Source organism: Acinetobacter sp. YH16031 (assembly GCF_013417335.1).
Lineage (GTDB): Bacteria > Pseudomonadota > Gammaproteobacteria > Pseudomonadales > Moraxellaceae > Acinetobacter.
Window position 1 is genome coordinate 1 of record NZ_VPED01000025.1, and the last position, 48408, is coordinate 48408.

Annotated in this window: 45 protein-coding genes; 26 read left to right on the plus strand and 19 right to left on the minus strand. The window is 38.4% G+C overall.

Annotated elements, in window-relative coordinates; all coding sequences use genetic code 11:
- Positions 1-182 precede the first annotated feature (182 nt).
- The 3 genes from FTV31_RS11195 to FTV31_RS11205 form a co-directional block, all read right to left on the minus strand.
- Positions 183-1481 (minus strand): Y-family DNA polymerase, encoded by a 1299-nt coding sequence (locus FTV31_RS11195; RefSeq protein WP_180014895.1) that lies wholly within the window; start codon positions 1479-1481, stop codon positions 183-185.
- Positions 1478-2035, minus strand: a complete 558-nt coding sequence (locus tag FTV31_RS11200) for a LexA family transcriptional regulator (protein WP_180014897.1) — start codon at positions 2033-2035, stop codon at positions 1478-1480. The genes FTV31_RS11195 and FTV31_RS11200 overlap by 4 nt, the downstream gene beginning before the upstream one ends.
- A 119-nt stretch (positions 2036-2154) precedes the next feature.
- A complete protein-coding gene (locus FTV31_RS11205; protein ID WP_180014899.1) occupies positions 2155-2790 on the minus strand; it encodes an SOS response-associated peptidase in 636 nt (211 codons plus the stop codon).
- Between the two features lie 320 nt (positions 2791-3110).
- Here FTV31_RS11205 and FTV31_RS11210 point away from each other — a divergent pair, with 320 nt between their 5' ends.
- The 3 genes from FTV31_RS11210 (at position 3111) to FTV31_RS11220 (ending at position 8239) form a co-directional block, all read left to right on the plus strand.
- A complete protein-coding gene (locus tag FTV31_RS11210; RefSeq protein ID WP_180014900.1) occupies positions 3111-3251 on the plus strand; it encodes a hypothetical protein in 141 nt (46 codons plus the stop codon).
- Positions 3252-3522: 271 nt separating this feature from the next.
- Positions 3523-3864, plus strand: a complete 342-nt coding sequence (locus tag FTV31_RS11215; RefSeq protein WP_034170370.1) for a hypothetical protein — start codon at positions 3523-3525, stop codon at positions 3862-3864.
- Positions 3865-7072: 3208 nt separating this feature from the next.
- Positions 7073-8239, plus strand: a complete 1167-nt coding sequence (locus tag FTV31_RS11220) for an MFS transporter (RefSeq protein ID WP_180014902.1) — start codon at positions 7073-7075, stop codon at positions 8237-8239.
- Between the two features lie 15 nt (positions 8240-8254).
- Here FTV31_RS11220 and FTV31_RS11225 read toward each other — a convergent pair whose 3' ends face one another.
- Both FTV31_RS11225 and FTV31_RS11230 read right to left on the minus strand, forming a co-directional pair.
- A complete protein-coding gene (locus FTV31_RS11225; RefSeq protein ID WP_180014904.1) occupies positions 8255-9745 on the minus strand; it encodes an amidase in 1491 nt (496 codons plus the stop codon).
- Positions 9746-9794: 49 nt separating this feature from the next.
- Positions 9795-11225: a diguanylate cyclase gene (locus FTV31_RS11230; RefSeq protein WP_180014906.1), complete on the minus strand. Its 1431-nt coding sequence runs from the start codon at positions 11223-11225 to the stop codon at positions 9795-9797.
- Positions 11226-11550: 325 nt separating this feature from the next.
- Here FTV31_RS11230 and FTV31_RS11235 point away from each other — a divergent pair, with 325 nt between their 5' ends.
- On the plus strand, positions 11551-11997 hold the full coding sequence (locus FTV31_RS11235; RefSeq protein ID WP_171065466.1) for a hypothetical protein: 447 nt from the start codon (positions 11551-11553) through the stop codon (positions 11995-11997).
- A 62-nt stretch (positions 11998-12059) separates the two neighbouring features.
- Here the strand turns inward: FTV31_RS11235 and accC are convergent, their stop codons facing one another.
- Genes accC through aroQ form a run of 3 tightly spaced genes read right to left on the minus strand, consistent with a single transcriptional unit; the run spans position 12060 to position 14337 of the window.
- On the minus strand, positions 12060-13430 hold the full coding sequence (accC, locus tag FTV31_RS11240; protein ID WP_175967543.1) for an acetyl-CoA carboxylase biotin carboxylase subunit: 1371 nt from the start codon (positions 13428-13430) through the stop codon (positions 12060-12062).
- An 18-nt stretch (positions 13431-13448) separates the two neighbouring features.
- Complete coding sequence (gene accB, locus FTV31_RS11245; RefSeq protein ID WP_004785952.1) at positions 13449-13865, minus strand: acetyl-CoA carboxylase biotin carboxyl carrier protein; 417 nt, start codon at positions 13863-13865, stop codon at positions 13449-13451.
- 16 nt (positions 13866-13881) lie between these two features.
- A complete protein-coding gene (aroQ, locus tag FTV31_RS11250) occupies positions 13882-14337 on the minus strand; it encodes a type II 3-dehydroquinate dehydratase (RefSeq protein WP_004785950.1) in 456 nt (151 codons plus the stop codon).
- 1033 nt (positions 14338-15370) lie between these two features.
- On the opposite strand from aroQ, the gene ybaK reads away from it, so the two are divergent.
- From ybaK to FTV31_RS11265, 3 genes are all read left to right on the plus strand, one after another.
- Positions 15371-15838, plus strand: coding sequence for a Cys-tRNA(Pro) deacylase (gene ybaK, locus FTV31_RS11255; RefSeq protein WP_159122961.1), 468 nt, complete (start codon positions 15371-15373; stop codon positions 15836-15838).
- 209 nt (positions 15839-16047) lie between these two features.
- Complete coding sequence (locus FTV31_RS11260; RefSeq protein WP_180014908.1) at positions 16048-17301, plus strand: YncE family protein; 1254 nt, start codon at positions 16048-16050, stop codon at positions 17299-17301.
- A 64-nt stretch (positions 17302-17365) separates the two neighbouring features.
- Entirely contained in the window at positions 17366-17848 is a 483-nt protein-coding gene (locus FTV31_RS11265) for a hypothetical protein (protein WP_180014910.1), read from the plus strand.
- Between the two features lie 108 nt (positions 17849-17956).
- Here the strand turns inward: FTV31_RS11265 and FTV31_RS11270 are convergent, their stop codons facing one another.
- From FTV31_RS11270 to tusD, 4 genes are read right to left on the minus strand one after another with little or no spacing between them, the layout of a single operon-like run.
- Positions 17957-18268 carry a TusE/DsrC/DsvC family sulfur relay protein gene (locus tag FTV31_RS11270; protein ID WP_005235445.1) on the minus strand — a complete coding sequence of 104 codons (312 nt, stop codon included), beginning with the start codon at positions 18266-18268 and terminating at the stop codon, positions 17957-17959.
- A 14-nt stretch (positions 18269-18282) separates the two neighbouring features.
- On the minus strand, positions 18283-18567 hold the full coding sequence (locus FTV31_RS11275; RefSeq protein WP_004785940.1) for a DsrH/TusB family sulfur metabolism protein: 285 nt from the start codon (positions 18565-18567) through the stop codon (positions 18283-18285).
- A gap of 25 nt (positions 18568-18592) precedes the next feature.
- Entirely contained in the window at positions 18593-18943 is a 351-nt protein-coding gene (locus FTV31_RS11280) for a hypothetical protein (protein ID WP_180014912.1), read from the minus strand.
- A 44-nt stretch (positions 18944-18987) separates the two neighbouring features.
- Positions 18988-19356 (minus strand): sulfurtransferase complex subunit TusD, encoded by a 369-nt coding sequence (gene tusD, locus FTV31_RS11285; RefSeq protein ID WP_180014914.1) that lies wholly within the window; start codon positions 19354-19356, stop codon positions 18988-18990.
- A 69-nt stretch (positions 19357-19425) separates the two neighbouring features.
- Here tusD and FTV31_RS11290 point away from each other — a divergent pair, with 69 nt between their 5' ends.
- The 7 genes from FTV31_RS11290 to FTV31_RS11320 all read left to right on the plus strand — a co-directional run bounded on the left by FTV31_RS11290 (position 19426) and on the right by FTV31_RS11320 (position 25112).
- A complete protein-coding gene (locus FTV31_RS11290) occupies positions 19426-20436 on the plus strand; it encodes an NAD-dependent epimerase/dehydratase family protein (protein ID WP_180014916.1) in 1011 nt (336 codons plus the stop codon).
- 139 nt (positions 20437-20575) lie between these two features.
- A complete protein-coding gene (fumC, locus tag FTV31_RS11295; protein WP_180014918.1) occupies positions 20576-21970 on the plus strand; it encodes a class II fumarate hydratase in 1395 nt (464 codons plus the stop codon).
- Positions 21971-22205: 235 nt separating this feature from the next.
- Positions 22206-22379 carry a hypothetical protein gene (locus FTV31_RS11300; RefSeq protein ID WP_180014920.1) on the plus strand — a complete coding sequence of 58 codons (174 nt, stop codon included), beginning with the start codon at positions 22206-22208 and terminating at the stop codon, positions 22377-22379.
- A gap of 338 nt (positions 22380-22717) precedes the next feature.
- Positions 22718-23209, plus strand: coding sequence for a hypothetical protein (locus FTV31_RS11305; RefSeq protein ID WP_034707227.1), 492 nt, complete (start codon positions 22718-22720; stop codon positions 23207-23209).
- Between the two features lie 419 nt (positions 23210-23628).
- Positions 23629-24231 (plus strand): nitroreductase family protein, encoded by a 603-nt coding sequence (locus FTV31_RS11310; protein ID WP_005235545.1) that lies wholly within the window; start codon positions 23629-23631, stop codon positions 24229-24231.
- A gap of 131 nt (positions 24232-24362) precedes the next feature.
- The gene (locus FTV31_RS11315) at positions 24363-24728 is read left to right on the plus strand and encodes a hypothetical protein (protein WP_034706678.1); all 366 of its coding nucleotides are present in this window, start codon (positions 24363-24365) and stop codon (positions 24726-24728) included.
- Positions 24729-24743: 15 nt separating this feature from the next.
- Entirely contained in the window at positions 24744-25112 is a 369-nt protein-coding gene (locus FTV31_RS11320; protein ID WP_180014921.1) for a hypothetical protein, read from the plus strand.
- Positions 25113-25146: 34 nt separating this feature from the next.
- Here FTV31_RS11320 and FTV31_RS11325 read toward each other — a convergent pair whose 3' ends face one another.
- A complete protein-coding gene (locus FTV31_RS11325) occupies positions 25147-25428 on the minus strand; it encodes a damage-inducible protein J (protein ID WP_180014923.1) in 282 nt (93 codons plus the stop codon).
- 681 nt (positions 25429-26109) lie between these two features.
- Here FTV31_RS11325 and FTV31_RS11330 point away from each other — a divergent pair.
- Positions 26110-26877, plus strand: a complete 768-nt coding sequence (locus FTV31_RS11330) for an alpha/beta fold hydrolase (RefSeq protein WP_180014925.1) — start codon at positions 26110-26112, stop codon at positions 26875-26877.
- Positions 26878-26914: 37 nt separating this feature from the next.
- Here the strand turns inward: FTV31_RS11330 and FTV31_RS11335 are convergent, their stop codons facing one another.
- The 5 genes from FTV31_RS11335 to tssH form a co-directional block, all read right to left on the minus strand.
- Positions 26915-27868 carry a M15 family metallopeptidase gene (locus FTV31_RS11335; RefSeq protein WP_180014928.1) on the minus strand — a complete coding sequence of 318 codons (954 nt, stop codon included), beginning with the start codon at positions 27866-27868 and terminating at the stop codon, positions 26915-26917.
- A gap of 173 nt (positions 27869-28041) precedes the next feature.
- The gene (gene icmH, locus FTV31_RS11340) at positions 28042-28854 is read right to left on the minus strand and encodes a type IVB secretion system protein IcmH/DotU (protein WP_180014930.1); all 813 of its coding nucleotides are present in this window, start codon (positions 28852-28854) and stop codon (positions 28042-28044) included.
- Between the two features lie 8 nt (positions 28855-28862).
- The gene (gene tssK, locus FTV31_RS11345; RefSeq protein WP_180014953.1) at positions 28863-30227 is read right to left on the minus strand and encodes a type VI secretion system baseplate subunit TssK; all 1365 of its coding nucleotides are present in this window, start codon (positions 30225-30227) and stop codon (positions 28863-28865) included.
- A gap of 7 nt (positions 30228-30234) precedes the next feature.
- On the minus strand, positions 30235-31356 hold the full coding sequence (tssA, locus tag FTV31_RS11350; protein WP_180014932.1) for a type VI secretion system protein TssA: 1122 nt from the start codon (positions 31354-31356) through the stop codon (positions 30235-30237).
- A gap of 37 nt (positions 31357-31393) precedes the next feature.
- Positions 31394-34045: a type VI secretion system ATPase TssH gene (gene tssH / locus FTV31_RS11355; RefSeq protein ID WP_180014934.1), complete on the minus strand. Its 2652-nt coding sequence runs from the start codon at positions 34043-34045 to the stop codon at positions 31394-31396.
- A 352-nt stretch (positions 34046-34397) separates the two neighbouring features.
- Here tssH and FTV31_RS11360 point away from each other — a divergent pair, with 352 nt between their 5' ends.
- The 11 genes from FTV31_RS11360 (at position 34398) to FTV31_RS11410 (ending at position 48064) form a co-directional block, all read left to right on the plus strand.
- Complete coding sequence (locus FTV31_RS11360; RefSeq protein ID WP_180014936.1) at positions 34398-35057, plus strand: hypothetical protein; 660 nt, start codon at positions 34398-34400, stop codon at positions 35055-35057.
- 14 nt (positions 35058-35071) lie between these two features.
- Complete coding sequence (tssB, locus tag FTV31_RS11365; RefSeq protein ID WP_180014938.1) at positions 35072-35575, plus strand: type VI secretion system contractile sheath small subunit; 504 nt, start codon at positions 35072-35074, stop codon at positions 35573-35575.
- Positions 35568-37049, plus strand: a complete 1482-nt coding sequence (gene tssC, locus FTV31_RS11370) for a type VI secretion system contractile sheath large subunit (protein ID WP_180014939.1) — start codon at positions 35568-35570, stop codon at positions 37047-37049. The genes tssB and tssC overlap by 8 nt, the downstream gene beginning before the upstream one ends.
- Before the next feature lie 54 nt (positions 37050-37103).
- Entirely contained in the window at positions 37104-37607 is a 504-nt protein-coding gene (locus FTV31_RS11375; RefSeq protein ID WP_004785894.1) for a type VI secretion system tube protein Hcp, read from the plus strand.
- A gap of 75 nt (positions 37608-37682) precedes the next feature.
- The gene (gene tssE / locus FTV31_RS11380) at positions 37683-38162 is read left to right on the plus strand and encodes a type VI secretion system baseplate subunit TssE (protein ID WP_180014941.1); all 480 of its coding nucleotides are present in this window, start codon (positions 37683-37685) and stop codon (positions 38160-38162) included.
- Between the two features lie 11 nt (positions 38163-38173).
- A complete protein-coding gene (gene tssF, locus FTV31_RS11385; protein WP_180014943.1) occupies positions 38174-39982 on the plus strand; it encodes a type VI secretion system baseplate subunit TssF in 1809 nt (602 codons plus the stop codon).
- Positions 39946-40941: a type VI secretion system baseplate subunit TssG gene (gene tssG / locus FTV31_RS11390; RefSeq protein ID WP_180014945.1), complete on the plus strand. Its 996-nt coding sequence runs from the start codon at positions 39946-39948 to the stop codon at positions 40939-40941. Before tssF ends, tssG begins: the two co-directional genes overlap by 37 nt.
- Positions 40911-42419 carry a hypothetical protein gene (locus FTV31_RS11395; protein WP_180014947.1) on the plus strand — a complete coding sequence of 503 codons (1509 nt, stop codon included), beginning with the start codon at positions 40911-40913 and terminating at the stop codon, positions 42417-42419. The genes tssG and FTV31_RS11395 overlap by 31 nt, the downstream gene beginning before the upstream one ends.
- Positions 42420-42453: 34 nt before the next feature.
- A complete protein-coding gene (gene tssM, locus FTV31_RS11400; RefSeq protein WP_180014949.1) occupies positions 42454-46293 on the plus strand; it encodes a type VI secretion system membrane subunit TssM in 3840 nt (1279 codons plus the stop codon).
- Positions 46294-46335: 42 nt separating this feature from the next.
- Entirely contained in the window at positions 46336-47295 is a 960-nt protein-coding gene (gene tagF / locus FTV31_RS11405) for a type VI secretion system-associated protein TagF (protein WP_180014951.1), read from the plus strand.
- Between the two features lies 1 nt (position 47296).
- Positions 47297-48064 carry an OmpA family protein gene (locus FTV31_RS11410; protein WP_218948721.1) on the plus strand — a complete coding sequence of 256 codons (768 nt, stop codon included), beginning with the start codon at positions 47297-47299 and terminating at the stop codon, positions 48062-48064.
- A 101-nt stretch (positions 48065-48165) separates the two neighbouring features.
- Here the strand turns inward: FTV31_RS11410 and FTV31_RS17310 are convergent.
- Positions 48166-48408: transposase family protein (locus FTV31_RS17310; protein WP_306669713.1), on the minus strand; the 243-nt coding region annotated here is incomplete at its 5' end.

Genomic DNA, 48408 nt, shown 5'->3' on the forward strand with positions numbered 1-48408 from the left:
ACGGATGCATATATTGCAGAAATTACTCAACGCTTGAATCATCGTCCAAGAAAAAGACTCGGCTTTAAAAGTCCGAGTCAGGTATTATGGCAACAACATGGTGTTGCACTTCAAATGCTAATCTAAGAAATTTTGATTTAAGTTTCGGAAAATTTCTGCTTCACTTTACTGGGAAGATGAAATTACCGATCAATTTTTAACAATCCATCCCAACTAAAATAATTCTGAGTTAGGTGCTGTTGAGACATGGTCCAAGTCCGGTCAGGCATTTTAGCTGCTCCAATCGCCAGCTTTTGATCCCCAAATCTTTCTTTTACTTTTTCTAGCGCTTGTTGAAGCTTCTCATTTTTCTCGATCTGAGCCTGATCCGAGAGCAAATCATAGACATAGGCCGATTTAGGTTCAAGCGCCGTCAAAATAACCCCGCATTTTTTAAACTCTACACCTTCTGAAAACAGCTCATGCATCTGTTGCATCAACGCTCGGTTCATGACAACAACGGAATCAGTAGGTTCAGGAAAAGCGATATTGATAGATTTATGATAAAAGGATCTGTTCTTGTCAAAAGGATTGGATTGAGCGAAAGCAATGATGCAACCACATAAGGATTGATCTTCTCTCAAGCGTTTGACGGCATTTTGCAGGTAATCACTCATAGCCTCCGTTAAAGCTTCAAGATCTGTTACTCGGGAACCAAATGAGCGTGAAGAAATAATCTGCTTCTTGGGCTGGCACGCCTGTTCCAGTTCAATACAGGAAATTCCCTGTAATTCCATCACAGTTCTTTGCATAACAACTGAAAATAATTTTCCGATTCGATGACAATTGGTCTGAGCTAAATCAAGAACAGTATGTATACCTAAGTTCTTTAACTTTTTACTCTGCTGGCGCCCAACCCCCCAGACTTCAGCAACATCAATCAAGCTCCAGAAGTAATCTCTATGTTGTGGATGCATAGAAGAAAGATCGCAAACCCCATTAAAGCGTTTGGCTTTCTTGGCCATATAGTTGGCTAATTTAGCTTCGGTTTTGGAGCGGCCAATGCCTACACAAACGGGTAAGCCAATCCATTGCAAAATACGCCGCCGCATATCCTGACCATATTCTGTTAAATCATGATTTTTTGCATAAGCTGTAATTTTCAGAAAGCATTCATCTATGGAATAAACCTCCTGTTCATCAGGTGCTACATATTCAGACAGAATGGAATGAAAACGTTTGGACATTTCTGCATAGAGGGCATAGTTGCTGGATAGCACTTGAACTTGATGCTGTTCGACAATATTGCGTATCTGGAAGAATGGAACAGCCATTTTAATGCCGAGATCTTTTGCTTCCTGCGAACGTGAAACTACACAGCCATCGTTATTTGACAGCACAATCACAGGTACCTGATTCAGTTTCGGATTGAATAGGCGCTCACAACTGACATAGCAATTATTGACATCAATCAGCGCATAGATTTCTTGCTGATATTTCATCTGAATTTTTTAATGACGTTGGTGACCACACCCCAGATTTCAAATTGCTGACCTTCTACAGGATGAATATCGGAATAGTCATCATTCTCGGCTTTTAGCCAGCAACCCTTTACATCGATAATCAGCCGTTTGACAGTAAATTCGTTATCTACACAGGCAATCACAATATCTCGATGTTGCGCTTCAATGCTACGATCCACAATCAGGGCGTCATTGATATCAATACCTGCATTCAACATTGACAGCGAATTGGCTCGAACAATAAAAGTAGCATTAGCGTTATTAATCAGGAATTCATTCAGGTCGAGTTTTTTATCAATATAATCTTGTGCAGGTGAGGGAAAACCAGCCTGAACGCGTTCAGTAACTAAAGGAATTTCCATTTGGGTAACAGGATCAAACTGGCGAATATCACTGATTTCATTTTCTTTTTTAAGTGATTTTAAGTATGCTTTGATATCCAGGACTTTGCATTCAGGTACACGAATTACTTTGGTTTCTTCGGCCTTTTTTCTGCCTGCACCAATTCTAAAGCCCCCATGCGAATTTGTCATAAACCTGCTACTTCTTGATTGTTGTTACATTAATCAAGATTGTAATGATTGCTTTATTTTTATACAAATAAATTAAATGCTTTAAAATCAGATACTAATAATTAAATTGCTTTTATATTTCAGTTTTCCGACAAACGGGAATCTCGTAGCTTTGCAATAAATTCATCCCGCATTTCGAAGAAAAACTCACTTGCTTCCTCATGATTGCAGTGCAGCCAGTCCTGTCTTGACTCTTCCGGTATCACAATAATTGAGCGTTTTTCATCATTCGGATTATGGAATTGATTCATAAAAGGATGCTGATTTGCATTAATTGTGAGCATTGAAAAAGACCGAACTTTTTCACCCTCAATGATTGCATCATCATAAATGGCTGCAACAGTAAAAGGATCGCCGTCTTCACGAGAAATAGCATACCAATGAGATTTGCCATTAATGTATTTGGGTTCATAGAACGTATCTACAGGTACTAAGGCAAACTGATTGTTTTTCCAGGCATGCCGAAAGCTTGCTTTTGAGGCGACAGTCTCAGTCCGGGCATTATAAGTATGCCGACCAAATTTTAATTCTTTGGCCCAAGAAGGAATAAGCCCAAAACGTGCGATATCCAGTTCAAACTCGTCAGCACCACGCATAATGATGGGAGCGGGAGCCAAAGGATATACATGAGTTTTCATATCCAGTTCAAGTTGCTCTTCATGGATATCTAATAAAGAGAGACGGCTTTTTGAGGGAAATTCATAGTTTGAACACATGGGAGAACGCTCTCATTATGATCTATTATGAGAATTAAAATATAAGAGAGATAAGTTCAAAACAATTTGAATATCGTAAGTTGAATTTTAATCAGCAAGCAGGATTTTTATTTTATAAGTATATATTTAGAGCCTAAAAATATTTAACTCAAGAATATTTTAAGTAAATTTAATATTATGAAAATATTAAAATTTTATTTGATCTATATAGATATACATAATTTAACTTTTTATTTAAAAAAACACTCTAAATGGCTTTGGAAAGCTACAAATATAGATGTTAGTTATATAGGCTTGCAATTATGAGCATGAGGTGAAAAATGAAGTTATTAACGTTAATTGGTGCAGGTGTACTTGCAGGTTATTGTTATAAAAAAATGAAATACAAAAAGGATGGTTCAAATCATCCTGCTACTCAGAATGAACGGGTAGATAGTCAAGCAGCAAATCCTGTTGAATAATCTCTTGAAAGGACCTCACCACTAGCAAGAGAAGGTTGTGAGGTCTCCCATTCTTTCAGTAGAGTCATCTCTGACATGTCTCATATAATTTTTCAGAACTTTGCTATTTTCAGAGAAACAGCAAGCTCTTTTTAGCTATTATTCCTTTTTATCTGTTCTAAATTTTCCTGATTAAATTTATTGATAAAGTTGAATGGTTTACAAAACTATTCATTTTAATAATAGCTATACTTTAAAAATAATGTGATCCTCTTTCTCAGGAGGACAGCTTATGAAAAAACTAATTATCTTGCCTCTTGTAGCTTTAATACTTCTGGGGTGTAGTCAACCAAATACACAGCAAGAAGCTGACTCTAAGATCCTACAGGATGAGGATTTAAAAAAATTTAGGGAGATGGTAAGGAATGCTTTACCGAATTCAGATCTGGTTCAATTTCATCAACAAGAGGGAGAATGTGGTGAGGTTAGTTTCAGAGATAAATCTACGAATGAAATGAAGCATCGGAGGTTTATTGTAGTAAATAAAAATATTGTGCTGATTGAAAGACGGCAGGTAGATCAGGAATATTTTGATCTTTCATGGAGGAATGCATGTCGAGATTATTTCGGGTAAAGAAAGAATATTTATTAAAATTTTTATTTGAAAATAGTGACCGCTATAATTGCATATCAATAAAAAATTTGATTATTGAGCCACTCTTTAGGGTGGCTTTTTAATGTCTGGATTTCTGAATTTTTCTCGAAATATGGGTACTGAGTAGCTCCGTATTTTATATACTAGATTCGCACCAATAAAATAGAATATTGATCAACTTATATTGATAATAAATATAAAAATTATTTAAAAAAGGAACAAAAATTGCTTCTTGAAAGCATAGCTTTTGCTTTAGGTTCTGGATATGTATCTCTTTAAAATATGCGGCATTATTTTCCTTGTCATCCTTGCTGTTTCTCTCATGGTTTTAGGTCTTATTTATCAGGATCCTTTATTTGCTTTGATCGGGCTCTTGTTTGCGGTTTGCGCAGTATTATTATTCTCTATGATCAAGGATAGTCTTGCTGACTTTTAGATCGCTCATTTCATTTAAATACTTAAAGATTTGGACTAGAGATCAAGGTGAATAGTAGGATGATAGCGATCAATCTTATGCACCGGGATGGAATCAATAATTTAGAAAAATAATTGTGTTAAAAAGTCTTTGGATTAATCAGTGGAATAAGGAAGACTTATACGGGCAACCAGTCATGGGGAGTAGATTGATCAGATGACCTGATAACACACTTATTACTGGGTGTTATTTTGCAGACGCTCATCGAAAGATGGGCTTTTTTGTTGCCTAAAATAAAGCTTTATCAAGTTCAAACTAGAAATTATTGACTGCAAAGATCACAGTTTAGGCTTTTTATGTATAGATAGATATTTAATTTCTATATATATTTGTATTTGTCATGAATTGGCTATTGTTTGACCGTTGTACATTTCGTCAACAATCCTGAATCAGCGCAAAATGATAAAGGGGAAGAGCCCACAGCAATGTGGGCTTTTTTATCGCCTAAAGAAAAGTTTGGCTTAATTTCTTACTATGTATCTGGCTTGAATAGCTTAGCTAAGTTAAGTAATAGATCTGGTCAAAGAGACTGAGATTAACTAGAAATTTGAATAAGTGACTTATTTCTATTTTATCGGTCAATATGATTGTTAATCATCGACTTAATATCTAAGTGTGATTTACTGCATACAATATTTTCATTATATTTTACCATATGTTCAAAAATCTCCACATTTTGAATTTAGAGTTCTGCGGACATCGTCCCCAATGATGTGGTTTTTTTTTGACTGGAATAGCTAAGTGATATTTTCATTAACCTATAACTAAAGAGGGTAGCACCTAGTTTCGTGGAGAGGCTATTTTTATATCAATAGGTATGATAGATTAGAGTTCTGGCGGTAACTGCCAATGTGGGTCAGTCCAGCAAGTTTATCTTGTGACACTCCCGCCGTTTGAAGTGTTACTATGAAGAAGCTCATCGAAAGATGGGCTTTTTTGTTGGTTTATTAAACAAAAAGGTCCATACTAAGGCCCATGCTTAAATTAAGTTGAATCTTTTGAAAAAAAAGAGTTGTAATTTTAGGCGGAGTATTTTTGGCATTTATATTCTTTCTGTGTTTCCATTTATATAATCTTTCTAGCGAACAAGAAAGAGCAAAGAGTTTAGAAAAATTGTCTGATGAGCTTAAAGCTTCTGAATAGATAAGTTTAAAAGATAAAACGAAAGCCCATCATAAGTGGGTTTTTTTTACAGGTATATACATTTTTATTTCTTAAAAATAATATTTATTCAATTAAATGAAATGTTATAAAGAGTCTTCACAGTCTTTTAAATAGATTGATGCACCTTATGAATAAATATAAAGCGATAGATCTAAGTTTTCTTAATTGGGTATATGATGAAATTTTAGCGACTTTCGAGCCCACAAAATCTAGAACAATAAATAAATCACGATTTCTATCAGAAAATCTAAAGTTAATTGCTGAACATCTCGGTGAAGATGCGTCAGTGACAACTAAGGTACCAGCAGTAAGATTTAAATATAGATCACAAACTAAAACTTTATGGGTATTTGACGTATCCGATATTAATGACAGGTTCACATTCATTAAATATTTATTCGATTTCTTTGCGAGTTTTTAAAGTCCATAGAAATAAGAGCTTTTTTGTTGCCTGATAAACTTTATACGGCGACCAGAACACAAAAATAATTAAATAGTGTAATTCCTGTCTAACAAATAACCAAATTTAACCCAAAGCCAACCAGCACCCACCATTCAGTAATGCTTCTTATACTATTGCTGCACTATATAAGTGCTACTTTAAAGGTGCTCCATGAATAATGATGAACTAGCTAAAAACTATAATGACGTGTTAAAGAAGCCTACCCGCTTAACTTCCCCAGGTTAAGCGGGTTATTTTTTGTCTGGAAAAAAGTATGCTCCGATTACTATTCTCCTTATTCTGCCTACATGGTGCGACTGAGATTAGCGACGGCAAGAAAGAATGCCGGGATTGTTTGAAAAAAGTTTAATTTAGAATGATAAATTTTTTTTATTATCAATGAGTTAAGTGTTCTGTGCTATTTGATTTTTCAATAATAATAGGCTAATAATTGGTTTGAATTTTGACTTAACGGGCTGGTTATGAGCACACATACAATATATTCACACAACTGATTACTTAATATCAGTTATCAATTCTAATGTTATTAATTTTAATAACCCATATTTTGAATTCAAAGAGGCGCGAAAGGAGATGAGCGCTAAAACTCCTGTTGAGGTGGAGCGCTACTATCAATACTCAGCTATCGACCTAACTATCACCCAAGTCAATGGATGGGTTGAGTTTAAAGCAAAGTTAAAATCATAGCCGAACGTATTACGGCAAACTAAACCTCTTACATTCTAAATGTTAAGGGGTTTTTCTTTTCTTATTGGTGAGCCCATGATAGACAAAGTACAAGCTAAATAAGGCTCAGATTTTGTAACGTTAAGCTGTCTAAATGTCAGAACCTCAGTCATTTTAATTCTTAGAACCATCAAATGATTACGATTGATAAGCTCATGATTGAACTAAAAGAATAAATTAAGAATTTAGGTAATGTATTAAGTTAAAATCTAACTTTTCTAAAATTAGTTAAAGAGCTTTGAAGAATCTATAGATGATTAGCTTATAGATTAACTAGACTCAACCGAGACCCATTCAATGCAACTAAGCGCAACTTATATTTATTTTAAGTTATCAGAAATGAAAGAGTATCTAGTTTGATGCAATCTCTAGCTATTCATTACAGACTCAGTTTTTTCTACTTTTTTTATTATGCGATTGTGGGCGCATTCATGCCTTTCTGGAGTCTGTATCTAGAGGATCAAGGCTTTAATTATCAAGAAATTGGGGTTTTATCTTCGATTGCGATTGTCACCCGATTTTTTGCGCCATTTATTTGGGGGTGGATTGCAGACAAATCCGGGAAACGCATGTTGCTGGTGCGTATAGCTACCTGGATGGAAGCTTGTATCTGGTTCATGATATTTATCATTCCAAATAGCTTCCAGTCAGTCGCTTTGCTCATGCTGATTTTCAGTTTCTTTCAAAATGCAATTTTGGCTCAGTTTGAAGGTGTGACTTTATTCTGGTTAGGTGAAAAAAGGGCAGAGCTCTATGGTAAAGTGCGTAAGTGGGGATCTATTGGATTTATTATTGGTGTATTTGGTTTAGGAGCAATTTTTGAGATTGTCAGCATCAGTATGCTACCAGTCTTATTGCTCTGTATTTCATTTCTAGCTTTCCTCTGGTCATTTACCATCAAAGAACCCTCAGCAGCACCCACAGCTCAGAAAAAACTCGAAGCCTTATGGCCGATCTTCAAGCGGCCAGTGGTATACAGTTTTTTCCTGATTGAACTGATCATGCTGTTTTCACATGCGCCGTTTTATAGTTTTTATAGTAACTATCTCAGCCAGAATGGATTCAGTACCAGTCAGATCGGATTGTTTTGGTCGGTTGGGGTTATTGCTGAAATCATTATGTTCGCCTATGCCACATTTTTTCTGACACGCTGGTCATGGCGGCATCTGGTGATGCTATGCCTGTTAATGACTGGTTTAAGATGGCTGACTGTCGGCCTATTTCCATCGTCATTTCTGGCACAGTTTCTTGCCCAGAGCATTCATGCTTTGAGTTTTGGCTTATTCCATATGATTGCCATGCGGGTTATTTTCCAGAACTTCTCGGCTGGACAACAAGGCCGTGGACAGGCACTGTATAGCACCATGTGGGGCTTAGGCGTGGCGAGTGGCAGCATTCTAGCCGGTCGTTATTGGGATCAGGTCGGTGGAACATCAATCTTTATTGCTGCTGCGCTGTCGACCTTGCTTGGCCTATTGTTGGTATTTGGCTTACCCAGCAAAGTCGAATTGCAAAAGCAGGTTTAAGATACGATTGAATGATTAAATGCGGATTTTGGAATATTGATTAAACCAGGGCTGAGCCTGTTCTAATTGAGCGGCCAGTTGTAACAGCAAATCTTCACGGGCAAATGGTGCAATAAACTGTGAGCCCAAAGGCAGGTTATCTTCATTCCAGTATAGCGGTACAGACATTGCAGGAAGGCCGGTAATATTGGCTAACTGGGTGAATGGCACCCATTTTAGGTTTTCTTTCACAATCTGGTCGACCAGCTTACCTTGTGCCAATAAATGTGCCTTATTCATTTTTAATAAAGCTTTAAGAATCGGCTTCTGCCAGTTTGGTGTCTTGACTTCGCCATTTTTGGGTGCAACAGTGGCCGTGGCTGGTGTCAGGTAGAGATCATAATCATCAAAGAAATGATTCATCTGGGTCACATATTGTCCCCAGTTGGTCAGATTTTGGATATATTCAATTGCCGTCGTTTTGGCACCAAAAGCAGCTAGCGCCAGAGAATCCAGTTCAAAATCGCCTGATCTGGATGGATAGCCTTTCTGGATTTCGTCCAGCATATAAGAAAACTGGCTAAACCACGTCGTAATAAAATCTTTAGCCAGTTGCATGCCATCAATCTGCGGTTGATCCTCAACGACTGCATGACCTAAAGATTCCAGTAAACGGGCAGTTTGTTCTACCGCTTTAATAGCATCCTGAGAAACAGGCGTATCAATGCTGGAACGCGTATTAAATGCGATTTTTAATTTTTTTGGTGGTTGCTGAATCACTTCCAGATAATGTGTATGCGGACGTTGAATCGTAAACAGTGAACTGCGATCTTCACCATGGGTGGCATCCAGCATTGCCGCACTATCCCGAACAGTTTTGGTGAGTACATGTTGAATGGCAGCACCGTGCATTGCCTCACTCATTTGCGGTCCCCACGGCGTACGTCCACGGCTTGGTTTTAAACCAAACAGACCACAGTAGGAAGCCGGAATACGAATTGAGCCACCACCATCACCTGCACCGGCAATTGGCACAATGCCGGCTGCCACAGCAGAAGCAGAACCGCCTGACGAGCCACCACTGTTATGTCTTAAATTCCACGGGTTTTTACAGCTGCCCCAGGCATCTGGCTCGGTAATGCCTTTAATTCCGAATTCAGGGGTGTTGGTACGGCCAAAGGTCACAATACCTGCCTGTTCCCAACGATTAACAATCTCGGCATTGGTTTCAGCGATATACCCGATACGCTTTAAACCCTGACATCCATAAGACGTCGGATAACCTGCATATTCCTGAAACAGGTCTTTGACCAGAAATGGAACTCCAGCAAAGGGGCCAGACAGTTTTTGCTGGGTACGCTGCAAGGCATGCTCATGCATGGGAATAATAATGGCATTGATTTCAGGATTAATATTTGCACTGCGTTCTAAGGCAACTGATAAAAGTTCACTTGAATGCACCTGTTTATTTTTAACCAGTTCAGCCAGTCCTAATCCATCGTATTGTAAGTATTCTTCAAATTTCATCTGCATTCCCTAGCGTTGATATTGTTATAAGGTTGTAGAGGGTTTCAGTTCAGGATGCAAGCACCACCTGATTACGTCCCAAGTGTTTGGCTTGATATAAGGCCTGATCCGTGGTATTGATCAGTTGCTGTAAATCTTGAGAAAGCGGGGCATGTTGATGCGTAATCCCGAGACTCACAGTAATCGATAACGGTGATCCATCAGGTTGATACATTGGCGTTTTAGCTACCAGTTCACGAATACGCTCGGCAATAAACTGGGCCTTAGATGGTTTGGTATCCCAAAGCAAAATCACAAATTCCTCACCACCAATACGCGCAAACAGATCCTGAGAACGTAAATTGGAACGGATGATTTCAGCAAAGTGTTGCAGTACTTTATCGCCCACATGATGGCCAAAATGATCGTTTAAACGTTTGAAATGATCAATATCCAGCATAATCAGGGAAAACTGCACACTCTTGGAATGTTGCAGTAAATATTCACCTTTCTGAAAGAAAAAATGCCGGTTCATGGTACGCGTCAGACTGTCATGATTGGCCAAATACAATACCCGTTTAAACAGATCATTGCGGTTCTGACTGATGATACACAGGATCAGCGGTGATAATGCCAGCATAAATAGTCCGATCCTTAACGAGATATAAATGGTCGAGTCTGCCAACGTATCATGTGTAGTGGCATAGAACTGGGTCAGGCTGTAATACATCAAAATGATTACAAAGGCATTAATAATCGCAATTGTGAAGATGCGATAGGTCAGTGCTGCCCAGATTAAAGCTGCCAACGGATAAAGCAGGGCACCTGGACCGACAAAAATATTACTCAGGATAATACACAGGATTACCGTACCTGCTGGCAGCAGATAACTAAAAGAGTTCTGCTTCTTTCTGCGGTTTTTAAATAAATACTTGAGATCTTTGGTTCTAGGAAAGGCTAGAAAAAGCGGCAGGACAATAATGTAATTTACCATTTCGCCTGTCCACCACAGCCCAAAATCAATCCATAAATTTTCCTTGGTCATAAAGGAATGAGGAAGATTGGGTAAGGTCGCAACGGCAAAAACTGCACTAGCCAGGCATCCTGCAAATGCACAGATGCCGAACATATGCACGAAAGTGAAGCCAGTATTGTAATACTTATAATTGATCTGGAAATATCGGATAAAAAACAGCGATACAATCGTACTAATCAGGTTAGCAAGCGTTAGAAACAAACTCTGTAAAAGATTATTACCTGTTGCCAGATCGGCAAACATGAAGGCACAGAAAGCACCTAGCCACCCGCCCATATTGTTTAAACGGGGGAAGCGTAAGAACATGGCCAGCAAGGCAGCATTGGCAGGCCAGAGTATGGCTAAATAATCCTGTGTTCTGGTCATGATGCCAATCAAACAAGTCACTAAAATAATGAAAAGAATGACCAAGTAGGCATATGTTTCAGGATTCAAGTTCTGGTCTGTGATTCGAGGTATTCGCAAATCTAAGTCCTGTATCTAATTTTTATTTGTGAAATATCACTTTGTTTGGGAAATGCTTTTTACCCAAAAGTACAACTTTATTCTTGGAATAATCTGTTTTTACTTACGTTATCAATATACGTTTGTATACGAAATATATACAAAAAAATTAAAAAAGGAAATCCATGTTTTTAAACTATAATGATAAAAATTTGTTTTATTTCGGTATTTAAACTGATGCAGAGCAGAATATGATCCCGAAAAATATGATAAGTTAAAATTAATTATTAGGATTGAAACGAAGCCTGTGAATATGAAAAAAACCTGTCTTAGCCTTGTCTTGCTCATGAGCTCATCTTGGCTAATGGCAACAGAAAATAATAATCAAGCTGCAAATAGTATTGCGAAACCTATCGAAGTTCCGAATACCTTTACCATTAATACCCGTCCTGAAATTGTCGGGCTATGGGGAATGGAAATTCCAGATAATAAGAAATGTGTTGAATACTATAATTTTAAAGGTAATAACAACGTAGTGATTAAAAGCGGTTCAGAATGGACCACAGGACTGTATGACTATCAGCCTTCACAAGATCCGGCTGCACAGATTCCAGCGCTGATTATGCAGGTTAAATACGACAATAATGAAAAAGACTGTTCTGGCAATCAGGTAGATCAGTCAGGCGAGATTTCGCAGTATTTTGTGAAGTGGCAGAACTCAAATACCATTAATTTCTGTGCCAATGAAAAAGCAGAACAATGTTTTGCTGTGCTTCGACGCATTTTGCCTTGATTGAAGACTTGATATAAAAAAACCGCTGACTTCAGCGGTTTTTTATTAGATCAATTACTGGATTAAGCTTTTTCTTTGTCTTCAGCACCTTCAAGCTGCTTCAACAAATGTTTTTCCAGATAGTGAATATCCATTGCCTGTTCACAGAAATTTTCATCCTGAAGAATCAGATCTTTGTGTAATGGAATATTGGTTTTAACACCTGTCAGAATCATTTCATCCAAGGCCTGCTTCATGCGTGCTATTGCAGTTTTACGGTCTTTACCATGGGCAATTAGCTTGGCAATCATAGAATCATAATATGGCGGGATGCTGTAACCTGGATAGATATGAGAGTCTAAACGGATACCTGCACCACCTGGCGCATAAAAAGTCTCGATTTTGCCAGGAGATGGCATAAAGTTCGACGGATCTTCAGCGTTGATACGGCATTCGATCGCATGACCTTGAACACGTACATCTTCTTGCTGGATATCCAGACCTAAACCAGCCGCAATACGTAACTGCTGTTCAATGATGTCGATACCGGTGACCATTTCAGTCACAGGGTGTTCTACCTGAACACGGGTGTTCATTTCGATAAAGAAGAATTCGCCTTCTTCAAACAGGAACTCGAATGTACCGGCACCACGATATTGCATCAATTTACAAGCATTGACACAGGCCTCAAGAATGTCAGCACGAGCCTGTTCTGGCAGGTTAGGCGCTGGCGCTTCTTCAAGTACTTTCTGGTGACGACGCTGTAAAGAACAGTCACGGTCATATAAATGGATCGCATGACCATTACCGTCGCCCAGAACCTGTACTTCGACGTGACGCGGTTTTTGCAGGAAACGTTCCATATAAACCGTGTCATCACCAAACCACATTTCAGCATCACGCTGCGCAGCTTGTACTGATTCAAGCAGGGTATCCACACGTTCTACGATACGCATACCACGACCACCACCACCGGAAGCCGCTTTCACGATGAGCGGGAAACCAATTTCTTTGGCTTCAGCAAGCGCATTGTGAATCGTCACCGCATGATCACAGCCAGGTACAGTTGGTACACCCGCTTTTTTCATGGCAATAATCGCAGAAACCTTGTTCCCCATCAGGCGAATATGTTCTGGACGTGGACCAATGAAGATAAAACCAGAGCTTTCTACGATTTCAGCAAATTCAGCATTTTCAGACAGGAAGCCATAACCAGGGTGGATGGCATCTGCGCTGGTGATTTCAGCAGCTGTAATCAGGGCTGGAATATTCAGGTAACTGTCGCTACTTGCGCCAGGACCAATACACACGGCTTCGTCACAGAAGCGTAAGTGCATCAGGTCTTTGTCAGCGTCTGAATAGACACCGACTGTTTTAATTCCTAAAGTTTTGCAAGCTCGGGCGATGCGCAAGGCGATCTCACCTCGGTTTGCAATTAAAACTTTTTGCAACATTATGAATCCCCGAAGTGATTAGGCGCGGTAACGGAAAAGTGGCTGACCAAACTGAATCACTTCACCATTTTTCACCAGAATTTCTTCAATCACGCCGCTTTGAGTTGCTTCAATCGGGTTCATGATTTTCATTGCTTCAATGATACCCAGTGTTTCGCCAGCAGAAACAGTTTGGCCAATTTTTACAAAAGGTGCTTCGCCTGGGCTTGGAGCCGCATAGAACACGCCAACCATTGGAGATTTTTCAACTGCACCACGAGGAGATTTAGCTGCAGGGACGTCAGCTGCAGGTGCAGGCATTGCAGGAACAGCTGCTGCAACTACTGGATTACGACGAGTCAGAGCAATCGACTGATCACCTTCCTTAACTTCAATCGCCTGTAAGTCAGATTCAATCATCAAATCGATGAGCTTCTTGATTTTACGGATATCCATGAGACAGTATTCCTAATTAAGATTGTTTAGAAGATTGTATTTTTTCAATGACATAGTCGAGTGCGGCAGCATAGCCTTTTGCACCTAGACCACAGATCACGCCAATAGCTTTATCGGATAGATATGAATGATGTCGGAATGCCTCACGTGCATGGACGTTAGACAGGTGGACTTCAATAAACGGGATTGCCACGCCAAGAAGTGCATCACGAACTGCAACTGAGGTATGTGTCAGGGCAGCAGGATTAATAATGATATATTGCACGCCGTCTTGTTGGGCTTGATGAATTCGGTCAACAATTGCGCCTTCCCAGTTGCTCTGGAAAGTGTCAAGTTGTAAAGTAGCTTTTTCAGCCTGAGCAGTGAGCTGCTGATTAATATCTTCTAGAGTTAAATAACCATAAACTTCGGGTTCGCGCTTTCCTAGCAAATTTAAATTCGGTCCATGAATAACCAAAATGGTCGAAGTCATCTATGGTGCTCCAGTTAAAAAGTTTCAGGATAGGTTTGCAAGATGTCTACAAACTTCGCCTATTATGGCATGAATTCCTACATTATTTTTATAATTTCTTTGAATTGACATAGAAAAGCATGTACCACGCAATGGCCATATAATGAAAACTTTGCAAGCATTTAGCAATGTTCAAAACTACCAAATCTTCGTCTTTTACATCATTTTTATATTTTAGATGAATTGGCTGAATTGTTACATTTATGCTGTGTAAGTTAGACCTCAATGTTTATTCATAATTCTTTTAAATTGAGTGTTTATTCGGCAATGGCTTGTCAAAAATAAAAATTATTAGTCGAAGTCTCTGCTCATATCAAAAATTGTGGTGATCGGTAAAAGACCGGATTTTCATTAGATTTTTGAATGAATCAGAATTTTATTCTATTCATTATTCTGTAAACTAAAATATCAAACTTGGAATAAAAATCAAAAAGTTATTTGATAAATGGTATGAAGTGAAGTTTAGTATTAAATGGGTTTTATGTCGCTAGTAAAGCAAGTCACACATTATTTTTCTGCAAAAAGAGATAGGCTCATTGCTACTGAACATTGGCTAAATGATACTGGCCGTAAAAGTAAAATTAAAAACTTATGATTCTTCATTAATCTTTTACTGGCCTCATCTAATATTGACGAATGTGCTCAATTTTCTAAAGCTTACCTTTATTTGTAATTCTTTATGTTCGCTCAATAACATTGGCAAAATGGCACTTCATGTATAGGCGTTGTTATTCATCTGAATGTTGCCTATGTTTTTAAATGATGAATTTTTAAGCTTAAGAACAAGATGGTATGCGGAATTACAATGATAAATGGGATAGTTAAGTTCAGTTAAAGTGCAATATGAATAGATATTCTGGATTAAAAGCTAATGGTATCTGATTGTATTTTGAACACATATTGATTATATAAGCTATTCAGAATCACAGAATAAAACCCAAGCAGACTTGATAAGCTATAATGAAGATCCCGTCAAAATACTATCGAAGCTGTTATGACACCTGCATGCAAATTATTAAAATCTCAAAAAATTGAATATAGCATTCACGAATATGAACATGATGCCAATGCCAAAAGCTTTGGTTTGGAAGCAGCAGAAAAGTTAGGGCTGGCAGTAGAAGAAGTATTTAAAACCTTATTGGTCACGGATGAGAAGCAGTATTTTGTAGCAGTTCTTCCAGTCAACCATCAGTTAAACCTGAAAAAAGTAGCATCAGCCTTTGGTTGTAAAAAGCTACAAATGGCTGATCCCAAACAGGCAGAACGTCTAACCGGTTATCTTGTCGGTGGGATTAGTCCGGTTGGGCAGAAAAAACGCCTGAAAACTGTCATTGATGCATCTGCAGAACAGCTGAATAAAATCTATGTCAGTGGGGGTAAACGCGGTCTGGATATTGGTTTAAAACCTGCGGACCTAGCTAAGGTTCTAGATGCTCAATTCGTTGATGTATTGGATGTCTAAAGTTCAAAGCATTTTTCAATAAAACTATCTTACTGAGAAGCGTTCATATCAATGGACGCTTCAACTTTTCTGGATTCTTATCTTTCTATTCTGTCGGAAAATTCAGCATGGTTTTTTCTTCATTGTATAGTGGATGATTGAGATCCACGGCCTGACTGTGGATTGAACAAAGATAAAAACAATAAAATAGAAAATATGGAGAATACCGCATGGAAATCCAGAAAAAACGATTATCACGGTTCTGTATGAGCTTGTCCGCGATGGCCATACTCTCAGTCTTTTCAACTGCACAGGCAGATTCGTCTACCTTGCCTCAACCGCCCAATTCCCAGCAAGTTTTCTTTGTGGGTAATAACTGGGATGGAACAGTTACAGTGATTCGATCTTCAGGTGACTTTGGCAAGGTTGGTGTGATCAACATGATTCCTGATCGTAAGGAGCGTCTGAAAGAGATTCACCTCAATCCCATTAAACTGATTGCCTATACCTATATTCAAGCTACTGCGGGTGAAGGTAATGATCAGCTGGTCGACGATATGTATTCCACGCCAGATGGACAGTCAGTGGTCGCATCTCGTCCAAGTTTTGCCGATGTGGTCTCTATCAACATCAAGACAGGCAAAATTAACTGGCGTACTCCAGTTGAAGGCTTCCGCGCGGATCATATGGCAGTTTCACCAGATGGCCAGCGTGTCGCGGTTTCCGCATCTTCCGGAAATGTGGTGCATGTACTGGATATTCATACTGGTAAGGAACTTGGTCGATTTGCGACAGGTGATAAACCGCATGAAAATATCTACTTTGAGAATGGCAGAAAAATTCTGAACTCGGCCATTGGTAATGTAGAAACCTCACTGGATGCTCAGTGGCAGGATTTCACCAAGGGTAAACGCTATATCACCATAGCAGATGCCAATACCCATCAGGTGCTTAAAAAAATTGACTTTAGACCAGCATTGGATGCTTTTGGTCGAAAGGATTTATCTAATTCAGTGCGGCCGATGGTTTTTAGCAAAGATGAAAACAAACTCTATGCTCAGGTATCATTTTTTAATGGTTTGATTGAGTATGACTTAAACCAGAATAAAGTGACCCGTATTGGTCAGTTGCCAGGTAGTGATAGCATTCCCAAAGACCGCACCAAATGGGTGAATGATTCCCGCCATCATGGGTTATCAATCAGTGCAGACGGTGAAAAACTCTGTGTTGCGGGCACGATGGATAATTATGCCACCATTGTCGATCGTCAGAGTCTGACTGCCGGAAAATTGATTCCTGCAGGTAAGCCATATTGGGCCACCCGAAGTCCGGATGGCCGTAGCTGTATCATTTCAGAAAGTGAAACGGATGTGGTGACCGTAATTGATTTCGCGACAGGAAATAAAGTTACTAGCGTACCAGTAGGCAATCATCCACAGCGTGTCCGGATCGGTTATGCTCCAGCAGACTGGTCTACGCCGTAGCAAATAATGGCTCAAAAAGAGCAATGTATTATGAACATTGCTCTAAGCATTGTAGGTGGCATAGATGAGGAACAAGACACTTACTTTATATCTGCTGGCGGGAATGTTATTAACCGGTATTCTGGCGGGGATTGCTTATCAGGTTCATAAGGATATCTATAAGGCAGAATTCAATATACTGAAACCTGATGATCAGATGACTTTTCCAGCAAAATCACTGATTACTTCCAGTTTAAATCCTAAATCAGCTGTACCGGCAAGAACGCCTAGACACCCGGAAGTAGATTCTGAACAGCAGGTCTTATTGCAACAGAGAGAGCAGCTTTATCTGAATTTTACCCAAATGATGAATGGCTTAAGTCAAGGCGAAAAGCCAGACTATCGCCAGCTAGATCGTTTGCTGTTACAACAGCAGAATCTGGTGAATGCTCAGGTCGTTGCTCCGGAAGAGGCGAGAGCTCAAATAGAATTTTTACAGAAAGTTCTGCCTGAAATCTCTTCACAGCTGGATCAAGCCTTAAATGCATTGGATCAGAAAAGTTTTTAATCTTCCGGTTTAAAGCTTTACTTAGTTGTGATGCAGATACTAAATAAGCTTAATAAGAAAAAGCCCGTTAAAACGGGCTTTTTCTTCATTCATATTTTAGATTAAAACTTATAAGCAGTTCGCGGGTTTCGGGATACCAGCCAGTCGGCTTAAATGGCGTGCCACCAGACCTGTATTAAACTTTTCCTGTAATAAGGCATTGTTAATTTCCGGGCTAACTGTCTTCATCAAAAATTTAATCAACGGACGGGTTGCAGGAGAATGCCCAAACTGCTGATAAAATTGACGGACTGCCTGTAGCACTTCAAAATGCCACGGAGTAAGTTGAAGTTCCAATGTATCTGCCAGTACTTGGGCAACGTCTTCATTCCAGATGGTGTAATCGACTAAATGACCATCTTGGTCCAGTTCTAGATTCATATTTGACTCATGGATTATTTCATTGAGATGCAGCGACTAAATTTCAGACATAGATCTGCAAATTCGGAGTAGTCGAGTAAAGCAACATTTTCCGATAAAGGTGAGATCAGAATTTCTGCATCATTTCTTAGGATATAAACTTGCGGCAGTTGCTGTACGAAAGCATGGTCCAGATACAGCACAGATTCTCCCATCAGGACCACCTGATCATCTGAAGCATGGAGCTGTGCTAACTGATCAAGGACTGACGCCGTCGCTGCATAATCTGACTGGATCAGGTAAAGGGTTTGATCTGACATTTATTTATCCTTCATCCTTACCAACTTACCAATACAATACGTGATCAAATTTTTGAACGAATTCTGAATTGAGTTTAATCAACTCAATCTCCTGTTCGCTTTGCTTTACAAAAGGAGAGTCCTGATTTTTCTGTTCAACCAGAATAGGTGTCAGGTCATAAAATTCGAAACTATCCACCAGATTTGAAGCCAGTTTAAAGGCATGTTTCAGCTGGTCAAACTGAAGCTCAGAACGTAAAAGACTCAAGGCTGCGCCTTGGAGTAATACTTTAACTTCAGCGCCGAAGGTCGCCAGTACCATCGTGGCAGACAGACTTTCATGCACCTGCAAGCTGTTCAGGTTGGCTTGAGTTAATATAACAAGTACAGATTTCACACAAGATTCCTTTTAAAAGCAACACATCCTGAAAAATGAAGCATCTAGAATTGAATTAGACGTTGTGAGGACTGAACAGCATCAGCAAGCTCGCCTAGACCGACCAATTCAAAACCATCAGCAAGATTATGTTGCTGAATATTGTGACGTTGAGCATTTTCCTGATCTGTAATCCCACGCGCTAAGGCTGCACTGACACAAACGGGTAAGCGGATCTTCAGATCCTGCCAGGAACGTGTGAGATGACGCTGGTCGTCGGGCACCCATTGCAATGCATTTGCGACCGACACGCCATCTTGATAGAAAAATACACGGAAAGCTTCCTGTTTATGTTGTAAAGCTTGGGCGAGTCCAAGCGCATGCCAGGCATAAATAGAAGGCGGTGCGGAGGTAACAAGAATTAAGGTGCTCATCGAAATTCACTACAGGCTTGATCAACGCGGGATGATGATCTTGGCTACAAAGAAAGTAGGTAGTATACAATGATTTTAGTGACGGGTGGTTTAGGCTTTTTAGGCTCACATATTGCTTTAAGTCTGATGGCACAAGGACTAGAGGTCATTGTGGTCGATAATCTGGCCAATGCCAGTCTCCAGACCTTAGAACGCCTTGAATTTATTTCCGGCCGCTATGTGCCTTTTGTCAAAATTGATATCCGTAACACTCCAGCATTAAATAAAGTTTTTGAACAGAATTCAGTACAGGCTGTCATTCATACTGCCAGCTTTAAATCATTAGAAGAATCAGTTTTAAAACCACTTGAATATTATAATGATAATGTCAGCTGTATCATGAGCTTGATGCGTGCCATGCAGCGTACTGGAGTACGCAATCTGGTGCATTTGTCTTCATTGGCTGTATATGGCCATTCCGGAGCGGATTTAAAAGAAGATCAGGCTTTCAATTACACTTATCCAAATCCTTATATTAAATCACAGCAGATGGTGGAAGAAATCATCCGGGATACTGCCAAGACGGATAATGAATGGCGTATTGCGATGTTACGTCTTTCCAATGTCGCGGGTGCTTTTGAAAATGGTATTTTAGGTGAATGGGTGCCACCTTTACCAAAGAATATTGTGCCTCTGGCCATGCAGGTGGGTGCGAAGCAGCGTGAATATCTGGAATTGCGCCGTCAGGCCAAGACCGAAGACTATACAGTAGAACGTAGTTTTCTACATGTGATGGATGTCTGTGATGCAGTATTCAAGTCGCTACATTGGCTGTCTCAACAGCAACAATGGACTTGCGAAGCCTTTAATATTGCTGGAGAGCTAATCTCAATGCAGACTTTGCTGGATCAGGTTGCAGAAGTCACTCAATCCGCTGTTCCTATAGTAGATGCTTTGCCATATCCGCATGCTGAAATGGATCAACTGGGTGCTAATACGGATAAAGCCCAACAGTTATTACATTGGCAACCACGTTATACCTTGAGGAAAATGTTAGAGGATGAATGGCTGTTCTATCAGAATACGTTAAGAGGGCAGTGATTTAAAATCTTATAAGCCAATTATTGATAATAATTATCATTTGTAAAATTAATCAAACTCATTAAGATGAATGAATAGGGTACAGCATTGAAGCTGCTGTCTAAATGAGTAAAACATGGAATAACAATTGAGGTTGAGCATGCAAACACGTATTGAACATGACACGATGGGAGAAGTCGCTGTACTGAGTGAAGCACTTTGGGGCGCACAAACACAGCGTAGTCTACAAAACTTCAAGATTGGCAATGAGCATCTGCCGCGCGCTATGATTCGTGCCATGGGCTTGGTCAAGAAAGCAGCTGCGATCACCAATGCCGAGTTAAACCAGATTCCTCATGAGTTATCGACCTATATCATCGGTGCTGCGGATGAAGTGATTAGCGGTCAATGGGATAATCAGTTCCCGCTAGTTGTATGGCAAACCGGTTCGGGCACGCAAAGTAACATGAACTGTAATGAAGTGATTGCCAATATTGCTAACCAGAAGCTGGGTAATCCTTTAGGCGCACAAAAGCCTGTGCATCCAAATGACCATGTCAATCGTGCTCAATCGACCAATGACTCTTTTCCGACCGCGATTCATGTGGCAGCCAGCTTACAGATCAATGAACTGTTAATACCGGCAGTAACACGTTTACGTGATACCTTGCATACAAAATCTCAGGAATTTTCTGAGATTGTAAAAATTGGTCGTACCCATCTTCAGGATGCCACACCTTTAACTTTGGGTCAGGAATTCAGTGGATATGTCTCTCAACTGGATCATGCCTTGATTCGTCTGTATCAGGCTTTACAAGGTTTATATGAATTGCCATTAGGTGGAACCGCCGTCGGTACAGGCCTCAATGCCCATCCAGATTACGCCGTTAAAGCCGCGGATACTCTAGCGGAATTAACAGGTTTACCTTTTGTCACCGCTCCTAATAAATTTGAAGCTTTGGCCGGCCGTGATGCAGCAGTATTTGCTTCTGGTGCTTTAAAGACCTTAGCCGTTAGCTTGAATAAAATCGCCAACGATATTCGCTGGTTGGCAAGTGGACCACGTTGTGGTTTTGGTGAATTACGTATTCCTGAAAATGAACCGGGTTCAAGTATTATGCCGGGTAAGGTGAATCCGACTCAAAGTGAAGCCATGACCATGGTCGTTGCCCAAGTTCTAGGAAATGACACGACGATTAATGTGGCCGGTGCATCAGGGAATTTTGAGTTGAATGTCTTTATGCCAGTGATTGCTTATAACCTGTTGCAGTCTATCCAACTGCTTGGCGATGCATGTAACAGCTTTAACGATAACTGTGCAGTCGGAATCGAACCTAACCGTGACAAGATTGAGCACTTCCTGCATGATTCATTAATGCTGGTCACTGCACTCAATCCAGTCATTGGTTATGAGAATGCAGCTAAAGTGGCCAAGACTGCCTATAAAGAAGGTAAAACCTTAAAACAGGTCGCAGTAGGACTTGGATTGGTGACTGCAGAACAGTTTGATCAGGTGGTTCGTCCTGAAAATATGGTGGCTCCAAACGTAAAATAAGTCTTCTAATTATGGTTAAATAATAAAGCCCTCTAAATGAGGGCTTTATAATATCTAAGGATTATTCATACAAATTTTAATAAAATACAAGCACATGTCTTTGCTGGAAAATTCTCATTCAATTGAGCTTGTTTATTAAATACTATGAACCATCTATCGTTCAGGTTTTGACAGATATGCAATGAAGGATTACTAATAGAAATTCCCTGATAACTAGAAAAATGAGGTAAGGGTGATGACTGACTTTGATGATGATTTTGATCTGGAAGAACCCTATCCAGATGAGGATCTATATCCAGATTATACAAAAAAGAAGTGTAGCAGCTGTAGTGGCACCGGCTATAACGCTGTGGAAGCCAAACAGTGTATCGAATGTATGGAAACCGGCAAAACTGGTGAGATAGATTAACTCAACTCATAATTGTTTATTAAGCCTGCTCTATGAGTGGGCTTTTTTATTCTCTTCATCAGGAGTTCTTAATTTTATAGATTCATGAGCAAATAAAAGAAAGAATTTAAAATTACGGGTGAAATCGTATTAGAAGGATGGTTAGAGATAACTATTGAAGTTTTTTTAGTGCTAAAGCCTATCCTCATGGCTTCTCATACCGAATTAACATTGAATAAGCGTATATAGCTGCTAAAATGCAGTTCGTTTTTACTGCTGTTTTGTCGTTTATTCCGCATGAGTTTCTATAGCATATGAATAAACATCCATAAAGTGGCAGGTTGTTTAAGGAAAATTTAATGCTTGATATTTATTTAACAGATGTTCAAAAAAAGATTCAATTCAAGGATTATCCAGGTGAGCATCCTGTTAAATTTATTCTGAATTTTAAAAAGATTTTTCCAAGTGTAATGGAACTTCTTTTACCTGTTCTCCCGGAAAATGAAAATCTTGATGAAATGACCTGGGAATCAACCACTCAGGACTTTGAGACATTTCAGATGTTATTAACAGGGTGGGGCATTATTGAATTGCGTTTAAATGCGATCACCCAGTATAAAGATAAGACATTTGCAGATCAGTTGGTGAAAGAGGCGCAGCAAAAACGCAGAGAATATCAGAAGAAACATCTTAAGCTTTCTAGTGTGGATCTGGATTATCTATTTATGCATGATGTGCATGGCTTGATTGATGCTGAACTGGTAGAACTAGGTGAAAAATTCTATTTACCAACCTTACGTGATCTTTGGAAAAATAAAGTCTCTGCTCAAGTGCTTAATGCCAAATTCTAAGTAAATTCAAGCTGATTCATTCAATTTCATCCTCCAAATTGGGGGATGATTTTTTTATAGCGATTTCTAAGAATTGACATTTCCCTTATGACAATAAATAGCCTAAGCAATTTTCTATATTTATCATCAAAACAATTTTCTGCTACATCATTGAACATGGTGACTTATTTTAAAACAGAAATTGGCTCAGAAAAGGGCATTTATTTTATCGTTTGATAAAAAATAAATTAAAAAAATATTCTTTATCAAAAGAATATATAAAGATATTACTTTAATAATATAGCTATTCCAGTCATATTTTTTTAAGCTATCAGTACTTGTGAGTAAATGAATCACAGAATTATTATTCATTAGAATTCCTTCATAAAAATAAGTGAAGGTTCCATTTTTCTCGAAGATATATCCAAGGATTTAACCGAATGTCGAATCAGTTTTTAGATTTAATTACAAAACGCCGTACTATTTATGCCATTGGTAAAAATGTAGAACAGTCTCCTGAATATTTAACTGATTTGATTCGAAATGCGATCAAGCAAAGTCCGTCATCTTTTAACTCGCAATCATCTCGCGCCGTTATTTTATTCAATGGCGAACATGAAAAATTCTGGGGCTTTGTCGCTGATAAATTAAAAAGCTATGCCAAAGATGAAGAAAGTGCTGCAAAAACGACTGCAAAAATGGCAACCTTTGCTGCTGGTACGGGTACAGTTTTATTCTTTGAAGATCAAAATGTAGTAAAAGGCTTGCAAGAGCAATTCCCATCTTATGCCGAGAATTTCCCAATCTGGGCAGAACATTCAACTGCTATTGCTCAGTTCTCTACCTGGACTGCCTTGCATACTGAAGGGCTGGGTGCATCTTTACAACACTATAATCCGATTGTAGATGAGCAGGTTCATGCAGAGTGGGATATTCCAGAAAACTGGAAACTTCGTGCTCAACTGGTATTTGGTTCAGTTGAAGGCGAAGCGCGTGCGAAAGATTATCTGGAAGATGATCAACGCTTCAAAGTTTTCCAATAAGCTTAATTTCCGATCTGTCTTTAATCATTTTTAAGGACAGATCTTCAGGTTGTTTATAAAAATACGCATTAGATTTTTTAAAACTAGGCTAAACTAAAGCGGTATTTGAAGAATTTAATGAGTCAAACCGAATGTCGAAAAACACGCAGAAATTATCACCATTACAGGAACTGATTGCAGAGCAGAAATTGCTGTGTGAAGAGGTCGGTTCTGCTTATGTAGAAGTAAGTGGTGATGATGTCGTTGCAGTGGCTGTACATACCCTGAAGCAGGATCCAATTGTCGGAATCCGTAGAAAGCCTGAGACAGAAGAAAATATTAGCTGGTATATTTATGGTGGTGAACTGGCTTCAAATGAAGATGCTTTTGAAACCATGACTGTGCGTGAGTTACAGGATATCGCCCCTGAAGTTTTACCTTATCTGGCTTTAGAGCAGGGCTACCGCTTCATGATTGATGCAGATGATTATGAAGATGTCTGGAAAGAAGAAAACTAAAAGAAGACCTTCGAAATGATCAAATCCTCATCTTTAATATGTACTTTCTTTATTTGCATGCAATTAAACAATATGGCTTTTGCCGAAAAGCTTTCACAAGCGGACTATGATCAGTTTATTGCCAAACAAACAAAAATAGTCAATGAAACCAAACATATTTTAGATGAGCCAGATCAGAATGCAGATGCACAAAGTCAACGTCAGGCATTCTGCCAGCGTTTAACGGCTTATGAAGAGATTCAAAAAGTTTCTGAAGAAAATCATGAACTCAATATGGCGTCCACAATGGCGATGATTGCTAAAAGCTTTCTGGATCGACAAGCACAGAGCATGAATAATTCAGGTATGACCACCGCAGTATTTTGTAAGAGTAGGGAAGTGTAATTAAGCTATAAAAGCAAGAGCATCGTCTTGAGTTTTAATAGCCACCATCATCATTTAAAAATGCATCCTTCTGTTCCGGAGTGGAAACTTTGACAGTTGGAATAGAGGAACTCGCTGCTGTTAATCGAGCTATATTGAAATCCTTAGTTCCTGCTTGAGGAATAATAGGTATTTGACCTGTTCGAACAATTTCACCATAAACTATCGTAATTAATTCTGCTGGAGTTAATCCCGCTTCTGCTATTACACATTCTGCTGATTCAACAACGTCTTGTTGCACTAAGAATTCAATACTTTTTTTAACTAAATTGTTCATAAGATAGCCTTAGAATACATTTTATACACTACTTTAAACTATCAGATATGAAGCATATACAAGCTAATGAAATTAAATATTCATATCTTATTTAGGGATGTTGGCCTGAATGAAGGTATATGAATCAAAAGGGTAGGGCCAAAAAATTAGCTCGTTTTTTCGACTCTCAGCTTGCTTATAAAATGCATAAATACTCTGATACGTAGCATAAGGATTTCAGTGCTTTTTAAATTACTCATTAAATAAACTTTATAAAAATCTATTTATATACAAATTTTACCGGGTATATATCAGCTACTTTTGAAATTTATTAAGAAATATTAAATATTTATGTGTTTCTTTTTTACTCAAACGAAGGGCGGTAAAATCATTGCACGCTAAAATAGCCTAAGCAATTTTCTACTTTATATTTATTCTCGCAAAATCCATATTCCATAATTAAAACTTAATACCAAATAAATCTCTAAAACTCGTATATTTCCTAAAAATTTTAAAATATTTTTTTTATTAATGATCTAGTGTGACACTCAATTATGAGCAGATATTGCAATTTAGCCTAAGCATATTTTATTTCCATAAAAATAGCCTAAGTAAAATTTTAAATTATGTCATTAGCAATTGATTAACTTCCAATATAACTCCACTATTAACACCTAACATAGGAAATCACGGAATTCTCAAATGATCCTGAATTATCAAATACAAACCCATGAAACATCAACTTTAGCCCCAATGGTATTTATTCACGGTTTATTTGGTAGTTTAAGTAATTTAGGTATGTTAGCCCGACATTTTTCAGAGCAGGCAACTACGATTCAAATTGATGTCAGAAATCATGGTTTATCTAGCCATTCTGATGAAGTGAATTATCAAATCATGGCCGAAGATATTTTAGAAACTTTAGCCAGTTTAAATATTAAAAAATTTATTGCAGTCGGGCATTCAATGGGCGGAAAAATTGCCATGAAGCTGGCAGACCTGGCGTCTGATCTGATTGAAAAACTGGTTGTATTAGATATCACGCCAATTCAATATCAAGAAAATCATCATTCTGAAATATTTAAAGCCTTGTTTGCAGTCCAACAGGCGCAAGTCGCTTCACGAAATGAAGCAGCAAAAATTATGCGTGAATATATTCAAGAGGAAATGGTCATCCAGTTTCTTTTAAAATCATTCAATAAAGGGCAGTGGTTGTTTAATGTGCAAGCACTATTTGATCATTATGAAGATATTACTGCTTGGGAGAAGATAGAAAAAAATGAACTTCCAGTATTATTCTTAAGAGGTGGAAATTCATCGTATATCTCTAAACCTGAACATTTTGAAGCCATCAATCAGCAGTTTATTCATGCGCAGGTTGAAGTAATTGAAAATGCAGGGCACTGGCTACATGGTGAAAAGACGGCGGAAGTTTTGCAGCATATGCAAAATTTTATTGATGAAAAATAAATTATATTGATGAGCAGATTTACCTTCTGCTCATTCTTTATGGCTGAGATATTATTGCATGAGTTTGCAACTGACTTTCATTTATTAATTGATAAGCCATTTCAGGAGTTTTCTTCAGACCAGGCATACGATATTCCGTATGTCCGTAATCCTGAATGGATTTCCAACGTCCCCCCCAAGTGAGTCCTACTGATTCTGCGATCTGTCCATATAACTGGTAACCACGCATAGCCCATGGATCACGTTCACTAATTACTACTTTGCCATGACGCTTAAAAGCAATATCTGCAGCCAAACCAAACTGGTGATAACTCTGAAAACCTTTGGCTCGGGTAATATTACTATTGGCCGCCAGTGAGTTCTGTCTTTCTGGGCTCCGATATCCTTCAAGCAATACCAGTTCATAGCCATACTGTTCCTGCATGATTTTAAATACCATCAATAAACGCTGCTTAAAACGCGGATTCATCTTGTGCCATTTGCGATCAGCCTGATTCAGATCTTGAGAGTGGTTTAAATGTATATCCTGAATATTAGAATTAAATCGTTGCGCTGAAATTACCGGTTGATGGACATATTGGTCTTCCTGCAAAGCTTCAAGAATGAGAGCTTCATCGACTTCTTCAGGTGGAGTCAAAATTTGACCTTCCAAAAGTGCATATATTTGCGGGTCGACTTTTTGTAAATAACGTGCCTCAGACATACTGGCAGAAACAGGCCGAGTCAAAGAAAACATCAGGATACTGATAAATAATATAGATCCTGCAATCAAGATCCACCATTGTTGTAAATACCAATGTGATTGTAGATAGTCTGGAGATCCAGCCAGTTTAAATTGATGTATAAATTGCTTAATTGTGATGAACTGTTTTTTAGTTTGTGGCAGCCATGCAATTAAAGAGTTCCGTATATACTGCCTAAGCTCATAGAATTGCATCAAAACCAAAATACAGCTGAGAAGAATAAAGCTGCTAATAATGATAAAAATCATCTAGCAGTCATCCCATTCGAGCAGTTTAATATTAGCTTGATATTAAAATATTCATAAATTAAAGCATTTTTTTCCAGTAAGAAATGACACATTATTTGATATAAGCTGCTTTGTTTTATCTTCATTTTTATTTTAAGTTATTAGTTTTTATAGATCATTTATTATAGGTTTCATTAAGGTAAATGAATCGTGATGTAGGCCTGTTCCGCTGGTGCACTAATCACATTCTGATATTGAGTAAAAATTTCTGTAGTTTCACTCGATAACATATATTTCAGACCGACAAAACTCATTAGAGTGAACAAAAGCAAAAATACCAAAATCCATAAAAATGGTAATTCACGATGAATAATATGTTTGATCTTGTCAGGTAGTGCTGCAAAAGGGGAAAACGGCGTTTTCTTACCTTTTAGGTAATCAATCTGTTCACTCACTTGGGTAATCAGCTGATTCAAACTATGCACAGACTCAAGCCGATATTTTCCATGAAAACCTAATAACAGGCAGTAGTGATAGACTTCCAGTACCGCTAAACGTTCATTATCTTTATAACGAATTTCCTCTAGATGCTCAAAGAAACGATAACCTGCAAGTTGAGAACCAAATAAATTTAATTGTAATGGATCTATCATCCAGTAATTTTGCAGATCAAAGAAACGGGCATCCTGCTGCGTGACAATAGTTTCATCTAATAAGGCACAATAAGCATATTTAGCATCCTGAATGTCTTCAAAAGAAAATTGCTGTTTACGTGCTTGATGCTCAAAATAGTTTAGCATTTCCAGAATCTTTTCACGAAACGATGCTGGATGCGAAGGGATATAATGATTTTTTAGCAAAAAGACAATATAAAATCCGTCATAGAGAAGATCAATCAGATTGGTCGTCATATGAGATTTCTGATCAGTTGTTTGCGTAACAATCTTTCCAGATCCGATCTGGCCATCATCAAATAGTGATGGTGCAGAATTTGTAATTGTATTCATACTGATACTTATCCTTTCATGACTGCAATAAGTTCAATCCTGATATCCTGAAATCCATTCGGTATATAAATACAAATCGATTCTGAATCGAACATGCGTTGATACAAATCGTTATTCGGTTCAATTTCGAAATAGCTGACTCCAGAACGAACCGGGATCGCTGTTGGCACCTGAATTAAATGTTGAATTGGAATAGCTGGAAGGGCTGCAATGACTCGCTGTTCAACATCAACTGTACTGCCAACTTTAAAACGGATCGGCACATAAGCAATTAAATCTTGGACAGGCATCACACTGCTTGAAACAGCCAGATATAGACGCGTATCTCGGGTAATCTTGTCGGTTTCCAGGCTGCCAAGCCAATAGGATGGTCGGGTTTCTTTTAAGGAGATGCTGATATAACGATTCGAGATAATGGTATCCAGTAGATTTCTTAAAATGATATCTAACTGATTGAAGCTTTCGTATAGATGATAGTGCTGATATTTAGGCAGTTGATCGACATCATAAGCAGTCGAAAAAGTTAGCAATGAGCCAGTTAGGCGTAATAGTTCACTATAGAGACGTTCAGGATGAATAATCGGATACTGCAAAATATGGTTTAGGCTCGCATATGCAGTATTTAAGGCATTGACCAGCCAGAAAGACACAATATCCCCAGAACGGAATTCAATCAGTTTCTGTTCATTTTCCCGATTATTACTCTGAATGGTCTTGATCTTTGCTTGGATAATATTCAAGGTGCGTTGTAAATTAACCAAAAGATTTTCATTGGCCTGTATATGTAAAATTGGTGGGATAAATTTATGATCAAAAATAAAATTCCCTGAACTTTGTCGTTTAATTCGACCTACTGGAAGATACAGGTAGCCATCCATGTGATGCTGAGGTTCTTGGCTACCTTCAAATATTTTTAATTCAGCACGACGGCGCAATAATGTAATCTCAGCAGTACTTGCATCGGTAAACAAGTCATGAGTTGAACTTAAATGGGAATGATAACGGCTAGGTCGGGCTTGATCAGCATGACTGACATTCTGTTTATTTGGCTGCACCATCGGTAAGGCCAAATAAATTTGGATTTCACCTTGTAAATTCAGTGTATCTAGCTGAACCGGTTCAGGTAATAAATCCTTTGCAGGTGCCTGATAAATTTCCCCATCTTGCCAGATCATTTCAACTTTATTTAATGCCAGAATTTGCATTCCAAGTTGAGCTTCATCAAACTCAATCGACTGAATGCCATGAGCAAAAGGGAAGGTCGCACGAATGGTGTGATTCAGTCGCTGTTCGTGATAGGCATCCTGTAATTGAAAATGTTGAGGTCTTAAAAACAGACCTTCACCCCAAAGTATTTTTTCTGCTTTAAACATTGAGATTTCACCACTCGCAGCTTGATTCATTTTGGGCAGGGACGCCCAATAATTCATGTAGATGTTCTAAAGGATTTTCATTTTTAATCACTTTGGCCAGCCACTCATGTAAAGGCATTTGGCTCCATGTAATAGTCTTTTGCAGCATATAGCTCACCGGACTATGTGGCTCATTCATCTGAAAATAATCGGCAATTTCTTTCAGAATCTGTATAGCCTGTTCACGATTAACAATATGATTTTGATTATGGAATTGAACAGATTGCTGGAAAGTTGGCAGCACCTGACCTGAAGAAAGGTTTATTTCATTTTGTGCAAGTATCTGAGCCATTTGATAATCGGCTGGAGCCGGAGATGCAGATTTCGTTGAACTTATGTCTTTTTTATATATCCGCTGAATATTGGCAAAAATAGACTCTAATTGAGCATCAGCTGCAGCAAAACTTGGCCCATCTATTCCAAGAAGTTCATCAAGCGCAGACTTGAACTGTTGCCATTGATGTTGAATCTCTAATAAATACTGATAATTTTGCTGTTGAACTTCTTTAGGAGTATTAAGCAATAACTGCTCAAAGTGCTCTAACTTTTGCTCTGTGCCTTCTTGTGCTTCTAAATCATCTACTTGTTGTTTACGTTTTTGATTCTGTAAATATAGAAAATTGTCATAGTCTTTCAGGCTATAAAAAGGAGATTGCTGAATAAGAGAAACCTGCTTGATTAATCTCGGAAGTTGAGTAATAAAACCTTCCAATAATCCCAAGCGTTGATCCAGATCATCCTCTTCAATTTTAGGATGCAGTTGCAACCAGTATTGCTCCAGGCTACGATGGCAAAGTTCTAGGCCTCGGGCAATACCTTCAAAACCATATAGATGACCCCAAGCCTCAATCAGCCAAGTATATAAACGGATATCTTTAGTTTTTTCAGTCAGTAGTTCTATCGACTTTATTTCTACAAAAGCCCAATCTGCTTGCTTGGGTTCGGCAACCCATTCTCCTTGATCCAGTAAAGGATTATCCTGTATTCTGGCATTTTTAATACTTAGAAATTCGTTCGAAAATGAGCAATCTATACCACAAGGATGCTCTACAGAAATTTCTTCAAATAAATATTCAAATTCCAATGTCATTATGAATCCTAATTATTCTTATTTTAATCTTTGCTGTTTAAGCAGCATTTGCCTTATTTTTCTTGGAATGCCTTTTTTTGAGTACTGATAATTCTGTATCCAGATGATAATAGAAAGTATCTTTCTGAACATCGATATGAATCAGTTTTGGCAGCTGATTTTCACTCATAGCCACCAGTAATTTTGCCGCCAGATCTGGCAATATGGATGCATTTAAAATGTGATCAATATTTCGTGCACCACTATCTATTTCTGTACATCGACTGAGTAATAATTCCAGTACCTCATCGCTATAGCTTACCTGAGTCACATACTGCTGCTGAATCCTCTTGGTAATTTTCCCTAATTTATGCTGAATTATCTGGATTAACAGTTCATCTGAAAGCGGATAATAAGGAACAATTCGCATGCGTCCTAAAAATGCTGGTTTAAACTGCTTATAAAGGCTTGGTTTGAGATGTTCAATTAAGGTATCTGCATCTGGCCATTGATCAACTTCCTGACTTATACAGGATTGCATAATGACATGTGAGCCGACATTCGAGGTCAGCAAAATGGTGGTATTTTTAAAGTCAATCAGGCGACCTTCGCTGTCTTCGAGCACACCTTTATCGAAGACCTGATAAAATAATTCTTGTACATCTGGGTGGGCTTTTTCGATTTCATCCAGAAGTACCACACTATAAGGATTGCGGCGAACGGCTTCTGTTAATACACCACCTTGACCATACCCAACATAGCCCGGGGGTGCACCTTTCAAAGAAGAAACCGTATGCGCCTCTTGATACTCGGACATATTAATCGTGATTAGATGCGATTCACCACCATAGAGTTCTTGAGCAAGACTCAGTGCAGTTTCGGTTTTTCCAACTCCACTTGGGCCGGTGAGTAAAAATACTCCTTGAGGTTTATTTGGATCTTCCAGTCCAGCTTTGGACGTTTTAATGCCTTGAACCAGTTGTTCTAAAGCATAATCCTGGCCCATGACTCGCTGTGAGAGTTTATTTTTCAGATTAAGAATCTGCGAAATATCATTATTCATCATTTTACCGACTGGAATTCCAGTCCAGTGCGAGATAATTTCGTTAATGATTTTGGCATCTACACGTTCATAAACCAGTGGACTTTGTGCCTGAATCTTAGCTAATGTTTGACGTAGTTGATGAATCTGGTGTTGATCAACCGATGCTTCCGATTTAGTTAAGCCATGAATCTCATGAATAAGCTGCAGCTCTTGTTGCCATTGATTATGAGTCTGATTAATCTCTTGTTGAATGGAATGAATCATATCTAACAGCTCTTGTAATCGATCAGTTCGATATGAAGTTGTCTGTTCTTGATCAAGAAGTCGATATTCTAGTTTGAGATTATGCAGCTTAGCCTGTAACTGATCCAATTTGGCAGGTTGAGCATTTTGGCTCAAGGCCACCCGTGCAGCCGCAGTATCTAATACACTAATTGCTTTGTCCGGTAACTGACGGCCACTGATATAACGATGTGATGCATGCACAGCAGTACGAATGGCTTCATCATCAATCTGGATTTGAAAATGCTGGCTCATCACAGGAACCATAGCACGAAGCATATCGATGGCGACCTGCTCAGTTGGTTCTTCAACTTTGATTACCTGAAAGCGGCGGCTCAATGCAGCATCTTTTTCAAAATAATGTTTATATTCAGCCCAAGTCGTCGCTGCAATAGTTCTTAATTCACCACGTGCTAGCGCCGGTTTTAACAAATTCGCTGCATCATTCTGACCAGCTTGGCTACCCGCTCCAATCAATGTATGTGCTTCATCAATGAAAAGAATAATAGGGTGGGTAGAGGATTGTACTTCTGCAATGACTTGCTTGAGGCGATTTTCAAATTCACCTTTGACACTGGCACCTGCCTGTAATAAACCCATATCCAATACGTGTAACTCAACTGTTTTAAGAGCATTCGGAACTTGGCCATTGACAATTTTCAATGCTAAACCTTCAACTACAGCAGTTTTTCCTACGCCTGGTTCACCAGTGAGAATAGGGTTGTTCTGACGGCGGCGCAACAGAATATCCAGCATTAACCTGATTTCAAATTCACGCCCAATCACCGGATCAATATCACCACGACGAGCCTTTTTAGTCAGATTAATCGTATACTGGTCAAGCGCTGGTGTCTTTTTTGGAACACTAGATAAATCAGGGGAAGGAATAGAGGGTTGAGGCACTTTAAGTTGTTCAATACTTTTCTCACAATATTCCAGAAATTGATGTTTCATACTGTCCACAGGGAATTGTGCAAAAAGAGAAGATGCCCGAAGAGCCATTTGATAAAGCTCTGGCGAAATCAGTAAAGCGACTAACAAGTGGCCACTACGAATCACTGGGTTTTGATCTGCGGATGCCAGCAACCAGGCTTGTTCCAAGAGCTGAATAATCGATTTGGCAAAAATAGGGGTACGGGAATTTCCCTTGCTAAGCTGCTGGATACTTTGTTCAAGCTGATTAATCAGATGGTCTTTATCAATACAATGTTTTGCTAATAATATTTTTAAATCATTCAATTCTGGATGCTGGAGTAATTCTAGAAAAAAATGCTCGATCTCAATTTCATAATTTTTTTGCTGGATGCAGGTATTGGCAGATTTCTCAAGACATAGGCGTGCATGTTCAGAAAGTTTCAAAATCAAAATTTTTAAATTATTCATGAGTTTCTCATTATTTTTAGCACACAGAACTTTATAATTTTTAAATGGATAGCTGTGTTTTTTGTTTTTATTACAATGAACGTTTTTCTATTTTTATTCGGTCCATATTTATAATTTTTATGAAAATTGAACGAAACAATTTTGGCTCATTTTACTCAAATAAAAATAAAAGTCTGTATCTTTCATCAGAATTTTGTCAATTCTTAAAATTTTTAGTCACTAAGTCCGTTAATCTTTTTTAGCTTGACTTCTCCTGAATGTTTTATGTTAAATCCGCCAAACGATTGTCAAATAAAAATAATATTTAGACATTAAAAAATATAACAACAAACAAAAATAACTGAGGCTCATTTTGAAAAAGTATATAAGTTTCATATCATTATTTATATTTGGTACAGCCTGTCTTTACCTTCCACAAGTACATGCTGCTGAATTAAAAAAATCATGTATTAAGGTCAATCCTTATGCCGCGGGTGAAACAGACCCGACATTAATTGACTTATATCAACAGCTTTGTGATAAATCAGCGAAAAAAAATATTCCTTTACAACATGAACTCAATACACAAATTGCGAAACGTTATGTGGAGTTAGGTTCTCATCTCAAAGCACTCAATTTGATTGATCAATTACACCGCCAGCAACAGTATAACCAGACTTTAACGGACTTGAGCTTTATGGCAGGGATTGCTATTTCATCAAATGCTTTACAGCAAATGCGTAGTACAGAAGTTCGTGCCTTAAATGAAACGACCTATCCTCAAGCTAAACTATTGGCTGAGAATATTCAGTTTGCAAAACCTGCACTAGCGCCAGTTGAGTTTAAATCACATACTGTTTCAAATACCAAAAATAGCAAGAAACAGACTGCTGCAAGTACGAAGCGATCTACTACAACCAGCACTAAAACAAAAAATGTAGTCAAATCTGTTCCTATTAAAAAGACTGAAAATATCAGTACTCGCACCAATACTGCCAGTTCTAATCCATTTGGTTCATTAAAGAATAATTAATAAGGAAATAAACAATGGCCAAACGTGAAAGCGTACAGAAAAAATTACAGCGGATCCGACCACCACGCGTACAACTGACCTATGATGTTGAAGTCGGTGATGGAAAGGAAATTAAGGAACTGCCATTTGTTGTGGGTGTTTTAGGCGATTTTTCTGCTTCCTCTGAGCTGGAAAAAACCAAATTAAAAGATAAAAAATTTATCAATATCGATTTAGAAAATATTGATGAAGTGATGGAATCACTTGCTCCGCGAGCAAATTTTCAGGTTGAAAATACTTTAACCGAAGCCGGCGGCACTATGGCGATTGACCTGGTATTCAATGGGATGAATGATTTTCGCCCAGAGCAAATTGTGCAACAGGTGGAACCTTTACGTAAGCTGGTTGAAGCACGTGAACGTTTGACTGATCTGCGTAATAAAATTTCCAATAGTGAACGTCTGGAAGATTTATTGGATGAAGTGCTGAAAAACACGGATCAAGTACAAAAGATCAGTGTGGAGGCTGGTGATGAATAATTATAATGCTGCAACTGCCATAGATACTGCACTTGAAGAACATTCACTTTTGGATTCAATTGTCGAGCGTAGCCGTATTGCTCGTACTGAAAAAGAACATGATCGTGCTAAAAGTTTGATTGGTGAACTTGCTAAAGAGGTTATGGCAGGGACTATTACTGTTTCTGAGAATATGACGCTGGCACTTGATAAGCGTATTGCTGAAATTGATGCCATGATTTCAAGTCAGCTTAGCAAGATTATGCATCATGATGCTTTTCAAAAAGTTGAGTCTACTTGGCGTGGTTTATATTATTTCTGCCAGGAAACACCAGCACATTCTTTAATCAAGATCCGGATGCTGAATACTACAAAAAGGGAACTAATTAAAGACTTCCAAAGTGCGACCGATTTTGATCAAAGTACCTTATTCAAGAAAATCTATGAAGAAGAATATGGTTCATTCGGTGGTGCACCTTATGCAACCTTGATTGGTGACTTTGAATTTGACCGCACTCCTGAAGATATGTACCTTCTGGAACAGATTTCTCATGTCGCTGCGGCAGCACATGCACCATTTATTTCTGCTGCAAGCCCATCAATGTTTGGACTAGAATCATTTACTGATATTGATCGTCCACGTGATGTTTCTAAAATTTTTGAAACAGCAGAGTATGTACAGTGGCGTTCTTTCCGTGAAAGCGAAGATGCACGCTATGTGGCACTGACCATTCCTCGAGTACTAGGACGCTTACCTTATCATCCACGTGAAGGTACAGTGACTGAGGGCTTCAATTATATCGAGGAAGTTTCTGGTGAACATCATAATGAATACCTCTGGATGAATGCAGCTTATGCATTTGGCACTCGTTTGACCAATGCCTTTGATCTGCATGGCTGGTGTGCAGCCATTCGTGGTGTGGAAGGTGGTGGTCTGGTTGAGGGCCTTCCAGTACATAGCTTCAAGACCAATGATGGTGAAGTGATTTTTAAATGTCCAACGGAAATTGCCATTACCGATCGGCGTGAAAAAGAACTGAGTGATCTTGGTTTTATTCCTTTAGTCCATTGCAAAAATACGGACTATGCTGCGTTCTTTGGTGCACAGTCTGTGCAAAAAGCCAAAAAATATGACAATGATATTGCTAATGCCAATTCTGCATTATCAGGTCAAATTCAATACATTATGGCAGTTTCACGTATCGCTCATTATTTAAAAGCCATGATGCGGGATAAAGTGGGCAGTTTTGCCTCGGCAGGAAATGTCGAAGCCTTTCTTAATGACTGGCTGTCTCAGTACATTTTACTAGATGACGGTGCTTCACAAGAAGCAAAAGCTCAATATCCGCTTCGTGAAGCTTCGATCAAAGTTGTAGAAAATCCAGCTGAACCTGGTCACTACAAGTCTGTGGTTTTTTTAAGACCACATTTTCAGTTAGATGAGCTCTCTGTATCACTCAGGTTGGTCACTGAACTGCCGCAGTCAAGTCAATAGGACTACTGCGATTAAAGAACTATAAGCATTTATAACAATAGGATAATTATTAAAATGAAAGACATTTACGTCCAATTTCGTGGCAAATATAAAGTCGATGGCGAATCACGCGATTCTGAACATAAAAGCTGGTTAGAAGTAAATTCATGGGCACACCATATCCGTCAGCCTAAATCTGCGACTTCTTCAAGTGTGGGCGGCCATACTGCAGAACGAGTTGAGCATTCTGATATGGTCTTTGTAAAGGATCTGGATGCAACTAGTCCAAAGCTTTGGGAGGCTTGCTCTGCAGGGTATACCTTTGATGAAGTACAAATTGATTTTTATCGTGCCAACGGTGACAAACGTATCAAGTATTTGCAGATCAAACTCAAGCATGTCCTAGTTTCTCAGGTCACTCCAAATGTGAATCAGGAAGGTGTACCCACGGAAACATTTGGTCTGAAATATGCTGCAGTTGAGTGGACTTATAATCAGCAGGATATTAACGGTTCGCAAAAAGGTGCAGTTACCAAGAAATGGTCATTATCAAATAATACTGCTTCTTACGCAGCTTAATTTACATGGCCTGGATAAAGGCTGATATCCCTAGCCTTTATCTTTCTCTTTTAAAAAATATCTAATGAAAAGAATATGAATCTGGATCAACTTTATCCTTATGGATTTAGAAGTACGTTATTCGAACGTTTATTACCTGTAGATGATCAATACACTGGACAAGGTTTGTCTATACAAGAATTAAGACAATCCATTGCCCATGATCTCGAAGATCTTTTAAATAATCGGATGACTCGCCTGAATCAAACGGAAGAGCATTATCCAGGGATAAAAAATTCAATTCTGCAATTTGGAATTATTGATTTTGTTGGCTTGTCGACTGCGAATCCTACAGATCGTGACAAAATTTGCCGTTCAATTGAGCAGTCGATCAGTGCACATGAACCGCGTTTAAAACAGGTGAAAGTAGAGATGCTCATTAATGAAAACAACATGAGTAGCCTGTATTTAAGTATTTCAGCCTACTTAAATATTTCACCTTTATATGAGGTGGTGATGTTTGATGCATTACTTAAACCAACAACACAGCAATACGTTATCTTGGCTCGGAAATAAGCAGGCTGCATGTGATTGAAGATTTACTACCATATTATGAAAAGCAGTTACAGGAGTTTAGCCAGCAATCACGGGAGTTTGCTGCTAAATATCCTAAAATTGCGCAACGCTTATCTTTAAATCAAGAGCATATTGATGATCCACATATTGAACGGCTGATACAGGCATTTTCGCTGATTTCAGCACGTATTGATAAAAAGCTGAATGACAGTTATGAAATCTTTACACGCTCAATTTTTGAGGTGATGTTTCCACAATATCTAAAAACTTTTCCTGCCTGTTCACTCGTCAGCTTCGAAGATAGTAATAAGATAAAGAGCTTAAAAGAAGACTATATAATTCCGAAAAATACAGTCTTAAAGGCGCGCAGTATTCGTGGTGTCCAGTGTGAATACCGTACCGTGAATGATGTCACTTTATTACCAATCCAGTTGAAAGAAGTGAGCTTTAAAACGCATCCTTCTGCCTATATTCATTTGAATCGTAATGCCAAACTCATACTTAAATTTGAAATATTTAATCAGCAACTTGAACTATTAGCCCAACAAAAATTGCCTTTATATCTGGATGCGATTTCTAATTTTCCTTTACAGGTTCTCGATACGATTTTTAAGTCTGACACCCTTTTTTCTTTAAAATATCAGAATCACAAAGTTGATATTGCTCGTCCATTTGAAGTGATGGGTTTTACTGAAAAGGAAAGTATTCTTCCGATTGATCAACATACACATCAAGCTTATCGTCTGCTGACTGAATATTTCTGTTTTCCAGAAAAATTTAATTTTTTAAATCTCAATTTAAATTTTTTAAAATCTGTGATGAAAGATATTACAGATTTCGAATTGCAGATTCATTTTAAGATAGACCTGAATGATCAGGTGGTTATCCGAAATTATGCAGAGTTAAATAGTGCAAACCTCAAGCTGTTTAGCACACCAATCGTCAATTTGTTTGAAAAACAGGCTGAACCTCAAAAAATTGATCATCAACAACTCGAATATCCTTTAATCAGTGATGCCCATCATCCTGAATATTTTCAGGTTTACGGCATTACTGAGATGAATCTCTTAAGAGAAAAGAGTGACAAGAATCAACTGACTTATAAAGTGTTACCATTTTTTGCCATGAATCATTCTCATCAGGAGAACCAACAGTTTTTCTATCAGCTTTTACCAGCAGCGAATAAAAATAACAGTATTGATTTTAAATACTCGATTCTTTCCAAGAATCTAAAACCGGGAACGGCGACTTCTGATTTTATTAGTGTACGCTTACTATGTACTAATAGGGATTTACCTTATCAAAGTTATCACCAAGATCAAAACAGCTTATCTCTCAATGAAAATCATCTGGTACGGAAAGGCAAATTATTAAAACGGCCAAACCTACCTTATTGTTTTCAGCAAAAACAGCTAGAACAATGGCGAATCATTTCTCATCTGTCTTTGAATAATTTGTCTCTGATGAAAGGGGATTCAGTTAGTCATATGAAAGAGCTGCTTGAGCTTTATAACTTACCGCAAACGAAAGAAAATCAGCTCATTATTAATTCAATTCAGGCGATTGAGTTTTCTTTGAGGCAAAAGCTGATTGATCATCATCCATTTCCACTGTTTGTTCGAGGGGTTAAAGTCGAGATCCAGCTGGATACCCAAGTTTTCCGAGGTACAAGTATTTATATTTTTGCCCAGATTCTAAATCATATTTTTAATTTAAAAGTTCAGATGAATAGTTATGTGGAGATGACTGTGCTGGACTCAGAATCAAAACAGGAGTTATACCAATGCGTGCAGAACGTTGGTGGCAAGAGACTTCTGTAATTGATCAGCTCTATCAGCGACCGACTGCATTTGAACTGGTTCAGGCAACGCGGTTACTACGACACGATCCTCAGCAGCAAAATCAGCAAAAATGGAATAATACTTTTTATTTTTTAAGTTCATTGAATCTGAATTTTCCGGTATCTGAAATTGAATCACTTCAGCTAGACGATGAACGGGTACAAATCACTAATCTGATGGTGGGGCTGACGGGGATCCAAGGGGTATTACCTTATACCTACACCCATAAAGTCAGAGATGCAGCACGCCAACAGCGTGAACAAAGTCTGTATTTTTTAGGGCTGTTTAATAACAAACTCACTGTGCAATATATTGATGCCTGCCTGAACTACAACTTGCCTGTACGGTATGAAATTGAACAGGATAATCACTACTTAAAAATTTTACATGCCTTGAATGGTTATGTGGAAGAGCAACAAGACCAACAGTACATAGATGATTATTTTGCTGAGTTTGCAGGCTTAATGCAGGGACAAAATAATAGTGAATATGCTTTGAAAACCATTCTGTCCTGTATTTTTCAATTTGATTTTGAAATTAAGCAGCTAATGCCAGAGCAATTCCATTTAGATGATCAGCAGAAAAGTTCTTTAAGTGAAGCTCGACCAGTTGCACTCGGCATAAATAGCTTTTGTGGTGATAATATTACTCAAATAGATGAAAGAATCGAAATTATGATTGGTCCTTTACGCCGAAAGGATTATCTAAGTTTCTTAGCCCAAGGGACATACAACGTTAAATTACAAAAAATTATCAATACTTGGTGCAGTCCAACTATGCAAGTCGATATTCGACTGATTCTGGATAAACAAGATCTTTCATCTGTACAGCTTGGCAAAAACAATTCAATGACATTGGGTCAAGGGGCATTTATCCTGCCTGAACAGGATGAACATAATAATGAAACGTGTTATTGCTTAAAAGGGAGCATGGCATGATCAAATTTATCATTTCTGCTTTTCTGATTTTTACTATTTTAGTTGGCACTTTAGCGATCTATTACTGGCGAGATAGCAACTATGATCCATCCCAAATGGATCTGATCTGGTCTTTTATCTTGCTACCAGTTTCACTTTGTCTGCTAATTTTAAGCCCTTATTTTATTTATAAAACTATTCAAAATTTCCGAAACAAAAAACTGCAGCAACAAAAAGATCAGGAATTATCTATTTTAGTACAGCAAAAAGAAAAACAAGCTGTGAATTTAGCTAAGCAAACAGCCCAGCATTACACTTTGAACATTTTATCCAGTGCTGCTTGGCATTGTTTTGGAGAAAATGAAGAAATCATACAGTTTATGCAGCAGTTTAGAAGCCCTGAACTGGATTTCCAACTGAGCAATAATTATGGCTTGCCTCTTTTATCTTATCGTATTACAGCACTCGATCAGTGGCTGGAAAAAACTCAAGACGATGATGAAGATCAATCTTTAATTTTGACTACACGTGAACGGCGAATACAGCAGTTAATTCGGCAGCAACTGCAACAGCATGAACATAGTTTACAAGGGATTTCCCAGCAATTAAAACGGTCTGCACTTTTTTATGAGAGTGACTTTGCCTACCAATACCGTATGCATCCCGGATGGGATCCAGAAAATCTTCCTGAAAATGTTGAAGAGGAAGAGGAAGAGGAAGAGGAAGAGGAGATTACTCAGAAAGAGATAGAAACTGTAGTACGTTTAAATCGTCTCAATATTTATATCTTATTAGCAGAAAATCTGATTCACACTTGGGATGATCAGGTTTTTCAAACTCAACTTTTACAGCAGTTAGAAGATGATTACTCATTCCGGGCAGATCATCTGCATATTGAATTCTATTATTTCAGCCAACCCAAGGCTTATGCTTCTTATATTGAACTTTTACAAGAGATTGCTCAGCAGCCTGAACAAGCAAACCTGATTATTATGGTGGATTCTGAAATCGATCAGGACTGGCTGGATGAACAACTTTGGCAAAATGAGCAATATATTGCTTCAGAATATGCAGCCAGTTGGTGCTTAACTGCTGAACAAGTCGTTCTTGAGGTAGTTCCTGTATTACAAAAAATAAGAATAAGCACTCAGATGAAAGAGTTAAAAAATTATTTAACTGAGCAGCAGTTAGATTTAGCTGGCCAGATCGAAAAAGAACAGGCCTTTGTATTGCTCTTAGATGAAACAAAAAAATCCAAAAACCTTCATCAATTACAGCAAACTTTTATTCCGATTGGAGTTCATCCAGAATTTTTTATTTATATCCAATCTTTTATAGGAAATACGCAATGTTTAGGACATATTTTTGGGATGATGCTAGTGACACAAATGCGAAACAATATCATTACGATGACCTATAGCCTGGAACAGGAAAACACATATATTTATTGTGAAAATAAAGATTTAGAAAAAATTGAAGCAACAGCTTTAGTCGCATAAATAACTAAAAAAAATAGAATAATTAGAGATTATAGTGAATACATTAATTTATACGGTCCTAGGTTATGTCTGGCAATATGTCACTCATCCTAAAGTGATCATGGCCCTATCTTTCTTAGTTGTTCTGATTTCGATGAAGAATACCGTATCTGATCGGGTCTTCTGGAGTCTGGTAGCTGTTTATATTGCTGTTCTGGTTGGCTGGGGAATTTACGAGTTGATTCAACGCTATCGCCATGGCAAAAAGGGTAAGGCGCTAGCTGAGGCCATGTCCAAAAATGCTGAAGCAGAAAATAAATATAAAAATAAGGAAGAACTGCAACTGATTAATCAGCAAATGAAGCAGTCAATCCAACTTCTCCGAAAATCTAAATTGGGGGATCGTAAAGGCAATGCGGCCCTTTATGAGTTGCCTTGGTATATGGTCATTGGCAATCCGGCAGCAGGAAAAAGTTCAGCGATTTATCATTCTGGATTAAATTTCCCGTTTGAAGAAACCCATCGTAAAACGGTGTCTGCTGGTTTAAGTGGTACACGAAACTGTGACTGGTTTTTCTCTACAGACGGTGTTTTACTGGATACAGCCGGACGTTATTCAGTATATAGCGAAGATCATTCCGAATGGCTGGGTTTTCTCAATATTCTAAAAAAGAGTCGTTCCAAAGCACCAATTAATGGGCTAATTGTCATTGTCAGCATTGCTGAACTGGTGAGCCAGAGCCCAGATAAATCAATTCAACTGGCAAAAAAATTGCGTGCCCGGATTCAGGACTTGACTGAACGTTTAGAAGTTGTGACACCCGTGTATCTGATCTTTTCTAAAATGGATCTGATTGCCGGCTTTACTGAATTTTTTGATCGTTATAGCGAGCATGAGTTCAATCAGACCTGGGGTGCTACCTTGACCTACGATCCTCAGTCCAGTGAGAATGCGATTCAGCTCTTTGAAAAGCATTATAATATTTTATATGACGGTCTAAAAAATGTCAGTCATACCCATTTGTCACGTCGTCATTCTCAATATATTTCACCAAGTATAATGACTTTTCCGCTTGAGTTTAAAAGTTTAAAACCGGTATTAAGAACCTTTATTTCAGCCCTATTTCAAGAAAATCCTTACCAGTTTAAACCGGTCTTTCGTGGCTTTTACTTTACCAGTGCCTTGCAGGAAGGAACCATTGAAAGCCCAAAAACCGAACAAATTGCTGAGGATTTTCATCTGATTCGAAGTGAAGATGTTGAATTTGGTCTACCTACACGATCGATATCTCAAGATCATGGATATTTTCTAAAAAACCTGTTTTCAGAAGTAATTTTAAAAGATAAAAATCTGGTTAAACAACAGATTAATCCGCTGCGTAAACGTCAGCGTTTTATCGGGTTTATAGGCACTCTGCTGACAGTTGCGATTGTACTCAGTTTATGGATCTGGTCATATCGTAATAACCAGCAACTAATGAGCGAAATCCAGACTGATTTAAATAAAGTTGTGCAGCTGCATCAGCAATCTGGTCATGAACTCTCGACCCAGCTGGATTCTTTATTGATTTTGCAAGATCATTTACAACAATTGGATCAATATGAACAGCAGCTTCCATACAAATACAGTTTTGGACTCTATCAAGGTGATCAAATTCGGGAACAGCTCGAAACTGAATATTTAAAAGGGGTAGAGCTGCTGGTATTACAACCCACACAACAAAATATTGCCCAATACTTACAACAGCTCAAATTAAATGAAGCTCATCTGAAAGCCAATTATATCAATGTACCTGTACAGCAGACTGTTCAAGTGCAACAAGTGATATCAGAACCGTCTGAGCAGAATCCGCAAGATGCTTATAATGCCTTGAAAACTTACTTGATGCTAAGTAATCGGCAGTATATAGAGGCGGGACATCTGAGTGATCAGGTCACCCGTTTCTGGCGTTCCTGGTTGGATATTCATCGTGGTGAGATGCCTCGTGCCGAGATGATTCAGAAAGCTGAACAGCTATTAAGTTATGCCATGACCTTAACCAATCACCAGCATTTTCCTCAATTAAATTCTGATGCGGTGTTGGTCGAGCAAAGCCGTCAGATTTTAACCGCGATTACAACAGGCATTTCGGCAAGAGATCGCGTCTATAACGAGATAAAAATGCGTGCTTCGGTGCGTTACCCCACTTTGACATTAAAGCAGATACTAGAACAAGATACTCAATCCACGATGTTAGGTAGTTATGCCATACCGGGTTTTTTTAGCTATCAAGCCTGGAACGAGTATGTACAACCTGCGATTGAAAAGGCGGCACAAAATCCGACCGAGAGTAAAGACTGGGTACTGAATGTCTCAAAATCTGATGATCTCAGTTTTAGTGGCAGTCCGGAACAAATCCGTAAACAGCTCACAGAGATGTATAAAAAAGAATATATTGCCGAATGGCGTAAGTTCCTGAATGGTATTCATTATGCTAAAGCAGCAGACATGAACCAGCAGATCCGCCAAATGGATATTCTGGGAGAAACAGAACATTCTCCAATCCGAATCTTATTGCAACGTATTGCCAAAGAAACCAGTTGGGATAATCCAATGGTTCAAGCGGAATTAGCGACGCCACAAAAAGGTTTCATGGCCTGGTTTAAACGAAAAATTTTAAGACATGATGAGAAAAATCTAGCACAAAATGCAGCTGCTCATTTGTCTCAAGGCATAATTGCCCAAGATTTTCAGGTGCTATACCAAATTGTCCGCCAGCGAGATGACCTGAAAAACAAATCATTACTGGATGAATATCTTGCGTTACTGGGCAAGATGCGTAGCCAGTTCAATGACCTGAAAAGTTCTGGTGATATTGGTCCAGCAAGTATGGCTTTACTGCGACAAACGATTCATGAGCAGAATTCTACCTTTAATTTAAGCCAGAAATTTGTCACTGAAAAAATGTCTACAGGAAGCCAAGAACTCGATCAGCAAATCCTGCAAAAGATTTTAGTCGCACCACTGACACAGGCCTTTTCGAGTCTGATTCCACCAGCACAGGCTGAAATCAATAAGTTATGGCAGATTCATGCTTATCAGCCATTTAGCGGTAGTCTTGCACATAAATACCCTTTTAACAGCCAAGCCAGCTTGCAAGCAACAACGGCCGAAATTAACCAGATTTTTGGTGAAAATGGCAGTATTGCCCGCTTTGTAAAAGAATATCTGGATCCTTTAGTAATTCGTCGTGGCTATCAGCTGACTTCTAAAACCTGGCAGGATTTAGGTGTCGGTTTGAATCCTGCTTTTGTGTCAAATTTTCAAAATTATGTTGCACCTGTACATGGGGTCGCTACAGGTGAATTAAATCAAAGTTCGAATAGAACAATCTCTTCAAATCAGTCAAATTTCCAGTTCTATCCTTTGGAAAATCCGAATGTATTGTCCTATAACATTGAGATTGATGGACAGCGTATGCAGTTTGAAAACGGCATTCAACAATGGGTGAATTTTATCTGGCCAAATCCCGGAACGATTCCGGGTGCACGGATTAGCGTAGTCGATCTAGAAGGAAAGACCCATACCATTTTTGATGAGCCAGGTGAATATGGGATTAATCGGTTGATTGATTCAGCGCAGCGGCAGCAAAAAGGGAATATTTTTGAAATGGTTTGGCAGAGCAAAGCGCAGCCGAGCCTAGCAGTAAAAGTTAATTTCCGTCTGGTCAGTGGAGATACTTCTAGTTCGATTGCAGGAGGTGCGGGTTATCACAATTTACAGCTGGTTGATCAGGTCATGTCAAACAAGGCGGTTCGAGTGGTTGCTGCACAGTCAGCAACTAACAATGGTCAGTTAATGTCATCTTTAACGATGGCGACTAGCCAGCAAAAGTTAGAGGCAACTGCACCATGATGTGGATCAATTTATGGAAGCAGAATTTTGAGGTGAGTGGCGATGTATAAACTATCGACCCAGCCTTTTTATTATGGAAAATGCCCAGCTCATGGTGACTTCTTAAAATCCCAAGGCCAGCATGGGCTGATTCAATCTATAGACCGTTGGGTCAGTAAAGCGCTTGAATATGCGATGCAGTCTAACAATTTCAAGCAGCATTATACCAAATTGCCATCTTTAGATTTTTTCCTAGTCAATCTTCAGGTAGGCCAGTTTTTGGTGGCAAATCTGATCAGCAGTGAAGATTATTCAGGCCGTCATTTTCCAATGATTCTAGGACAAGTTATTGAAATGGATCAGCCTCATGAAAACCTGATGTATTTACATTACCGGTTTAAACCGACGCTGATCGAGCTTTATCAGCGTAATCGGGTGATACGCTCGATTCAGAGTCCGGATATTTTATTGGATAAATTAAGCAAATTAACCGATCAAAGTTCGGTATATAATGCTGAAGATGTTCAGCAATTTTATGATACGCAGACATTGAATTTGCTGGCTAGGCTTATGGGGGGTACAGTATATGAACTGGTACAAACACTGATTGCACTCGGATTATTGCTGCAACCCATTATTAAGCAGGGTACAGACCGTTTAAATAAAATTCTGATTTTACCTATTCATAACATGCCCTATTGCTATGAAATCGCTGCATTCTGGATCAATCTGATTAGCCTGTTTATACAGAAACAGTCTAGTCATTTATTTATTGGATTGTTGCATGCAGATCAACCGGTTTTATTATGTGGCTTCCAAGGTACTGATAGTATAGCTTTAGGCGATATTTTTAATCAAAATATGCAGAGTCAGCATTGGGTGTCCTTGTTGCACGCGGCTTGGATTGATCCTTATCTAGAACAAAATGCAGGTCTAGCAGTGTTAGAACAAATACTGAATCAACAACGGATGAGCCTGACTAATATTATTCAAATTTTTAAACAAACATTTATTGAAGAATAAGATGAAAAAAAAGAACTATATTGACCCAATAAAAATACTAATAAGTGTATTAGGGCTAAGTACAAGCTTTATGATTTTTGCTCAACCGATTGTGATTGAAGGGGTAGTGCCAAATGAAAAAATAAAGACTGAGATTTTGGCTAAAGCTTATAGCATTTATGGACAGCAAAATGTGGTGGATCAGATTCAGGTTCGCCAAGTTACAACACCAAGTAACTGGCTAAATACAGTAACGAAAGTGATTAATGATGATCTTAAAAAGGTGAAACAGGGCAATTTAACAGTAAAAGGAACAGAGATTAAAATGGCAGGAAAATTGTCCAATTCTGAAGATTTACAAACAACTCAAGTTAAATTTCAAAGTTTGACACCAGTAAATTTTCGCTTAAATACCCAGCTTTCATTGAATCAGGCAGAACAGCAGATTATTGATACTGCATTAAAAAATCGTATTATTGAATTTGAATCTGGTAGTGCAATTTTAGCCGCATCAGGGATGCAGATTTTAGATGAGATGGCAGTTGCATTGAAACGTGTGCGTGGAAAAAAGGTCAAGATTTTAGGGCATACAGACAGTTCTGGAGATGCTGATAAAAATATCATCTTGAGTCAGCAACGTGCAGATGCGGTTAAAACTTATTTAATCCATAAGAATATCCCAGCAGAATCTTTAAGTACGGAAGGCCTCGGTTCGAATAAACCTGTAGCGGATAACACAACTGTGGAAGGCCGCAAGAAAAATCGCAGAATTGAGTTTGAGGTACTTTAATAAGGAGAATGAGTAGTCAAAAAATTTAAAAATATGAACGGATTTTTAGAATAAATCAAAAAGTTATGCTTAAAAAAGAAACAATAGACCTCTTTCATAAATCATTTTTTGCTCAGTTCCAAGTTGTAGATTTCAGTGATTAAATTGAATCTCAAACCAAGCCTTTTACCTCTATTTCGATAACGCTCAGCAAGGATTTTGAAGGTTTTCAGGCTGTCAAATACATGCTCAATTCCGATTCTTCTTTTATTGATTTCTTGATTATAGATTTTCAATTCAGGATCCAATTTACAGTGTCTTTTGGCTTTTAATAGCAACAGGCTATTCGGATACAACACATAAAT

Excerpts from the sequence above, each read along its gene's own strand:
- FTV31_RS11310 (WP_005235545.1), top strand. The coding sequence starts at position 23,629 with ATGTCGAATCAGTTTTTAGATTTAATTACAAAACGCCGTACTATTTAT.
- tagF (WP_180014951.1), top strand. The coding sequence starts at position 46,336 with ATGTATAAACTATCGACCCAGCCTTTTTATTATGGAAAATGCCCAGCT.
- FTV31_RS11220 (WP_180014902.1), top strand. The coding sequence starts at position 7,073 with ATGCAATCTCTAGCTATTCATTACAGACTCAGTTTTTTCTACTTTTTT.
- tssA (WP_180014932.1), bottom strand. The coding sequence starts at position 31,356 with ATGACATTGGAATTTGAATATTTATTTGAAGAAATTTCTGTAGAGCAT.
- FTV31_RS11235 (WP_171065466.1), top strand. The coding sequence starts at position 11,551 with ATGAGCTCATCTTGGCTAATGGCAACAGAAAATAATAATCAAGCTGCA.
- FTV31_RS11315 (WP_034706678.1), top strand. The coding sequence starts at position 24,363 with ATGTCGAAAAACACGCAGAAATTATCACCATTACAGGAACTGATTGCA.
- tssB (WP_180014938.1), top strand. The coding sequence starts at position 35,072 with ATGGCCAAACGTGAAAGCGTACAGAAAAAATTACAGCGGATCCGACCA.
- FTV31_RS11300 (WP_180014920.1), top strand. The coding sequence starts at position 22,206 with ATGACTGACTTTGATGATGATTTTGATCTGGAAGAACCCTATCCAGAT.
- FTV31_RS11200 (WP_180014897.1), bottom strand. The coding sequence starts at position 2,035 with ATGACAAATTCGCATGGGGGCTTTAGAATTGGTGCAGGCAGAAAAAAG.
- tusD (WP_180014914.1), bottom strand. The coding sequence starts at position 19,356 with ATGAGCACCTTAATTCTTGTTACCTCCGCACCGCCTTCTATTTATGCC.
- tssC (WP_180014939.1), top strand. The coding sequence starts at position 35,568 with ATGAATAATTATAATGCTGCAACTGCCATAGATACTGCACTTGAAGAA.
- FTV31_RS11375 (WP_004785894.1), top strand. The coding sequence starts at position 37,104 with ATGAAAGACATTTACGTCCAATTTCGTGGCAAATATAAAGTCGATGGC.
- ybaK (WP_159122961.1), top strand. The coding sequence starts at position 15,371 with ATGACACCTGCATGCAAATTATTAAAATCTCAAAAAATTGAATATAGC.
- FTV31_RS11275 (WP_004785940.1), bottom strand. The coding sequence starts at position 18,567 with ATGTCAGATCAAACCCTTTACCTGATCCAGTCAGATTATGCAGCGACG.
- tssE (WP_180014941.1), top strand. The coding sequence starts at position 37,683 with ATGAATCTGGATCAACTTTATCCTTATGGATTTAGAAGTACGTTATTC.
- FTV31_RS11330 (WP_180014925.1), top strand. The coding sequence starts at position 26,110 with ATGATCCTGAATTATCAAATACAAACCCATGAAACATCAACTTTAGCC.
- icmH (WP_180014930.1), bottom strand. The coding sequence starts at position 28,854 with ATGAATACAATTACAAATTCTGCACCATCACTATTTGATGATGGCCAG.
- FTV31_RS11210 (WP_180014900.1), top strand. The coding sequence starts at position 3,111 with ATGAAGTTATTAACGTTAATTGGTGCAGGTGTACTTGCAGGTTATTGT.
- FTV31_RS11265 (WP_180014910.1), top strand. The coding sequence starts at position 17,366 with ATGAGGAACAAGACACTTACTTTATATCTGCTGGCGGGAATGTTATTA.
- FTV31_RS11410 (WP_218948721.1), top strand. The coding sequence starts at position 47,297 with ATGAAAAAAAAGAACTATATTGACCCAATAAAAATACTAATAAGTGTA.
- tssG (WP_180014945.1), top strand. The coding sequence starts at position 39,946 with ATGCGTGCAGAACGTTGGTGGCAAGAGACTTCTGTAATTGATCAGCTC.
- tssK (WP_180014953.1), bottom strand. The coding sequence starts at position 30,227 with ATGTTTAAAGCAGAAAAAATACTTTGGGGTGAAGGTCTGTTTTTAAGA.
- FTV31_RS11260 (WP_180014908.1), top strand. The coding sequence starts at position 16,048 with ATGGAAATCCAGAAAAAACGATTATCACGGTTCTGTATGAGCTTGTCC.
- tssH (WP_180014934.1), bottom strand. The coding sequence starts at position 34,045 with ATGAATAATTTAAAAATTTTGATTTTGAAACTTTCTGAACATGCACGC.
- FTV31_RS11305 (WP_034707227.1), top strand. The coding sequence starts at position 22,718 with ATGCTTGATATTTATTTAACAGATGTTCAAAAAAAGATTCAATTCAAG.
- FTV31_RS11270 (WP_005235445.1), bottom strand. The coding sequence starts at position 18,268 with ATGAATCTAGAACTGGACCAAGATGGTCATTTAGTCGATTACACCATC.
- FTV31_RS11225 (WP_180014904.1), bottom strand. The coding sequence starts at position 9,745 with ATGAAATTTGAAGAATACTTACAATACGATGGATTAGGACTGGCTGAA.
- FTV31_RS11205 (WP_180014899.1), bottom strand. The coding sequence starts at position 2,790 with ATGTGTTCAAACTATGAATTTCCCTCAAAAAGCCGTCTCTCTTTATTA.
- FTV31_RS11215 (WP_034170370.1), top strand. The coding sequence starts at position 3,523 with ATGAAAAAACTAATTATCTTGCCTCTTGTAGCTTTAATACTTCTGGGG.
- FTV31_RS11290 (WP_180014916.1), top strand. The coding sequence starts at position 19,426 with ATGATTTTAGTGACGGGTGGTTTAGGCTTTTTAGGCTCACATATTGCT.
- FTV31_RS11320 (WP_180014921.1), top strand. The coding sequence starts at position 24,744 with ATGATCAAATCCTCATCTTTAATATGTACTTTCTTTATTTGCATGCAA.
- FTV31_RS11335 (WP_180014928.1), bottom strand. The coding sequence starts at position 27,868 with ATGATTTTTATCATTATTAGCAGCTTTATTCTTCTCAGCTGTATTTTG.
- fumC (WP_180014918.1), top strand. The coding sequence starts at position 20,576 with ATGCAAACACGTATTGAACATGACACGATGGGAGAAGTCGCTGTACTG.
- FTV31_RS11325 (WP_180014923.1), bottom strand. The coding sequence starts at position 25,428 with ATGAACAATTTAGTTAAAAAAAGTATTGAATTCTTAGTGCAACAAGAC.
- FTV31_RS11195 (WP_180014895.1), bottom strand. The coding sequence starts at position 1,481 with ATGAAATATCAGCAAGAAATCTATGCGCTGATTGATGTCAATAATTGC.
- aroQ (WP_004785950.1), bottom strand. The coding sequence starts at position 14,337 with ATGACTTCGACCATTTTGGTTATTCATGGACCGAATTTAAATTTGCTA.
- accB (WP_004785952.1), bottom strand. The coding sequence starts at position 13,865 with ATGGATATCCGTAAAATCAAGAAGCTCATCGATTTGATGATTGAATCT.
- accC (WP_175967543.1), bottom strand. The coding sequence starts at position 13,430 with ATGTTGCAAAAAGTTTTAATTGCAAACCGAGGTGAGATCGCCTTGCGC.